At 57.7% G+C, this 44,525-nt stretch carries 34 protein-coding genes, 1 tRNA gene and 1 pseudogene (1 of these 36 running past the window's edge); 15 read left to right on the top strand and 21 right to left on the bottom strand.

Features of this window, described 5'->3' with window-relative positions; all coding sequences use genetic code 11:
- From P3T25_RS22970 to P3T25_RS23020, 11 genes are all read right to left on the bottom strand, one after another.
- A protein-coding gene (locus tag P3T25_RS22970) for a hypothetical protein (RefSeq protein WP_429359019.1) crosses the window boundary here: on the bottom strand, window positions 1-875 show its 5' portion. The gene continues 160 nt to the left of window position 1, outside the view; 875 of the gene's 1,035 nt are visible here — the first part of the coding sequence; it begins with the start codon at window positions 873-875; the stop codon falls past the left edge of the window.
- Between the two features lie 258 nt (window positions 876-1,133).
- Window positions 1,134-2,186 (bottom strand): PIN domain-containing protein, encoded by a 1,053-nt coding sequence (locus P3T25_RS22975; RefSeq protein ID WP_429359020.1) that lies wholly within the window; start codon window positions 2,184-2,186, stop codon window positions 1,134-1,136.
- A gap of 665 nt (window positions 2,187-2,851) precedes the next feature.
- Window positions 2,852-3,304: a hypothetical protein gene (locus P3T25_RS22980; RefSeq protein ID WP_429359021.1), complete on the bottom strand. Its 453-nt coding sequence runs from the start codon at window positions 3,302-3,304 to the stop codon at window positions 2,852-2,854.
- 139 nt (window positions 3,305-3,443) lie between these two features.
- A complete protein-coding gene (locus P3T25_RS22985; RefSeq protein ID WP_429359022.1) occupies window positions 3,444-4,427 on the bottom strand; it encodes an ADP-ribosylglycohydrolase family protein in 984 nt (327 codons plus the stop codon).
- A 151-nt stretch (window positions 4,428-4,578) separates the two neighbouring features.
- On the bottom strand, window positions 4,579-6,396 hold the full coding sequence (locus P3T25_RS22990; protein ID WP_429359023.1) for a hypothetical protein: 1,818 nt from the start codon (window positions 6,394-6,396) through the stop codon (window positions 4,579-4,581).
- A gap of 443 nt (window positions 6,397-6,839) precedes the next feature.
- A complete protein-coding gene (locus P3T25_RS22995) occupies window positions 6,840-7,481 on the bottom strand; it encodes a hypothetical protein (RefSeq protein WP_429359024.1) in 642 nt (213 codons plus the stop codon).
- Window positions 7,478-7,831 carry a hypothetical protein gene (locus P3T25_RS23000; RefSeq protein WP_429359025.1) on the bottom strand — a complete coding sequence of 118 codons (354 nt, stop codon included), beginning with the start codon at window positions 7,829-7,831 and terminating at the stop codon, window positions 7,478-7,480. Before P3T25_RS23000 ends, P3T25_RS22995 begins: the two co-directional genes overlap by 4 nt.
- Window positions 7,832-8,380: 549 nt before the next feature.
- The gene (locus P3T25_RS23005) at window positions 8,381-10,375 is read right to left on the bottom strand and encodes an AAA family ATPase (RefSeq protein WP_429359026.1); all 1,995 of its coding nucleotides are present in this window, start codon (window positions 10,373-10,375) and stop codon (window positions 8,381-8,383) included.
- Window positions 10,375-11,046: a hypothetical protein gene (locus P3T25_RS23010; protein WP_429359027.1), complete on the bottom strand. Its 672-nt coding sequence runs from the start codon at window positions 11,044-11,046 to the stop codon at window positions 10,375-10,377. The genes P3T25_RS23005 and P3T25_RS23010 overlap by 1 nt, the downstream gene beginning before the upstream one ends.
- A 91-nt stretch (window positions 11,047-11,137) precedes the next feature.
- Window positions 11,138-11,953, bottom strand: a complete 816-nt coding sequence (locus P3T25_RS23015; protein WP_429359028.1) for a hypothetical protein — start codon at window positions 11,951-11,953, stop codon at window positions 11,138-11,140.
- 25 nt (window positions 11,954-11,978) lie between these two features.
- Complete coding sequence (locus tag P3T25_RS23020; RefSeq protein ID WP_429359029.1) at window positions 11,979-12,545, bottom strand: recombinase family protein; 567 nt, start codon at window positions 12,543-12,545, stop codon at window positions 11,979-11,981.
- A 223-nt stretch (window positions 12,546-12,768) separates the two neighbouring features.
- Here P3T25_RS23020 and P3T25_RS23025 point away from each other — a divergent pair, with 223 nt between their 5' ends.
- The 5 genes and pseudogenes from P3T25_RS23025 to moaC all read left to right on the top strand — a co-directional run.
- Entirely contained in the window at window positions 12,769-13,704 is a 936-nt protein-coding gene (locus P3T25_RS23025; protein ID WP_429359030.1) for a restriction endonuclease, read from the top strand.
- A 72-nt stretch (window positions 13,705-13,776) separates the two neighbouring features.
- Window positions 13,777-14,688 (top strand): HNH endonuclease, encoded by a 912-nt coding sequence (locus P3T25_RS23030; RefSeq protein ID WP_429359031.1) that lies wholly within the window; start codon window positions 13,777-13,779, stop codon window positions 14,686-14,688.
- 1,522 nt (window positions 14,689-16,210) lie between these two features.
- A complete protein-coding gene (locus tag P3T25_RS23035; protein WP_429359032.1) occupies window positions 16,211-18,352 on the top strand; it encodes a DEAD/DEAH box helicase in 2,142 nt (713 codons plus the stop codon).
- Window positions 18,349-19,017 (top strand): DUF2290 domain-containing protein, encoded by a 669-nt coding sequence (locus P3T25_RS23040; RefSeq protein ID WP_429359033.1) that lies wholly within the window; start codon window positions 18,349-18,351, stop codon window positions 19,015-19,017. Before P3T25_RS23035 ends, P3T25_RS23040 begins: the two co-directional genes overlap by 4 nt.
- Window positions 19,018-19,390: 373 nt before the next feature.
- A pseudogene (gene moaC / locus P3T25_RS23045) lies at window positions 19,391-19,486 on the top strand (cyclic pyranopterin monophosphate synthase MoaC); the annotation flags it as partial.
- Window positions 19,487-19,546: 60 nt separating this feature from the next.
- On the opposite strand, the gene P3T25_RS23050 reads toward moaC, so the two are convergent.
- The 9 genes from P3T25_RS23050 to recA form a co-directional block, all read right to left on the bottom strand.
- Window positions 19,547-21,331 (bottom strand): PglL family O-oligosaccharyltransferase, encoded by a 1,785-nt coding sequence (locus P3T25_RS23050; protein ID WP_408517152.1) that lies wholly within the window; start codon window positions 21,329-21,331, stop codon window positions 19,547-19,549.
- Between the two features lie 125 nt (window positions 21,332-21,456).
- A complete protein-coding gene (gene ltrA, locus P3T25_RS23055; protein ID WP_429359034.1) occupies window positions 21,457-23,163 on the bottom strand; it encodes a group II intron reverse transcriptase/maturase in 1,707 nt (568 codons plus the stop codon).
- Between the two features lie 1,138 nt (window positions 23,164-24,301).
- Window positions 24,302-24,931 carry a pilin gene (locus tag P3T25_RS23060; RefSeq protein ID WP_429359035.1) on the bottom strand — a complete coding sequence of 210 codons (630 nt, stop codon included), beginning with the start codon at window positions 24,929-24,931 and terminating at the stop codon, window positions 24,302-24,304.
- A gap of 249 nt (window positions 24,932-25,180) precedes the next feature.
- Window positions 25,181-25,885, bottom strand: coding sequence for a TerC family protein (locus P3T25_RS23065; RefSeq protein ID WP_154558700.1), 705 nt, complete (start codon window positions 25,883-25,885; stop codon window positions 25,181-25,183).
- A 145-nt stretch (window positions 25,886-26,030) separates the two neighbouring features.
- Complete coding sequence (gene sucD, locus P3T25_RS23070) at window positions 26,031-26,912, bottom strand: succinate--CoA ligase subunit alpha (protein WP_030101039.1); 882 nt, start codon at window positions 26,910-26,912, stop codon at window positions 26,031-26,033.
- A gap of 128 nt (window positions 26,913-27,040) precedes the next feature.
- Window positions 27,041-28,210 carry an ADP-forming succinate--CoA ligase subunit beta gene (gene sucC, locus P3T25_RS23075; RefSeq protein ID WP_120303042.1) on the bottom strand — a complete coding sequence of 390 codons (1,170 nt, stop codon included), beginning with the start codon at window positions 28,208-28,210 and terminating at the stop codon, window positions 27,041-27,043.
- On the bottom strand, window positions 28,207-28,956 hold the full coding sequence (locus P3T25_RS23080) for a DUF2889 domain-containing protein (protein ID WP_154558701.1): 750 nt from the start codon (window positions 28,954-28,956) through the stop codon (window positions 28,207-28,209). The genes sucC and P3T25_RS23080 overlap by 4 nt, the downstream gene beginning before the upstream one ends.
- 185 nt (window positions 28,957-29,141) lie before the next feature.
- A complete protein-coding gene (gene recX, locus P3T25_RS23085; RefSeq protein ID WP_429359046.1) occupies window positions 29,142-30,089 on the bottom strand; it encodes a recombination regulator RecX in 948 nt (315 codons plus the stop codon).
- 10 nt (window positions 30,090-30,099) lie between these two features.
- Window positions 30,100-31,176, bottom strand: a complete 1,077-nt coding sequence (gene recA, locus P3T25_RS23090; RefSeq protein ID WP_054034441.1) for a recombinase RecA — start codon at window positions 31,174-31,176, stop codon at window positions 30,100-30,102.
- A gap of 233 nt (window positions 31,177-31,409) precedes the next feature.
- Between recA and P3T25_RS23095 the strand changes: the two genes are divergently transcribed.
- The 6 genes from P3T25_RS23095 to P3T25_RS23120 all read left to right on the top strand — a co-directional run bounded on the left by P3T25_RS23095 (window position 31,410) and on the right by P3T25_RS23120 (window position 39,166).
- On the top strand, window positions 31,410-32,198 hold the full coding sequence (locus tag P3T25_RS23095; protein WP_429359036.1) for a response regulator: 789 nt from the start codon (window positions 31,410-31,412) through the stop codon (window positions 32,196-32,198).
- A 9-nt stretch (window positions 32,199-32,207) separates the two neighbouring features.
- Window positions 32,208-33,746: a sensor histidine kinase N-terminal domain-containing protein gene (locus P3T25_RS23100; RefSeq protein WP_429359037.1), complete on the top strand. Its 1,539-nt coding sequence runs from the start codon at window positions 32,208-32,210 to the stop codon at window positions 33,744-33,746.
- A gap of 230 nt (window positions 33,747-33,976) precedes the next feature.
- Window positions 33,977-35,635 carry an MFS transporter gene (locus P3T25_RS23105; RefSeq protein WP_266261161.1) on the top strand — a complete coding sequence of 553 codons (1,659 nt, stop codon included), beginning with the start codon at window positions 33,977-33,979 and terminating at the stop codon, window positions 35,633-35,635.
- A gap of 86 nt (window positions 35,636-35,721) precedes the next feature.
- A tRNA-Met gene (locus P3T25_RS23110) sits at window positions 35,722-35,798 on the top strand.
- A 162-nt stretch (window positions 35,799-35,960) separates the two neighbouring features.
- A complete protein-coding gene (locus P3T25_RS23115; RefSeq protein WP_429359038.1) occupies window positions 35,961-37,661 on the top strand; it encodes a DUF6538 domain-containing protein in 1,701 nt (566 codons plus the stop codon).
- 1,067 nt (window positions 37,662-38,728) lie between these two features.
- Window positions 38,729-39,166 carry a hypothetical protein gene (locus P3T25_RS23120; protein WP_429359039.1) on the top strand — a complete coding sequence of 146 codons (438 nt, stop codon included), beginning with the start codon at window positions 38,729-38,731 and terminating at the stop codon, window positions 39,164-39,166.
- Between the two features lie 475 nt (window positions 39,167-39,641).
- Here P3T25_RS23120 and P3T25_RS23125 read toward each other — a convergent pair whose 3' ends face one another.
- A complete protein-coding gene (locus P3T25_RS23125; RefSeq protein ID WP_429359040.1) occupies window positions 39,642-40,007 on the bottom strand; it encodes a hypothetical protein in 366 nt (121 codons plus the stop codon).
- 560 nt (window positions 40,008-40,567) lie between these two features.
- Between P3T25_RS23125 and P3T25_RS23130 the strand changes: the two genes are divergently transcribed.
- The 4 genes from P3T25_RS23130 (at window position 40,568) to P3T25_RS23145 (ending at window position 44,360) form a co-directional block, all read left to right on the top strand.
- Window positions 40,568-41,200, top strand: coding sequence for a hypothetical protein (locus tag P3T25_RS23130; RefSeq protein WP_429359041.1), 633 nt, complete (start codon window positions 40,568-40,570; stop codon window positions 41,198-41,200).
- 76 nt (window positions 41,201-41,276) lie between these two features.
- The gene (locus tag P3T25_RS23135; RefSeq protein ID WP_429359042.1) at window positions 41,277-41,546 is read left to right on the top strand and encodes a hypothetical protein; all 270 of its coding nucleotides are present in this window, start codon (window positions 41,277-41,279) and stop codon (window positions 41,544-41,546) included.
- 460 nt (window positions 41,547-42,006) lie between these two features.
- Window positions 42,007-43,170: a hypothetical protein gene (locus P3T25_RS23140; RefSeq protein WP_429359043.1), complete on the top strand. Its 1,164-nt coding sequence runs from the start codon at window positions 42,007-42,009 to the stop codon at window positions 43,168-43,170.
- 566 nt (window positions 43,171-43,736) lie between these two features.
- On the top strand, window positions 43,737-44,360 hold the full coding sequence (locus P3T25_RS23145) for a hypothetical protein (RefSeq protein ID WP_429359044.1): 624 nt from the start codon (window positions 43,737-43,739) through the stop codon (window positions 44,358-44,360).
- Window positions 44,361-44,525: the final 165 nt, after the last annotated feature.

Consider the following 44,525-nt stretch of genomic DNA (forward strand, 5'->3'; position numbering starts at 1 on the left):
GCGCCTTCTTTCACAAGCGGCTCCTCGTTTCCGCCATACGCTCGGGTGAGGTAATGTTCAACCGAACCCGCGACGATGTCGGGGGCACTTAACAGGTCCAAAAATTGAGGAGACTTTTCTTCAAATGGCACAGCCCCACCAACCAACGAAAACTCATGCTTACTATAATGCCGAAGGAGCCTATCGAAGAGCGAAAGAGCACTTTGGAACTTTTCACCGGTCGAAGCAATCGAGTCGTGATCCGTCATCCAAAAAATTTTCTGCCCCGGACCTGAAAGGAATGCTGCAAGGTAAGCAGAAAAATGCGTAATACGCATCATCTTTTCCGCCACATCATACTTCCAATCACCAAAACCATTCTCTGCAAGAGTTTTGGTGATGAACTTATGCGTAGCCTTTCGGTCAGTTCCGTATACTGACCCAACAGTCTTCTCGACGACTACTGTGAGGAGATACCCGTTCACTAGATTGCTTAAATTTGACAAATACTTATCCAGCGAACGCTTGATTGGACCGTAACGAAAGTCCTTAAAAGATATTTCCTTCAATGGATTACTAAGCCCTGCTTCCAGCCGGAGCTTGTCCATTTCACGGTGGAATAGAGCCAATTGATTCCATGCACAAATCAAAAAACTGTATGTGTTATATTTGCTATCACTGCTTTCCCCACCATAATCTGAGAAGATCGCAACAGATTCGTTGTTATCCCTCAAATTAGGAAGCAGCAACTCCTTCCTCGCTTCAAGGACTTGTAGCTGACGCTGGAATTCACGGATGAACCATGGGTAATCCTCACTCTGCGAAACAATTTGCAAATCCGGGTTGTGCAAGGTAACGCGATTCGCGTATTCGATGAGTTCCTTTGGTGGCTGCAAGGTTATTCCTTTTATTCGAGTTAAACGGCTAACGAATTCTGCGTGATCGTGCGCAGCATCGGATTGCCTGTATAAAGCGGATCGCCGCCGCACTCTGCGTGACGGTCGCCCGCTGATGCGCGAAGCCGGGTTATGAAGCAACCTCAGCAACCGCTTCTTGTTTGACCTGCCGCGACAGCCGAGACAGCGTGGACCGTGAACATTCGGTCGCCGCGATAATGGAATTCCAGCTATACACGACTGGCGAACGCCGTCCAGTTACGTGTATAACTCATCCCAATCCTCACCAAGCATCCATCGCAGCGCCGACAGCTTGCCGTTAATCATTCCCCATTCGAAGTCGGACCAAGGGCCAAAGTTGCCTTCACCGAGTTTCAGTTCTGCCTTCTTTGCAGACTTCAAGGCACCTTTCCAAATGTCGTCCACGATGTGAGTTTGAGCACTGCTCCTGCGTCTGCTCCATCTCTCTTGCCATTCTTCTCGACTGACGATCTTGACCTTGCCCTTTTCGATTTGCCATTCGGTGTACTTGTGCCGGTTGTACCAGACTTGCGTCGTCAGCCGGTCCATAGCATCTAACATCTCCGAAAGACCTCTCGGCTCTTGGTCCCATTCCTGCTCCCACATTGCATAGGTAACGCGCATCGGGTCGATACGTCGCAAGCACTCGGCCAAGTTGATGAAGTACATTGACTTGATCTTCGAGAACGAAGCAGCCAAGTCTGCGTGTGGCAGCTTCTGATTGCCGTTGACGATACTGAAGTCGTGCTTGTTGTGCGTGACAAATGCGAACCGCTGCCCTGCACCACCCATCGTCCGTACACACTCGAAGTACGTTTCGATCAGCACAGCGTCAGCCATCGAGTTCTTGTTTTCATGGTGGCAAGGAGCCTTTCGATGCAGTGCGCGGTCTGCTGCCCGAAGTTTGGCCGCATCACTTGCTTCGATGACGGTGGACGCAGACAGGATCGCAGCGATCCGCGCCAGTACGCTTTCGGCGGCACCACCCAAGATGGGGATGCGGTGGTCCAAGTCGGACAGGTAGTCCAGCACCCGGCCCTTTTGCCGCTTATCGCCGTCAGCCTTGCGAATGGCGCTCTTCACCTGATCGAAGTGACTCGAAAGGCTTTTCGCGCTTGATTTGGCGACCCGGTCGCGATTTTTATGGAATTCATCGACAACGATGCGTGGTACTAGCAGCATCACCCGTCCATCCGAAAGCAGACTCTCTAATAGGTCCAGCAATGGCGTCTGCTTTGCGTCTGCCGCAAGGTCCAGCCAAACGCTGGTGTCGATCAGTACGTTAAACATCGGCATAGATCGTTGTTTTCAACGGCGTACAGTTGGACCGACACCGCGAATTGCGGGCGGCATGCTTTATGTCGAGTTCAATCGCGGTTTCAGCCCGAAACCAGCATATGGAAGCATGATTCGCGTGACCGATATGGTCAGGGAACTGTTGCAAAAAAGCGTCATCCTTCCGCCGCAAAGAGCCTATAAAACGCCGCTTTTCATCGCACACCGCCTCGGTAGCCTTGCAGGACGGGCGCATCGAAAAAATTACCGATTTCGCCTAAGTTAAGTAGCGTTTTCCCGATTTAACAAGTCGGTACAATAGGAAGACAGTATCAGCATAGCAAACGCAATAGTATGAACAAATGAGCAAGGTGACGCGACCGGGAGAAGTAATTGGCTGAGCTTTTTAGTGTTTTGGTTCGGCTCACCGTCGCGTTTGGGTTCGCGGTGGCCCTGATAACTTCATTCGTGCTGGGCGCTGAGGCGGTGCTGTGCATGCTGGGCCGTCGAAATTCGCGCCGCCGCAACCTGCGTCGCTATCGGCGCACCTGACCTTCCTTCACGTGCGGCCCCTGCGCACCATCCGCCAATCTGAGCGGCCTTCAATAATACCGTGCGGAGAATCGTCCACGGCCACTTGCGCAGGTCCTTCAGCATCCTTCTTGGCAGCGTTCCATGCGCTAATCGTCAATCGGCATTCCGGCCATCAGCGCTATACCGTTCGCGGCCTGTTCGCCGACCGCGTCGGCGACGTCCGTAATTGTGCGAAAGCCCGTAAAGAGCCAATACAGCCAGGTATCTTCCTCAACCTTGAAACTCGTATCGCCCACCTGAACGACGGCACTGAGATAGTCCGCCCCGTCCATAAAATTGAAAAGAATTCGAGCAGTGTCGGATCGACTTCTTACACCTGTAATGCGAATGGTTACTGGCACTCCGTCTCCGTTTTTACTAACTTTCAGTCCGAGGTGCGCTGCTCTCTCGTAGAACGCATGCATCATCGTGACGCGTATCCATGGCGTCACCAGATACCCGTTTGCGTCAATCCTCGGTGGCTGAATGCTGTTGGCAATCGCATGTTCTGTCTCGACGCTATCAGCGTGTTGCGCGTCAACGTGAGGAACGGTCGTCATGCAGCCAGCCAGGAGCGTGCATGCGAGTCCTAAAGTACAGGCCAGAAGTTTGCTTCTCATGCCTCAGCCTTTGTGGAGAGCGGTCGGTGTCAATCTGTTTACGACCGATGGCCTGTTTTCTTTAGGCGAGGGGTGACCATCAATTGTGCGGTGACCTTGCAAGGAGCGGTTCAATCAACGGTTGGACTATTTCAAATCCCCGAAGCTGTCTCAACCACCGCTCAGGGATTCCATCGACGCCGTACTTGATTCCGGCCAGACCACACGCCACCGCCGCCGTCGTATCGGTATCGTTGCCAAAGCTGATGGCAGTCTTCGCAACATCCTCGAACGAATCCTCTTGCATTGCCGCATGCGCGGACCAGATGGTGTCGAGACAATAGCCAGTGCCTAGCGGCAGATCGGTCTTCGGAAACCGTCTCAGCACGTCCAGTTCTACCAGAAACGCCTTGCGCTCCTGTTGGTTCGACCAGTCGTTGTAGATGGCGTCAAGGCGGTGGTCGGCAAAATTCCAAGGGTCTGCCAGCTTCTGCAAATACCCCCGCACAACGAGACAGTAAAACGCACACGCGACCAGTGACCGGGCATGGCCGTGCGTAGGCAGGGATTGTAGGTGTGCATCCCGGACCAGCGCATCATCGGTTCCTTTGTGCCACAAGGCCAAAGGCAACGTTCTCATAAGACTGCCGTTACCGTTATCCATCACTGACGCGCCGCCAGCTTCACGCGGCGACACTCCGTCGCGCAACCTGTCCAACGCTTCGGCGGTTTGAATGCCAATGTCGAAGACTTCACCATCGACCGCAAGGTACCCGTCGTCGTACCATCGCAGCAGCCTGCTCGCGAAGTCGGTCAGCGAAAATTTCCCACATTCGAGAAGCGTGGCTAGTAGGCAAAGTCCCTGTGCGCCATCGTCGGAATATGTACCGACCTGAACCCCGGCATGTGAGCGCCGGAAAGTGTACGAAGTTTGCATCTCAATCTGATCGCGTGACGGAATCTGCTCAGGCTTCTTGAATTCAAAACCGACGCCAAGTGCATCGCCGACAAGCAGACCGACCAGCCCTGCAATTCGGGCATCAGTGCATCCGCGCAGCCCGATGAACCCCGTTTCATTCGCCATCGATTCTCTCCTTTAACAAACGTAGCTACGGCACCGGCTGGTGCGATGGTACGGGCAACGCGCCAATAAAATGAAAAACGGACGACCCGGCATCACCAGCCAAGCGACAGCCGGTCATGCGCGAATCGTCCGTCCATCACGCGACGGTCATTCAGTCAATGTACCGCCAGTTGTTGTCATACTCCGTTTGACCGACACTCCACCGCAACTGCACAAGGCGAGACGCACCGGTTTGTAGCGCAGGGAACGTACACGCTGTGCTGCATTCCTGCACGCCATATTGATCGATCCCGGCTGTCACTGATGATGTGTACTGCCCTGAAGAAGCAAACGAAGCGGGACCATTCCAAAATCCATTGACTTCGGTTTGCGGTGTAACGCCGGTGCCCGGATTGTCTTGAATCTGGGTAGCCAAGACTAGTGGCGCGATGTTCTGACCGTTAACGATGTTTGACCACGAAAGGCCAACTGACGATTGTCCACTCGCAAGTGCGCCGCTCGGAGTCAAAAAGTCATTTTGCACACTGGTCGCAAGGGTCTGCCATGCAACGCCAGCACCCGCCGCCGCGCTTATCGGCGGCGTGCTATTCACAACACTCGTCGGCTGGCCGATCTGCGTCCCGGTCGAGTCATAGAACGTGACCGTGTACTTGGCGAACTGCGGCACCGTGGTCAAGTCAACCGGCGACTGCGCATAGAACCCGCGTCTACCGGTCGGCGGGCTGTAAGTGCCAGTCGCACCGGGCAATGCCTGCCATGACCATCGATAGGTGTTCGCATTCGAACTCGACGTGACACCGCCAGTGGGGACACCCGTCTGCACGTTTGTTGTCAGTGCGAGATTGCCGTTCCCCGAACCAGTACGCGGCACAAGATACAAAGTACCGTTGATGCCCGGACCCGTTACCGAAGCGGAAGCAAGGTTCGCAGGATTCGGCCCACCGACCGGAATGCTGATATTCAGGCCAGATTCGTACCGGCTGTACTGCGCGTCATTCGGATCAAGGAACTGCCAGCGGCTCAGATACGATGAGATGGTGACGTTGTACTGCTGCTGGTTTCCGATGATGTCCCAAGCCCCACCGGATGTTTGCTGGACGACGGTCAATTCCGTACCGGCGACGCCACCGGTTGTCGTGTACGGGATCGAAACCAGTGCTTCCTGAACACCACCAGTGCCGGTTAAGAATTCAAGGGTCTGCGGCGTCCCAATCGTCACGCCTGTCGCAGCAATCTTCGGGTGCGCGGTCGCGAAGGTGGTAAAGCCGTTTTCCTTGTAGTTGGCATCAACGGCTTGCGTGCAGGCCGAAGACGTTCCTGCAAGGCACTGCGTGAGCGCCGTCATGACTTGCGACAGATACGCCGCCGATGCCGGTGGCGCGGCCAGCGGTGTCGATACCGATGTCGATTGGTTCAACGCGATACCGCTCGACGGTGCCGCCGACGAGATGATTTGTGTGCCGCCATTCGGCGCAGGAACCACCTGTACGGCATCGATCACTGCGTCGGCACCGGTCTGGTTAGCCGTGAACATCGTGCCGACTGGATCGAACGAACCCGCCTTGATGCCATTCGCGGGCAGGATGTTGGACAGGGCGGTATTCAACTTGGCGACGGCAGCCGTGACCGAACCGGTCTGCGCGAGCGACGACAGACTTCCGCTGCCTGCCAATTCCAAGGTGTTGCCACTGGTCGTCAGCAGCGCAGCGACCGCCGTCGTCAGCGTCGTGACGTTTCCGATGACGGGCGCAGTCGTGCCGGAAGGAATGCTGGCAACAACCGACGCCAGCGCCGGATGCACACCGGTCGGATCGGATGCGACGATCAACAACGGCGCGGTTAGTCCGGTCAGCGAAATCGAGTAGTTGCCCGATGCGTCACTGGTCGTCGTGACGCTCTTGCCATTGGCGTCGATTACCGTGATGTTTGCACCAGAGATCGCGCCACCGACCGCAACAGTCCCGGCCAACGAACTTGGCGTCGCATTACTCGTAGTAGATGCGGTCGTGCTGCTTGATCCGCCGCCGCCGCATGCAGCCAAGACCGATACTGCAATAGCTGCGACCGCTGTGAGACGAAGCCCCGATTTCACCTGTCCTGCTTTTTTTTGTTTCATGTAGACCTTTGCACTCAAGTTGTCTTTATTGGAATCGATTTATTTGCGGAATGCCGACACAATTCGTGTCGTTACGCACGCTAACGGCAGCCAGCGGGATTTCTATACCCGGTCGTAGCAATTGACGTGAGTTCAGGAAGTAAATGCTGTGGTTCGACCATCGTCACCCACAGCATTCACGGTAATCAGCGGAGCGTGAAAGACACCCGCGCAGCCGGTCCAAGGCATCCGCAATCTGACTTTCACACAGTCGGAACACATTGCCATCGAAGGCCAGACGGTAGTCTCGCCTCCGATCAATGCCACCGAAGATATGCGACACAGCGTGATGCCGAAATCGGCTCACCTTGCGTATCAATTTCGCCGGTCACGGTTAACCAGATTGGGTCGCCATCGAATGTTGGGCGGTACAGATAGCCCTCGATGGACCCCGTAAAGAAAGTCCGGCCTTGGTTTTTTGCAAAGTTCTCCGGTACTACCTGTTTCAGATAGGCAAGTTGATCTTCCCAAGGCCATGCCGATATATCGTCAGGCAGTCCGATGTTGAATCGCCGATTCCCGCCAGTGAGGCAAAACATCGTTATCTGGGTCGGGCGTGACAATTCCGCGATGACCTCTATGTGAGGGCGGAAGGAATTTCTTGCTTCATCCTCCTCGCGTTTGGCGATAGCCTCACGCTCTCGCTGCAACAAGACCTCATTTTCGGCCATCACCGCCGTCAACCGATTCTCGTCGATGGCGAACCGGCTGGATTGAAGTCTTTCCAGCAGCAAAGGGTTTCCGTCGCCATGTATAAGCCAGCAATCCAGCCGCTCAACTGACTTGGAGAAGTTCTTGAAACCAAGTTCAGCAAAGAAATCCTTTGGGACCAAACCGGACCTGTCGATCACATCCGGAAGCAGTTTGCCGATGGGGTAGCGTGAGCATCGCGATTTCATTGCGCACCCCTCCCCTTCGATTCGAATCGCTCATGTTCGGCATACGGAAGAAGGGCGGCAAAGAAGCTGACAATGTGCGGTACATCGTAGGCATACACCGGAAGCAAGGCTTGCTTCATCCAGTGCGCTGAACGAATGATGCGAAATCCGCCAATGACACCGTTGGTGCAACGTGCGGAAATGGCTTCGCGCACTTCTGCACGCGGTTTTGCAAAGACAAACGAACCGGGACGGACCGTACCGGGAAGCCCGGTCAGCAGTACGTGACTCTCAGGTGCATTCAGTTGAAAAAGGAAGCCATGAAAAAGGCTGTCCAGAGAGGGCAGAACGCCCAGTAGTGGCTGTGCCATTTAGATCTCCTGCCCCGATGGTTCCGTCGATCACCGGCCTTCGGGGTAGAGAGGCATGGCGACGCTTTAGCAGAATTTGTGAGTCGCGCTGCAAGTTGTGCTTTAAATCCGCGACGTGAAACAAAAAAACCCGTTCAGCTTGCGCTAAAACGGGTTCTTGTCCACGCTTTAGCTGTATTTGTAACGCCCCCGCAAGCTGATCTGTCAAATCGGGGCAACGACACGCTACCAATGCGGCGGGCGAATGTCAACTGCCTATGCTGCAAACCGGCGACGGGTACCCGTCCGGCACCAGCGGCACATGGTCTAGCGCTTCCCTCGGTCGCGCCGCTTCGCGGTGAATCGGCCATGACCAACAGAACTTGAAAGACGGACAGGACGGGCGCAACCATTTCTGTTAGGCCACAGAAGAAGAAAGATTATTTTCTATCCGCACCTATGGACGACCGGCACCCCTTTATAGGGGTGTGTCCTTGTCCGTCCTGATTAGGTCAAAGACCAAATCGATGGACAACTGGTTATTTTTGCCTGTCCGGTTGTCCGCCGAAGTCACTTCGCCCAAACGTAGTCGCCGTGGCTTCCGACAAGGTTGGCCTCGTTCACCAACTGGTCAAAGGCACGATCAAACGCCCTGCGGTTGGCATCGTCGGTCGTACCTGCGCTGATGCCAGCACTGATTGATTCGTCTTTCCACTTCTCTTTCGGAACCACCAGTCCCGGAGCGCCAATGTCAACGGCCTTCTTCAATTCATCGCTTGGAACCAAACCACAGGCATCCGTCATTCTTTTCAGTACAGATAGGCACGTAATTGACGGTGCACGCAGTTTCACACCGGCAGCGTTCTTCGATGGCGTATCGAGCATCACAAGGGCAGCAGACGAAATATTCCCGTCAAGCGGTATGCGCTCGATCCGAAACTGACGATCTTCGCCTTCTTCACCTTCTTTGTTCTTTTTGCAGACCAACGCACGGACATCGCCCTTCCGGTCCACGCGATATTCATAGTCCACTGCGCCAGTGAGGCCGGATGCACCACGCAACCGATCTCTGTCACCGTTCCCTGAGTGATGGACGATGACGACCGATGCATTGAAAGGAAGGCGCAGGTGAGTATCAAGCAGATTCATGAGAAGCCCCATGTCCCGATTGCTGTTCTCGTCCGCGTTGCCGATGTTCCGCGCCAGTGTGTCAATGATGACCATTCGCGGCGGATTATTCGGGGATGCGACCTTCGCAATCTCAGCAGCAAGCCACTTCACACTTTCGGCACTAGACAGCGGGATCGGAGACTGCCATAGGTACAGCGGTGCTGTCTGCAACGACACGTTGTTCTTCGTCTGCCATGCCGTCAGCCGTCGTCCAAAGCCCTTCTGACCTTCACCGACGATGTAGAAAACGGCACCCGGCTCGACATCTTGACCATGCCAGTCAGTGCCGGTCGCAATGCAGCACGACCAATCAATTGCGACGAAACTCTTGCCGCTGCCCGATGCACCGAACAGCATGCAGGATGTGCCTTGTTCCATGATACCGTCGATCAGCCATTCAACGGTGTGCGTTTCGGCCATCGCATCGGCAGCGCGAACGAACTGGCCAGTGCGGGGTGCAGCAGCTTCAACTGACTTCGCCGCATTCTTGCCCGTCAGTGCCTTGGCGATGGTCATCTGGCCATAGGTCAGGCCGTCAGCCGTATGTGATTTGTCCCACTTCTCAGGCCGGAATAGCTCCGACACCCTAAACAGACGGTCCAGAGTCTCGCAGTCCTGCGTCGCACCGGCCAGCATGTTTACCAGTGCGAGGTCTGCTTCGGACTGACTTGGGTAGTCGGAGAAATCACCGTAGTCATACAGTTTCCGGAAGCGTTCTCCGTCACCGGCTTGCACCACTTTTGCCAGAATGACCGCGTCATCCAATATCTTGGCGACGCCACCATCGGTAACGGTGGGCAGCTTCGCATCCGCCGCCGTGGATTTGCGGAAATGCGCTTCGTACAGCCAGTCAAGGGCTTCCGGCTGGTCGGTGATCTCAGCCCCGTTGCTCAGTTCATGACCTGTGACCGTGAAGTAACGGCTGCTGCCTTGACCGTAGCATTCAATATTCTTGTGCTCAGTGCCTTTGCCGAATCGCGCAAAGGTTCCGAGGCTGAGAATGTGCAGACCGTCGCCGCTTGGCGACTTTTCCATGTATGCGCCACGAAAACGTTCGACGATCTCGGTAGCCAGCGGTGTAAGTTCGCCGATTTCGTCCAGAACATGGTCAAGGTCAATACCTACGAGATCATCGCGAAGCACAATGCCGATGCCGTCGAAGTCGCCGTCGAGATATGCACGATGAGCCGCGTCGAACGTAGCCCACGTACCGGGATCGTTTGTGCGTGCAAATTGGCCATCGCATTGCCGTGGTGGCTTCGTCCAACGTTCACTTTCACTATCATAATGCCATTGCCACAGAACCCACTGCGGGCACTCTTTCAGAAATGCCGGGATGCCATCGAAGTTGACTGGAAGAGCTTCTGGCTTTTGTTGAAGAGAAAGCGCCGACATCACTGCATACCACCAATTGCGGATGACTTCGGGGCTTGATGTTCGAGAAAGTCCGGCAGCCAGTCGTATGCTCGCCCGCCTTGGGCTTTTACTACGAAATCATGTACCCGCGAACCGGGACAAGACGGAAACTGAATTCGCTGATTCCATGAAGCGTAGGCCGGGTGGATGATTCCACTCAACCGGCAGAACCGCGTCGCAAAATTCATCGCGAACACCTTGAAATGCTCTTTTGGGACCGGCGTGCGAAGCGCGACGATCAACTGATAGTTTCCGGTCGGCTGCTCCGACACGCTGTGGTTGGGGGTGCTATACAAGAAGGATGCAAGACCACCAACGCAGGCGAGAATGTCTTCGGCTTGCGTGCAACCTCGGACCTTCTCGAACTTGAATGCGAGAAAGCTGCATTCTCGCGCGTGGTATTCGTGAAAATGACGATGCCCGAACGTGAACGGCGAAAATGTCGGGCCATCGTTCTTCGCTCTGATCTCTGGAGCGCGGCATCGCATCGCCAATTCTTGGAACGATTCAGTCACGCGTTCCGGGACGGTGGTGGTTCTGTTCTTGAACCATGAATACGTCACTGCTGGACCGAACTGGTCGTCGGGCCGATGGAACACATAGGAGCCTTTCGGGGAAGGGGCAATTACTGTATTTTGCGCGATTTGCATGTGAATTCCTTGTTTGTTGAGGGAGTTCACATTCTGCCCGCCATGACGATTTTCCCCGATAGATGCGCGTACTGCCGCGCCTTAACACGTCTTAGCGTGCGTTAGCACGCCGCAGTCGTTCCCCTAGAGTTCGTTTTTTGAAGAACCTGACCGTACCGTTCGCGTCGTACTTCACCTCTCCATCATCGACGCCAAGCAGACAGCCTACCTGCGAGTCCGCAAGTTTGAGAATTTCCACCCAAACAGCATTCGTATCGTCGGGATCAAGCGCATTCCTCCTAGCCCGCTCGATTTCTGCATCGAGCGGGTGAATGCGATTCTTTGTCGTATGTCGCACCGCTCTATGCTCAGGCGCTAGTTCTTGCGCATTGATCCTAGAATCTTCCGACATCCCCATCGCCGAAGACGTGTCTTTAGCCTGCCCGTCGTCCCCTGTATGTTCGGCCTCAAACCGTTCGACTTCGGACCATATGAAGCGGAAGCGTCGTTCTCCGTCAACGCTGCCAATTCGTGCCGCATGGTCCAGATAGAACCATTTCGCCGCCTGACCGGGATCGGCATTTTCGCTGACAAACTGAAAGGAGTAGCCGCCAGCCGGATCGTCAACAGGGCAATGGCAAAAGACCACCCTGTCGCACTGAGGTCGATTCTCGTAGTGGTCGTCGTTACCGAAAACGGTGCCAACGTAGTATTCGGCGTAGCTTTGATGCCGTGCGTTGTCAACGTCTCCAACGAAATACCCGCCGCTGAACCGCCCACCCACATAACGCTCTTGATCTGTCAGCGCGACTGACGGAACGATCTGGCCCGTTCGAATCAGGTCATGCAAGTATGCGGCGGAATAGCCCCATCTGTCGGCCAGTTCGGAAAATGTAAGAAAGTCGGATCTTGCTACGTTCACTTGCATGTCTGCGTAGTCCTGTTGCTGCGATCTACGGATTCACCACCGCTAGCACACTGGCCCGCGAGATGCCATAGGTCCGCGCCAGCGCACTAATCGTTTCACCCGCCACGTACTTCGCCTTCATCTCTTCGCGCTGCGCTGGCGTCGTCTTGGTCGGCCTACCGAGCGACTTTCCTTCAGCCTTGGCCCGCGCCAGACCAGCTTGCGTGCGCTCGATCAGCAGATCACGCTCCATCGTTGCCACTGCCGCCAACATGGTCAGCATCAGCTTTCCGGCAGATGACCCGAGATCAAGTTTGCCAAGTTGAAGCACGATGACTTCGATCTTCCGTTCCGCCAGTGTCCGCACGGTCCGCAACACGTCTTCGGCATCGCGGCCCAACCGATCAAGTTTCGTCACAACGAGCGACTCACCATCCCTGACCTTGTCTAGCATCGCCATGAACTGCGGACGCTGAGTCGCATGCGTCTTCCCACTGATTCCATCGTCCGTGAACCAGTAATCGACCGTGTACCCTGCGGCTTCGATTTCAAGCCGTTGATTTTCTGTCGTCTGCTCTCTTGTGCTGACCCTGCCATACCCGAAGATCGCCATTCATCGCCCCGGACCGTTGGAAAAGGGTGCCAGGATACCAAGCGGCGTTACAAATCGTCAACCCTATTTTTCCAACGGTCGTATGATATGCGTCCAGCGACTGTTAGCAAACGGTCGATTTCCGATGGAACGGCGACGAAGACGCGCCACTGACTGTAAGGATGAAATTTGTGTCGTGGTCCGGTAGCATGCAACGCGAACTACAGAACGATTAACTACAGCCATGCCGATACCCGACTACCAAACCCTGATGCTGCCCGTCCTGCGTGCAGTCGCCGATGGTCAAGAACATCGGTTCCGCAACGTAGTCGAGACCCTCGCCGACGAATATCAGCTTACTGACGAGGAACGTAACACGCTCCTTCCCAGCGGGACGGCCCCAGTGTTCGACAATCGCGTAGGCTGGGCGCGAACATACTTGAAGCAAGCGGGTGTAGTCGAATCCAGAAAGCGCGGCTACTTCAATATCACTGAACGCGGTAGAGCGCTGCTTGCGAAAAATCCCGGACGAATAGATAACAGCACCCTCGACGAATACCCAGAATTCGTTGCGTTCCGGCAAAAGAAGAGCAGTGAAGTGCAGGCCACGGACGTGCCGGTGTCGCAGCCCGGCGTAACCATGCCTAAAATTGACGAATCAACGCCCGAAGAATCGTTTGCACAGGCATATCAGCGACTGCGGATCAGCCTCGAAACCGAGTTGCTGGACCAAGTCAAATCTTCGACCCCAAGTTTTTTTGAAAGGTTAGTGATCGATCTTCTGGTGGCGATGGGATACGGCGGTTCCCGCCAAGACGCGGGGAGCGTCATCGGGCGCAGCGGTGACGGCGGCATTGACGGCACCATCAAGGAAGACAAACTCGGTTTGGACGTGATCTACGTTCAAGCGAAGCGATGGGAAGACACCGTGGGACGCCCAGAAATACAGAAGTTCGCGGGTGCCTTGCAGGGACAACGAGCGAACAAGGGCGTCTTCATCACCACATCCACGTTCAGCCGCGAAGCGAAGGAATACGCGGGCGTCATCGCGTCAAAAATTATCCTTGTGGACGGCGAACAACTGGTTAAGTTGATGGTGGATCACAACGTCGGTGTTTCGACCGTCAGCACCTTCGACATAAAGAAGATCGATTCTGACTATTTTGAAGGCGATAGTTGAACGCCCACGTAGCGCCCGAGAGTTCCGTCGATGGCGCTAACGGTTTTAAATCCAACTCGCACGGGGAAAGTCATGTACGTTTATTCACCGAGAAAAAACAGACTTCAGGTATTGAATAAACTTGATGGTGTGCCACTAGAGGAACTAAAGAAAATCAAGAAGGGCCACAACGCCTATTTAGAAAAAACAAACGCATACGCCGTCAAGTTAAAGCAGGTCTACGCAGAAAATGAAAAGGTATCTGCCTCAAATTCGGCCGCGAGCCTGAGAATGGAACGGTGGGAGCGTCAAAATATCGCACCATTGACAACTGAACTCCAGAGATTAATGAAACTTTTGGATAGTCACAGCGTTGGCTTTATCAAAAGGCAATTGATGGCATCCATTCAATTCGAGGGAGGACACTACGACCCACAACCCGCACGAGGCATAATTCAACAAATAGAAAATGTAAGACGGCGCTTGGGCGAGGTGTACGACCGGCAGCCGCCGTCTGAACACCAACGATTGGATTCCCTTCCGCGTGAACCTAGGCCAAGTACTACACTCATCATTGGCGGACAAAAAATCACAGTGGACTTTCTGCGCCTGAACGTTTCCGAACTAGATGCGTTGATCGAAAAACATCAGAATAAAATTAATGAAAATAAGACTCGCACAAGTGAGTTGAAAGCACGGGCAGCGCTGAACGAGAGCGAAAAAAGGAGACAAGCTCAGGGGCTAAGGCGAAGCCTATCGAAGCAGCTTTCCCTGATTGATGTCTGCCCCTATTGCGACGGAAAGTTAGGCGATGCCAACGCACACCTCGATCACATTTACCCCGTTTCCAAAGGAGGGAATTCCTCTGAGAGAAATCTTGTATTTGTGTGCGCAGGCTGCAATCTCATGAAGCGTAACATGACGCTCAGAAATTTTCTAAAATCTAGCGGATATAATGAGGAACGTGTTTACGGCCGACTTGAGACTCTAAAAAAGGACTTCTAGGTGCGATTTATCGCGATCACTTTTGCTGTCCGATCCATTGCAAATGGTCAATGGCCCTCACGGTCATATTACTTATTGACAGCGCCATCGCGCATCAGCCGGCAACAGTCGCGGGCGCAACAGTCGGCGGGACCATTGAAGCGCCGCCACGATTGGCAGCAACAGTGCTTCAATCGCAATGGAGACCGCACCAATGCAACCGACTACTGAACGACAGTCGGCGTTGGCAATGATGGCCGCCGACCATTGCGGGCCAATCACGCCGTCAGTGCATCCGGCGTATCCTTCGGTGCCATCAACTGCCCGACAGTCGGCCATCCGCCAATCCCGCCGTTGGCCGACCATTGAGCGGACCGTCTCCACTGTCGGCCCGGTACGATCCATTGCTTCAGTCGCGGCATAACAGTCAGTGCCACCATTGAAACACCGTCCGATGAATGCGACCGTGCATTGCAATGACCGTGGATGCGCCAACGGTCGCTCCATTGCACCGGACCATTGGTGCGGCTGTACCGACTGTCGTGATCCTGTGAAATTCATTGCCTACAGTCGCGGCGGCTACAGCCAGCACTATTCGCGGTGCCGCCTTCAATGCAATCAACATCCGACAACGGTGCCTGACAGTTCACGTCAATGCGACTGACATTCCGCTGCCCTATGTAATCGACTGTGGCTGCCATCTGCACAGTCGAATGCACCATCCAAGGTGCGGGTCCCAACAGTCGCGCTGCCATCCACAGTGCGCCGTCAGTCCGAAGTCGCCAGCCTGCAATGGTCGGGACAGTGCAAATCGGTCTCGCTGCAATCGTTGCTACAGTTGACGAACAGTCGTCCTAGCACTGGCACAGTGCAGACAATGGCCCACAGTCTAGTGGGCCAACAGTCAGCGCCAATTGCATGCATTCGGCCAATTGAACTCGATGGTCAACGGCACCATTCAGCCCGTCGCCAACAGTCGCACCTGACTGTGCAACAATGAACGCACAGTGCGAACCGACCACCGCCGATCCAAACAGTCGCCTACAGTACTGATCGCGACGGTCATTGACATTGGCTGCATGGGCTGCATTAGTGACAGACGCTGACATAGCCACAGACGCTGGCATTCGCCACAGACGCCGACAGTCGCTCAAAGCCGTGACATTCGCTGACAGTCGAATGCATTACGTCATCCGCTGCCTGCAACAGTCACTATCGATGGTCCCGACAGTCCTACAGTGCAATGGTCGCAGCTATGCGCTAGGCCGAACCATCGCCAACCAGTACGCGTCGCCAACAGTCGCCACGGTGTCGGATTGCAGACTGACAACGTCCAATACCGTTGCGATGGCAGTCGGTTACTGCGGAGAACCATACCACCCACTCCAAACTCCGTCAGTCGGGCAATGGTGAAACCCTGACTCGCAAACTTCCCCCGATACAGTCCAGCGTGTTGTCGGGACATTCGGCCATGCGGCTAGGTAGGAATGTACTGGCCGACCCCGTAGAATGCTGACAACACGAATTTTCTCGCAGGCGTTAGATGATCACGACAATTTGGGGTACCACTCGCAAACCGGCTGCCGCGCAGCGACTGTCCGAACTGTTAGAGGGCGATCTAACGCTCGATGGTACCCTTTACATCGGGTACCCGATTATCGGCACGCCCGAAGGCGCTTTTCCACTGGACGCGGTGTTACTGAGTCCGACGAGAGGTTTGGTCGCATTCAATCTCGTCGAAGGGAAGAATCTCGATTCTTTCACTTCTATGCAGGACGAGACTTTCAACAAACTGACGGCCAAATTGTTTCAATACCCAAGCTTGACCAAAGGCAGGAGATTGGGTGTTGAGCTTTCGGTGATCACATACGCGCCAGCGATTACCAACATCGCGCAATATCGAACACCGGACTATCCGCTTGTTAACGATGATGGTCTTTTGGCCGAAGTGGCCGCAATTCATTGGAAAGAACCGGAACTGTATGATGCCCTCGCCTCGGTAATTCAGGCCATCTCGACAATTCGCAAGGGTCGTCGCAGACCCCCTGCCCTGAACTCCGAGTCTCGCGGCGCAAAAGTACGACGCCTCGAAGATTCGATTGCGAATCTAGATAGCCGTCAAAGCGAAGCCGTGATTGAGACGGTTGATGGCGTGCAAAGGCTACGCGGCCTCGCTGGCTCCGGTAAAACCATTGTTCTTGCGTTGAAGGTAGCGTACCTTCACGCCCAGCATCCAGATTGGAAGATCGCGGTCACGTTCAACACACGATCTTTGAAGGATCAATTTCGCAAGTTAATCAACAACTTTGCGATTGAGCAAACAAACGAAGAACCAGACTGGTCAAACATCGACATAATCCACGCGTGGGGATCGCCAGCCGGTACGAGCGACGATGGTATCTACTACCGCTTCTGCTTGGAAAACGGTGCAACCTATTTCGATTTCGGGAGCGCAAAGGACACCTTTGGCGGCAAAGACCCTTTTGGCGACGCTTGCAAGAGCGCTCTAAGTCAAACCACCAAACGCGCTGAGATTTATGATGTGATCCTCGTTGACGAGGCACAGGATTTTTCGTCTGAATTTTTGCGCATCTGTCATTCCTTGCTGCGCAAACCCAAACGGATAGTATATGCCTACGACGAATTGCAAAGCCTTACTGAAACGTCGCTCCCGTCGCCAGAGAAAATCTTTGGAAACGACACAAGCGGTCAACCACTTGTCGTTTTCGGCCCCCATAGACCGGGGCAACCACGCCAAGACATCACGCTAGATGTTTGCTACCGTAATTCGCGCCCGGTTCTAGCGACTGCACACGCCCTGGGCTTTGGTGTGTACCGTGAGAGTGCGGGTTTGGTTCAGATATTCGATGATTCGTCGTTGTGGCTTGAAGTTGGCTACCGGGTTGCAGAGGGTGAACTTGAGGACGGGGCGCATGTTGTCCTTGAGCGCACGGAGCGAACCAGCCCGCAGTTCTTGGAAGCGCATTCCCCTATTGACGACCTAATTCAGTTTTCCTCATTCGAGTCAGACGAGGCTCAAACGGAATGGCTTGTGAATTCGATTGAGAAGAACATTCGAGAAGAAGAATTACAGCCGGAAGACATTATCGTCATAAACCCGGACCCGATAAAAACCAAAAGGGTTGTCGGTGCCGCCCGCGCCAAACTTTTCGAACGCGGCATTAACTCAAGCATTGCGGGAGTGACCAATTCCCGTGACGTGTTTTTTCAACCCAACGTCGTTACCTTCACAGGCATCTTTCGTGCCAAAGGGAATGAAGCGGCGATGGTCTACGTAATTAATGCGCAAGACTGCTTTACCTCTTATTTCCCATCTGAATTGGCGACGGCGCGCAGCCGATTATTCACCGCAATTACACGCAGCAAGGCGTGGGTACGCGTCTCCGGTTACGGGTCGAGGATGGTTGCGCTTAAGGACGAATTTGCGCAAGTTGCCGAACATAATTTTAAACTCGATTTTACGTACCCGACCTCAGCACAACGTAATAATCTCAAAATCATCAATCGGGACCGGTCTGAACAGGAACTTAACGCTCTTAAGCAGCGCGTTCGGAATCTCTCTGATTTAATTGGATCAATCGAAACGGGCGATACCAATCCTGAGGACCTGCCAGAAGAGCTTCGCGAAAAACTGGAACGACTGCTCCGGGGGAAACCGAATTGAACCCTCAAGAGGTATTCAGACAGATCAGCAACATTACCGGAAAATTAATCAGTCTGAGCTTTGTTGATGAACAAAATTATCCTTCAATTCGAGATTACCCTGAAGGAGTTACTCAGATAGGGCTTAAGGCCGAACTTGATCTCAGCATTTCATTGAAGAATATTTCATATAAGGAAATATACACCGCACTTGATCAAGCGGGCGCATTTAATGTACGCATGATGGACGGCGCACTTATTCAGATGTTTTATAGCTTCAAAAATGAAATAATCTCGTCCCATCGACTCGCTTATTTTCCATCTCCGTCTTTAGAAGCGTATCAGAATGACCCTGAGATTTATGAGGATGACGAGATTTACGCAGATATTTTGTCCAAAAACGTGGTGGCCTTTCCCATCCGCTTTGATTTCGACAGTAATGATGAAATTTTCAAAGCTATCTCACATCCCAAATCTCATTTAACTTTGGGACAATACAAGAATTGCCGCATTCCAGTCAGCGCTCCGTTATCTCCGATTGTCTTTGTGAAATTCATTCTAAGAAGCTTATATGCTACGGCGTCAAACGCAGCGGGTGAGCTTGGAATTGCGGAGACCAGCTTCCCGAACAATATTCACAGGTCTGAAGAGGCCATACCGCACCTTCGGCTAACTGGTGGCGCTTAGAATGTTGTTCCGTTGACCAACCAAACCGGTCTAACCTGCAAGTAAAAAAAGCGCGGTCAGTGCGGTTTGAATAGTTTCTAGCGATTCAGTAACATCCCCGGCGCTCAGACTGACGTAGTGCCTGTGCAGTACGTCGCCGCGCTTCGGTTCGTGTGCCGGAATCCATCGCAAGATGGCGTCTTCCGCGCACCACTTCATCTACCGTGAACCAAGACGGTCAGGTAAAGTTGCGACAGGCGTAGTCAGGATTGTTGTCCAAGTCCTGTCCACACGCTGTCCAAATTCATTAACCATTTTGGTCAAGATCGAACAAATCGTAGGCTACAAGTCATTGATTTATAAGACCGTCACGCAAGGCTATGAACGGCATCCAGACATGTGCAAGGCGGTGGATCGCGGAATGACGATCACCGATGTGAAAGTGCTGGAGAAGCACGGCGGGAAGTCGGGGGATTGGGTCGCGGGTTGATGACTGCGAACGTCATCGCCCCGCTCTACTGCTACTAAGGCCACAGAACGACAGCGCGGCTCAATCATCCTCGCTGTCGTCGTCCTGATTGACGTCGCCTGGCGGCATGCCATAGCGCTTGACCAGTTCCGCCTTGAAGCCGGTCAGCGTCTTCTGCTCGTCGCACAGCTCATACACGTAGGCCAACTGCGACGGCCAGTCATTCAACTCCTGAGCAAAGATCTTGAGACGCTCGACGGTGTCGAACGCTCCCGCTGGATCACCGCTCAGTGCCTGCAGCACCGCATACCGGCGCAGCACGGTTTCGCCTGGCAGCAGCGCAATCGCCTGCTTGTGCATGGCGAGCTTGTGTTGCAAGTTCATCGAATTCATCGGCTCCAACGTCGCAAGGCCGTACTCGCCCCAGGCCTGGAACAGGAACGACGGATCCGCACGATACTGCTCTGCCGGACGCGAGCCGTAATACAGCACCTCGGCACGCGCGTAGTCCTTGTACACCGGATACAGCGCAGCCAGCCCGCCGAACACGATCACCACGAACGCGCCGAACGACAGGCGGCCAGGCACGAGCCGCAGCGGCCGTGTCTCGAGCAAGCCGAACACGAACATCGCCGGCAGCAGGAAGAACATGTACTGCTGCGGATACTCGACCAGCGCATGCATGACCAGCACGCCGATCAGCGCAATGCCGAACACGCGCGCAGCGCTCTGCGGCGCGCGGACCACGCGCACCAGCCACGTGATCAGGCCGAACAGCACGATCGCGAGGCCGATCAAGCCGGTTTTCGCGAGCAGGTCGATGAAGATGTCGTGCGAATTATTGGCGATCTCGACACCACCCAGCGACCTCACATACTCGAACTGGTAGCTCGGAAACTCGCCCCAGCCGACACCCAGCAGCGGATGCGCCTTGAACATCGTCCAGCCGTACTTCCAGAGCGCCAAGCGCGGCGCGATCTGGCCGGCGTCCTTGAAGCGCTCGGCCGCTGACTGCCCAAGCTCCAGGTGATAGCGCACATTGGCCCAGCGGATCAATGCATTGATGACGAAGAACAGCACCGCCAACGCGATCGGAATCAGCCATTCGCGATTGCTGCGGCGAAGATGCGGCTGACTGCGCGTCTGCGCGAAGGCCATCCAGAAACCCGCCACCACGATCACGCCCATCTGCAGCCAGGGGCCACGCGACACGGTCAGCGCAAGCCCAATGGCGAAGATCGTCGATACGAGCAGCCAGATGCTGACGGCAATGCGGCGCGTTTGCACGAGGAACAGCGCACTCGCCGTCGCGAATGCGATATAGGTGGCAAGGTGGTTCGCCTGCGCCATATTGCCGAACGGCCGGCGCTCGACGGTCACGTTGTAGGCGACGACCAGCGGCGACACGCGCACCTCGAGGTGAAACAATTGGATCACCTGGCAAAACACCGCAAACAGACCACCGACGATCAATGCCCCCGCTGCCCAGCGCAGTGCTGTCTCATTCAGCTTGGCGCGTGTGAAACCGTAGCCGGCGTGCGTCGCCATGAATGCGGCGAGCAGGTAACCGCCGCCGAGCCAGTTCATCGACGGCTGCGAAACCGGCAGTAGCACCGACTGCGCCACCAGCACGAGCCCGAACAGCAACGGCACCAGCGCGACAACGGGCGACGCAAACGTCACGCGCGGCCTCGCCGTCCACACCAGCAGCACGACGCCCGCGCCCGTCAGCAGATACAGCGCGAGCGCCGTGAATTCAGCGTAGAAGGTCGGAATCGGATACGTGTGGTTGGCGACTGCGTAAGGCAGCACCAACGCGAGAGCCAACAGAATGAGAGACAGGTAGCGCGCAAATGGGGTGGGCATCGAGTAACCGGAGGCGTCAGGTAGGGTAGCCCCCCTTCCTTGCGGAAGAGGGGCCCCCTAAGAACCGTACGTGCGAGTTTCCCCGCATACGGCTCAAGCCTACATATTTCGTTTACAAAGCCCCGTCAGTGCAACGACGGAGCCGGCTTAGTTACCGCAAGTTTACCAACGTGTACCTGCCGGTGGCAGTCGGGGTGCAGCAAAACCCTGTTGGACAGAGCGTCGGTTCCGCCATGCATCCGATATTCCAGATGATGATCGTGCCAACTGGTCTCGTTCGTCAGAGCCCAACCACAGTGCGCGCACAACCCGCCCTGTGATTTGTACAGCGCCACCCATTGCTTGCGATAGCGCATTGAATACTCCATGCGATCCTGCCGCAATTGCTCGCTGTACTGCTCCCACAATGGATCAAAAGGATTGAATTCCCCTTTGACCTTCCTGTGGCGCCTGATGTCCGTACCGCTGATCTGGTACAGCTCAAGCAGACCCTTGCTGCCGTCCTCTTGAACTACGGGAGCGGCGAACACCCAATGCCGATTGCCGAGCGAATGAAAGTACTTCCGTTTCACCCACTCCGCGTTCTTGTTTGGATGCCTCCGCTTCGACCACCGCCAGAGCCTGTAAAACACCAACGACTCCATGCGGCTATACGCCTGCTTGGCTACCACGGGGCTGTGATATTGCGCCCAGCCTCGTAGCATCGGATTCAGCAATCGGATCAACTCCTCCTGCTTTACCGCTTTGTGACCGCTGATCGTATCCGCCACCTTGCGATAGAACGTCTGCACGTTCTTCCTGCTTGGCTTGATGAGCAGCGTTCCCGAATACTTCCGGAAATTCCACCCAAGGAAATCAAAGCCTTCGTCAATGTGAACGATCCGGGTCTTCTCCTCCGATAGTTGCAATCCCCGTACTTCAAGGAAGGTTTCTATCCAAGGCCTGACTTCGCGTTCCAGCATCTCTTTCGAGTCGCCGGTGATGACGAAGTCGTCCGCGTATCGCACCACATTTACTTTCAGCTTCTTCGCTTTCCCGATCCCAAATTTCGCACCGAGGTGCGCAATCAGTTCACGTTCCAGCCCGTTCAGCGTCACGTTTGCCAGCGTCGGGGAAATGATGCCTCCCTGCGGCGTACCGGCCTCTGTCGCCTGTAGCTGCCCTTTGTAAATCAGGCCAGCCTTCAACCATTTGCGAAGGATCACCCCGTCCATCGGGACATTGTTTTCCAGCCACTTGTGGTTGATGTGGTCAAAGCATCCTTTAATGTCCGCTTCAAGTACCCATTGCGATGAACTGCGACGGGCCATGACAACGAAAATCTGGGACATGGCGTCAGCCGTCGAACGGTTGAGCCTGAACCCATACGAGTTCGGGTCACTCGTCGACTCTGCTACCGGCTCCAAGGCCAGCAGATACAAGGCTTGCATCGCCCTGTCCCGCATGGTCGGGATGCCCAGAGGGCGCTCCTTCCCATTGGCCTTGGGGATAAAGACTCTCCGTAAAGGCAGAGGCTTATATCCGTGCCGCTTCAACCTACCGACAGCAAGCCATCGGCTTTCAGGCGAATCCCATAGCTCGCGATCGACTCCAGCCGTTCGCGCACCCTGGTTCTGCGTAACACGTCGCACCGCATACAGCTTTGCGGACAACGTGCGGGTCAGCATCCGTTGCAGGGCTTTCACCCTGCGCCAGTCACTTTCCCGCGTCGCCTTCGCAATTCGAATCTGCATCCCTCGCACGTTCCGCTCAACTCGTCGCCAATCTACGGCGTGCCAGTTGTCCGGCGCGTGGGAAAGCGCAGATCCGGTCTTTCGACCAGATACTTTCATGCTGCTCTCCTACCTGGAAAAGTCCCCAGACAGAAGGCGCATCTCCCCCAGCGGGGTAGATACACCCCGCTGGGGGACAACAAAACTCAATGCAGGCGCATGCGCCTGCATCTGACCAAGTTACCGAGGGTAGTCAGCCGTCTTGCGACGGTAGACCAGACGGAAGTCTGCCCGCTTTCGCGTGGGGTGATGTTCCAACCCCTATCCGAACCATTACAGCCCGGCTTTCGCTTTTTCCGTCCTCCCATACCTGCACAATCAACAGCGTCCCTTGCGGTTCGCCTGCCAGCCTTACTGCGCCGGCAACCATACAGGCTTACCACGTTCCCGGCATGTCACACGACTGACGTAGGTTCTGCCTCTTCCCCGGTGGCTAAGTGACGACGTAACCCGACGGTTGAGCGGATTAACCAGCCACGTACCTTTTGGTTAGAGCCCAATGTTCAAGCAGCTTTGGCTCCTCAGTGCTTACGAGGTTTATCAGCAGTTCACTTACGTTAACCTTATCAGCCAGCCTAGCTCCTCAACCCCCTTGCTGCTGGGAGTCTCCAGACCGTTCCTCACGGAACCGATCTGCCCGAAACGTCCGGGGGCTACATTGTCAGAACAGCTTCACACCCCACCGTTACCAGTGACGCATGTCTTCCTAGGCTACTGCTGGTCGTACAGCAGGTTCACTTCCTCACCCGGACATCAGGCGAGGCAAAACAATGACACACCGAGCTTTCGCTCGTATCGGTTTGCGAATCCGTTGCTGTTGAAAGCACAGGAATTGCACACGACATCCCGCCTGGTCGGCGGAGATGAAGCCGCTGACTGGGCGGGGCCTGACGGTAATCAGGTCAATACAATGCGATCCTCCGGCTGGACAAGCCCGGGTCACGCTTCACAAAAAAGATGGGGCGTAGTCCCGAAGGACCACACACTCAGCTACTAGAAATCGCCCCCGAGGAGGCCTAAAGCACATCTACTGCAGTCGATGCTCGTAACGTGAGCGAACGGACACGAGCGTGCGTGTCGCACCAACCGGCGCACTATACAAAAAAATTCTCCTGCTGTGCGCCGGCTGGGCTGAAATATCCCGAAAATCAGCGTTTTACGTTCGGATAACAACTCACCCGATCTTCCACCCCATTGCTTACGCGCGGCACTCCGGCGGTGCAAGGTTCGACGGTAAGGAAGGCGTATCGGCTGGTGCGGGCCCGGCACCTGGCGCAGGCAACGAAGAGGCGGTTTTCCCGCCGGCGAAGCATTCCCAAGTGACCGCGCCCGCCTGTACCGCGCCCTTGCTCAAGGCGATTCGCGCAGTCGGTGCGTCGGCATTGTCCGGCACCGATGGCACCAGAGTCAGCGTGTTCGACCCGGCAGGCGCGACGCGCGTCGTGAAGGCGACGGTGATCTGCCCGGTATCGTCGTCGACGTGAACGGATTCGACATTGCGGGTGGCAGGCGGCGACGCATACCCGCCGCCGAACGCATTGCCGCTCGCGGAGTTTTCGGACACCGCAAGCCGCGCGGATGCAGCCAGCGAGAGGCCCTCACCGACGCGGCTGCGGGCCAGATAGTCCTGATACGCCGGAATCGCATAGGCGGCGATCACGCCGACAATTGCCAGCACGATCATCAGCTCGATCAGCGTAAAGCCGAAACCGGAACCGAAACGGCGGCAGGCACGTGCGAGCGGCACGCTCCAGCGCGCTCGTTCGAACGCGTTCCGTGGCGAAGGCGTGGACTGTGAAAAAGGGGAATACGGCAAAGTAACGGTCATCGGCAGGCTCCTGAAACGAAAAACGCCTGCCCCTCGAATCGGGGACAGGCGTTTCAATCGTAGCCAGCGGCGCGCGTTCGACACAGTCAGCCGAATGGCTAACGTTGCGCTGGCACGGTGGTGTTCAGGTCAGCTCGGGGCGGCGTGCGGTTCGCATTGCGCGAGTCCGCTCATGCCTCAGGTTCGGGTCCAGCCCGCCACGCGGCGTGTGCCGCGACGCTCGACTGAGACTCAGACTCAGGCTCGGAGTCAAGCCGCCGCACGATTCGCGTTGCGACGCTTGAGTAGATAACCGAGGATCACAACGAACAGCGCACCGGCGATGCTCATACCGTATTCGGCCACCGGCGAATCCAGAACCGGCCAGCGATCGCCGGCCGGGTCGTTGATGATCAGACCACCCGCGATCCAGCCCAGCAAAGCAGCGCCGAGCGTGATGACGATCGGAAAGCGGTCGAGCAGCTTCAGCACCAACTGACTGCCCCACACGATCAGCGGAATACTCACCACCAGCCCGAAAATCACCAGCGCAAGGCGATGCTCGGGGTCGGCCGCTTCGGCCGCGCCGGCAATCGCGATCACATTGTCGAGACTCATCACGGCATCCGCGATGATGATGGTCTTGATCGCCGACATCAGCTTGTCGGCCGGTTTGACGTTCTCGTGGACATCATGCGCGGGCGCCATCAGACGCACGCCGATCCACAGCAGCAACAGGCCGCCGGCGAATTTCAGCAACGGCACGTCGAGCAGTGCCACGGCGAACGCAATCAGCGCGACGCGCAGCACGATGGCGCCGGCCGTACCCCACAGCACGCCTTTCGTACGCTGCGCAGGCGGCAGGTTACGGCAGGCGAGCGCTATCACGACAGCATTGTCACCACCCAGCAGGATGTCGATGACGATGATCTGGATGACTGCGCCCCAATGGAGCGTGGCGAAGAACTCGAGCATGAGCAAAAGAATAAGAAGGAATCGGACGCGCGGGCAATAAAAAAGCGGAGGAGTCTAGACTCCCCCGCTTTTTAGGACTGCCTGCTCACGAAAGGGTTTCGTAAGCGTATCAAAAACGCGCCATGACTGCGCGCGAATTTTGTTTTTACAGCATCGCCTTCAGAAGACGCGCCATTTCCGACGGGTTCTTCGTAACCTTGATACCGCATGCGTCCATGATTTCCAGCTTGGCTTCGGCCGTGTCCGCACCGCCCGAGATCAGCGCGCCGGCGTGGCCCATGCGCTTGCCCGGAGGCGCCGTAACACCAGCGATAAAGCCAACCACCGGCTTCTTCATGTTGTCCTTGATCCACTCAGCAGCATTCGCCTCGTCCGGACCGCCGATTTCGCCGATCATGATGACGGCGTCCGTTTCCGGATCGTCGTTGAACATCTTCATCACGTCGATGTGCTTCAGACCGTTGATCGGGTCGCCGCCGATACCGACTGCCGACGATTGGCCGAGGCCGATTGCCGTCAATTGGCCGACTGCTTCGTACGTCAGCGTGCCCGAACGCGACACGACGCCGATGCGGCCCTTGCGGTGGATGTGACCCGGCATGATGCCGATCTTCAGTTCGTCCGGCGTGATCGTGCCCGGGCAGTTCGGTCCGAGCAGCAGCGTCTTGCTGTTCTTTGCGCGCATGCGTGCCTTGAGCTCGATCATGTCACGGACAGGAATGCCTTCCGTAATACAGATTGCGAGATCCAGGTCGGCTTCGACGGCTTCCCAGATGGCAGCAGCAGCGCCTGCCGGCGGAACGTAAATCACCGACACGGTCGCGCCCGTTTCAGCCTTGGCTTCAGCGACGCTAGCGTAGATAGGAATGCCTTCGAAATCTTCGCCGGCCTTCTTCGGGTTCACGCCTGCAACGTACGCTTCGCGGCCGTTTGCATATTCACGGCAAGCACGCGTATGGAACTGACCGGTCTTGCCGGTAATGCCCTGCGTGATGACCTTGGTGTCTTTGTTAATCAGAATCGACATGTATTGACCTCTGTTCGTTTGGCGTCACGCGGTGGCGCCGCGAAGCGGAATGTTCTCGCCCGCGTCGCTGTTGCGCCACTCACGCGCCGCCATTCGTAATCCTGGTAAACGCGCGCTCGGGGTTTGGCTTACGCCTTGCCCGCAGCGGCCGCGACGACCTTCTGAGCCGCTTCTTCCATGCTGTCAGCCGCGATGATCGGCAGACCGGATTCAGCGAGCATCTTCTTGCCGAGGTCTTCGTTCGTGCCCTTCATGCGGACGACGAGCGGCACCTTCAGCGACACGGCCTTCGACGCCGCGATCACGCCTTCCGCGATCACGTCGCAGCGCATGATGCCGCCGAAAATGTTGACCAGAATCGCGGTCAGGTTCGGGTTCTTCAGCATGATCTTGAACGCTTCCGTGACCTTCTCGGTCGTGGCGCCACCGCCCACGTCCAGGAAGTTCGCCGGTTCGCCGCCGAACAGCTTGATGGTGTCCATCGTTGCCATTGCGAGGCCAGCGCCGTTCACGAGGCAGCCGATGTTGCCGTCGAGCGAGATGTAGGCGAGGTCGAACTTCGACGCTTCGACTTCAGCCGGATCTTCTTCGTCCAGATCGCGATACGCGACGATTTCCGGATGACGGAACAGTGCGTTCGAATCGAAGTTGAATTTCGCGTCCAACGCGATGACCTTGCCGTCGCCGGTCAGGATCAGCGGGTTGATTTCGGCCAGCGATGCGTCGGTTTCCCAGAATGCCTTGTACAGGCCTTGCAGGATCGCGCGCGCTTGCGGCAGCGAAGCGGCGGGCACGCCGATCTTCGTTGCGAGCTCGTCGGCTTCAGCGTCTTTCAGACCGGTCGACGGGTCGACGGCGATCTTGTGGATCAGCTCAGGCGTCTTTTCCGCGACTTCTTCGACGTCCATGCCGCCTTCGCTCGATGCCATCACGACGATCTTCTGCGAAACGCGATCGATCACGAGGCCGACATACAGTTCCTTCTTGATGTCAGCGCCTTCTTCGATCAGCAGACGATTCACCTTCTGGCCTTCCGGACCGGTCTGGTGCGTGACGAGCTGCATGCCGAGGATCTGGTTCGAGAATTCACGAACCTGCTCCAGCGACTTGGCGACTTTCACGCCGCCGCCCTTGCCACGGCCACCCGCGTGGATCTGAGCCTTCACGACCCATACCGGGCCGCCGAGCTCTTCCGCGGCCTTGACCGCATCATCCACCGAGAAGACCGGCTTGCCGCGCGGTACCGCGACGCCGAATTTCCGCAGGATTTCCTTACCCTGGTACTCGTGAATCTTCATGCGTGATTCCCTTCAGTCTGAGAGTTGGATTGAACTTCGTTTCCGCTGCCGTCGTTCATGCCGGACGCGTTGCCGCCCTCACCTGTCTGGCGGGCTGCCCCGTCGCCTGACGATGCCGCGCGATCCGCTGTATACGGAGCGCGGCCATACCAGCGCGGATAAAACTGTTGCACCGCCTCGCCGTCGAAACGCAGCGCGTGGCAGCGTCCCAACTGGAATGGCGGTTTGTTGTTGGAATGCTCGTCTGTGCTGTCTTTGCTTCTGGACTGCTCGGTCCCGGAACTCGCCGCTGCGCCCGGCGTGTCTTCATTGGTGTTCCACACGTCGCCGGCGAACGCCTGGATTGCGGCGGTCGGCAAAAGCGCGCACAACTCGGTGAGATGCGTGCAGCCAGCCGTGCCGGCCAGCAAACGGGCAGCATCGCGACGGAAGTTGTGGAACAGATTGAGCCCGATGAGGGCACGGTAGGCGGGATTGCTGGCCTGGCACAAGCCTGGATAGGGCACCCAGTCGGACGACGCTTCGGCGTCGACGACGTTGAGCTTGCGATCGATGGTGATGCGAAGCCAGAGTTCATGGATCGGCTGACCATTGGGCCGGACGCCCGACGCAAGCACCACATCGCGCGGTTTTTCGTCGGTCAAGCACGCTTCCACATCCCACAGGCCATCGGCTCGCTCATAGGCTTCCGCTCTGATTGCGCGACGATGGCGCAACTGACGGGATACTGGCGGGGAGAGCGGCATGCGGGAAGGAAAGGCCGGATTGGAAAACCCACGAATTTTAGCATACTGGGTATTTGAGACAGGCCGGAATGCGCAGGGCCGCCCAGCAGGCCGGAGAGCGCGGCAGGCGCTATCTCAAAGTGGGAACCGCACAGGTATCCGGCACGCGCTGTGCGCCAAACGGGATAGCGCAGCTAGTCGCCGCTTCACTCCTCGTCGAACCCTTTGAGAATTTTGCCAATCGTAGCGCCCGAGAAACCGCGCGATGCCAGAAAGCGCGCCTGTTTGGCCCGCTCGGCGGCAGTTTCGGGAAGCCGGTCGAATTTCTTCCGCCAAACGGCTTGAGCGCGCGCCAGCTCGGTTTCGCGCAGTTGCGCACTGGCTTCTTCGACCAGCGTTTGGTCCACAGCATGCTGCTTCAATTCGCCGACGATCCGGCTCGCGCCCAAGCGCGACGAGCGCCGATGGATCAGGCTTTCAGCAAACCGCGAGTCGGACAGCCAGTTTTCGGCTTCCAGCGAATCGAGCAAGGTATCGAGCGAATCGGTTTCCTCGACGAACGACTTCAGCTTGCGCGCCAGTTCGGAGCGGCTATATTCACGCCGGGACAAATAGCCGAGCGCACGTCCTTTTAGCGAACGGGCCGGGCGTTGGGATTTTTTTGCATCGTCCTGTTCCGGCTTCGCCTCGCCAGGCGTGCGGCGCGAGCGGGTATAGGTGGTTTCGGACGGGTCCGCTTCAGCCTGCGCAGAGGGATCAGACTGCGGCTGGCGACCTGCGGCGCGATCGTGCGCGTCGAACGATTCGAAGGGATCGGCTTCGCCGGCTGCGGCAAAGGGATCGGGATCTGATGCGTATGAGCGCCTGGGGGCAGCGTTGCCGGCAGGATCGCGTGGCGAACGTGAAGTGGAACGCCCGAAAGAGCTTCCAGAAGATTTGCCGAACGATGATCCGGATGAACGACTGAACGAACTACCGGACGAACTGCTAGACGACTTTCCCGACGACCGCCCAAACGACCGGGTGGACCGGGAAGTCGAAGAGGAGGAAGGCGGCGATGAAGAGGATGACGACGATTCGAACGAATCGTCGCCACCGTCACGCGGGCCGTCCGCGTTGTGTCCAGCGTTGGACGGCGGCCGGCCCTTGCGTATCACGTGCTGGTTACTCTTCTTCGCCCGCGACTTCAGCGGCCGCACCGGTCGCCACTTCCGCCATGGCATTCACGCCCAGCGATTCGCGGATGCGGTTTTCGATCTCACGGGCGATGTCCGGATTTTCGCGCAGGAATTCGCGCGCGTTGTCCTTACCCTGACCAATACGTTCGCCGTTGTAGCTGTACCAGGCGCCGGCCTTGTCGACGATCTTGGCCTGCACGCCGAGGTCGATGACTTCGCCCTGACGGGAAATGCCTTCGCCATACAGAATGTCGAAAATCGCTTCACGGAACGGCGGCGCAACCTTGTTCTTCACCACCTTCACGCGCGTTTCGTTACCGATCACCTCGTCGTTCTTCTTGATCGAACCGATCCGGCGAATGTCCAGACGCACCGACGCGTAGAACTTCAGCGCGTTACCACCCGTGGTGGTTTCCGGGTTGCCGAACATCACACCGATCTTCATACGGATCTGGTTGATGAAGATCACGAGGCAGTTGGTACGCTTGATCGTGCCGGTGAGCTTGCGCAGCGCTTGCGACATCAGACGCGCTTGCAGACCCGGCAGCGAGTCGCCCATTTCGCCTTCGATTTCAGCCTTCGGCACGAGTGCCGCGACCGAGTCGATCACGATCATGTCGATCGAGCCTGAGCGCACGAGTGCGTCGGCGATTTCGAGCGCCTGTTCACCGGTGTCCGGTTGCGAAACCAGCAGGTCGTTGACGTTCACGCCGAGCTTGCCCGCGTACTGGATATCCAGCGCGTGCTCCGCGTCGATAAACGCTGCCGTGCCGCCGAGCTTTTGCATTTCAGCGACGACTTGCAGCGTCAGCGTGGTTTTACCGGACGACTCCGGACCGTAAATTTCGACCACCCGGCCACGCGGCAAACCGCCGACGCCCAGCGCGATATCGAGGCCGAGTGATCCCGTTGAGACCACCTGGATATCTTCGACCGCCTCACCTGCGCCGAGCCGCATGACCGACCCTTTGCCGAACTGCTTTTCGATCTGCGCAAGCGCGGCAGCGAGTGCCTTGCTCTTTTCAGCAGTCAGTCCAGCCGAGCCTTTCTTGCTTTCTTCCATGAATCGTCCTTTGCTATGATGAACGGCGTCTGAGGCAGATGTGCAGCCTAGTTTTGGAGGACAGCACACGAAACTCAGACACTGTATAAAAAAACAGTAGTTTTGGCAAGCGCGATTCTCATGCGAACGCGCATTTTTACTGTCGCGCTGCCCAACTACCCACAATAATTTTCGGAGACCGCTGTGCGCCGGGGGAACACCCCACGGTGCCGGCAAGGCCAGGCTTGCGCACCATGCGAATTCTGATTGCCGAAGACGACAGCATACTCGCGGACGGTCTGGTTCGATCACTCCGCCAATCGGCCTATGCCGTCGATCATGTGAAGAACGGCGTCGAGGCCGACACCGCCCTGTCGATGCAAACTTTCGATCTGCTGATCCTCGATCTGGGCCTGCCGCGCATGTCCGGGCTCGAGGTGCTGCGCCGCCTGCGCGCCCGCAACTCGACCGTGCCGGTGCTCATCCTCACGGCGGCGGACAGCGTGGACGAACGCGTCAAAGGCCTCGATCTCGGCGCCGACGACTACATGGCCAAACCTTTCGCGCTGAACGAACTCGAGGCGCGCGTGCGCGCCCTGACCCGGCGCGGCGCGGGCGGCGGCCCGACGGTGGTGCGGCACGGTTCGCTGTCGTTCGACCAGGTCGGCCGGATCGCCTATGTCAACGAGCAGGTGATCGACCTGTCGGCGCGCGAACTTGGTTTGCTCGAAGTGCTGCTGCAGCGGATCGGCCGGCTGGTGTCGAAGGAACAGCTCGTCGACCATCTGTGCGAATGGGGCGAAGAAGTCAGCAATAACGCGATCGAGGTCTACGTGCACCGGCTGCGCAAGAAGATCGAGCCGAGCGGCGTACGCATCATTACTGTGCGGGGCCTCGGGTACTGCCTCGAGAAAGCCGCCCTGCCGCCAAACGTGAACATGAACGCGAACCAGAGCGCCAACCCGCCCGCCGAATCCGAGCCGCCCTCCTCGTCCTCTTCGTCCCCCTCGGCCGCGATGCCCGCGAGCCATCACTTCAAATAGAGAGCCCCCATGTCCGCACGCGCAGATCGCGCCACGGCGCACGCGGCGGACCTCGACGAGGCGCGCGACGAGCGCTACGCCAATCCGTTCGCCCCGCCCGACGAGACCGAAGCCGCCGCCGAAGCACGCCCACGCTCGCTGTTCGGCGAGATTCTGGACTGGATGCTGGCGCCGCTCCTGCTGCTATGGCCGATGAGCCTCGCGGTCACCTACCTGGTCGCCAAGTCGATCGCCAACGGTCCGTTCGACCGCGCGCTCGAAACTGACGCCTACGTGCTCGCCCGCCAGATCCATCCGATCAACGGCGTGGCGGAGCTGTCGCTGCCCGACTCCACCCGCGACTTTCTGCGCGCCGACAATGTCGACAGCGTGTTCTATCAGGTGCTCGGCACGCGCGGCGAACTGGTGGGCGGCGAGCGCGACATGCCGTTGCCGCACGAGGAAGACCGGCCGCCGCCTGGCCTCGTGGAATTCCGCGACGACGTGCTGCGCGGCAACGATATCCGCGTCGCCTATACGACCGTCGAGTTTCCGCAAACGCCCGGTGCTCAGCCGGTGCTGGTGCAGGTCGCCGAGACGCTCGACAAACGCAGCCAGCTTGCCAACGACATCATCAAAGGCGTGATCCTGCCGCAGTTCGTGATCCTGCCGCTGGCGATCCTGCTGGTGTGGTTCGGCCTGTCGCGTGGACTCGCGCCGCTGCATGCCCTGCAGGCGCATATTCGCGCGCGCCGCCCGGACGATCTGTCGCCGCTCGAAGCCCGCCGCGCGCCGCCGGAAATCGAGCCGCTGGTGACGTCGTTCAACGATCTGCTGACGCGCCTCGAACAGAACATGGAGTTGCAGAAGCGCTTTATCGCCGACGCCGCGCATCAGATGAAAACGCCGCTTGCCGGTCTGCGCACCCAGGCCGAGCTTGCGCTGCGCCAGGACGCCTCCGAGGAAGTCCACCGCTCGCTCGAACAGATCGCCACCAGTTCGGAGCATGCGGCGCGTCTCGTCACCCAGTTGCTGGCGCTGGCGCGCGCGGAAAATCGCATGTCGGGCCAGATTTTCACGCCGGTTGAGGTGACCGAGGTGGCGCGCAGCGCGGTGCGCGACTGGGTTCAGGCTGCGCTCGCCAAGCAGATGGACCTCGGCTACGAAGCCCCCGAAGAGCCGGTCGAAGTCGACGGCAATCCGGTCATGCTGCGGGAAATGCTGTCGAATCTGATCGACAACGCGATCCGCTACACGCCGGCTGGCGGACGGATCACCGTGCGGGTGCGGCACGACGTGACGGCGCGACTCGTGCATCTGGAAGTAGAAGACACCGGGCTCGGCATTCCGGTGGCCGAGCGCTCGCGGGTGGTCGAGCGTTTTTATCGGATTCTCGGCCGCGAAGGCGACGGCAGCGGCCTTGGGCTTGCGATCGTCCGCGAGATCACGACGATGCACGGCGGGGAGATGACCATCGACGATAACGTCTACCAAACCTCCCCACGGCTTGCCGGAACCCTCGTGCGTGTCAGCTTGCACGTACTCGAACAGGGACGGGACTTACCCTAAGAGCGCAAAAATCGACGCTTGGGCCGGCGCCATATTGAGATACGTTTGTCAAAAATTACAAGAACTTAGGCGTCAATTGCCGCGTTTTGATGGAATTTCCCTCTCTGCGCCTGAAACTGCCATTTCACCCCTCCACGTCAGTACGCCGTAAGTTTCCACTCCAATAATCGGTTCTACGGGAACGCCTTTGCCGGCGGACCGCGTGCACATATCAATATTGGAGACGACATATGGCTACCGTTGGCGGGCAAATCTCGCACGTGCCGATGACGCGCGATGAGAAGCGGGTGATCTTCGCATCGTCGCTGGGTACGGTTTTCGAGTGGTACGACTTCTATCTGGCCGGCTCACTCGCCATCTTCATCAGCAAGAGCTTCTTCTCCGGCGTCAATCCGACTGCCGCTTTCATCTTTACGCTTCTGAGCTTCGCCGCGGGCTTCGCGGTACGGCCGTTCGGCGCGATCGTATTCGGCCGCCTCGGCGATATGGTCGGGCGCAAATACACGTTCCTCATCACAATCGTGATCATGGGCCTGTCGACCTTCCTGGTCGGCTTCCTGCCCGGTTATGCGTCGATCGGCATTGCGTCGCCGGTGATCTTCATCGCGATGCGCTTGCTGCAAGGTCTTGCACTCGGCGGCGAATACGGCGGTGCGGCCACGTACGTCGCGGAACATGCGCCGGCGGGACGCCGCGGTTTCTACACCGCGTGGATCCAGACCACCGCCACGCTCGGCCTGTTCCTCTCGCTACTGGTGATTCTCGGCGCACGCACGGCCATGGGCGAAGACGCGTTCGGCGCCTGGGGCTGGCGCATTCCGTTCCTCGCGTCGATCTTCCTGCTCGGCGTGTCGGTATGGATTCGCCTGCAACTGAATGAATCGCCGGTGTTCGCGCGCATCAAGGCTGAAGGCAAAACCTCGAAGGCGCCGCTGACTGAAGCATTTGGCCAGTGGAAGAACCTGAAGATCGTGATCCTCGCGCTGATCGGCCTGACCGCCGGCCAGGCCGTGGTCTGGTACACAGGTCAGTTCTACACGCTGTTCTTCCTGACGCAGACGCTGAAAGTCGACGGCGCGACGTCCAACATCCTGATCGCGATCGCGCTCCTGATCGGCACGCCGTTCTTCCTGTTCTTCGGCTCGCTGTCGGACCGCATCGGCCGCAAGCCGATCATCATGGCCGGCCTGCTGATTGCTGCCTGCACGTACTTCCCGCTGTTCAAGGCGCTGACTCACTACACGAACCCGGCGCTGGAAACCGCAACGGCAAAAGCACCGATCGTCGTGATTGCGAACCCGGACGAGTGTTCGTTCCAGTTCAATCCGGTCGGCACGGCGAAGTTCACGAGTTCCTGCGACATCGCCAAGAGCGCGCTCTCGAAGGCCGGCTTGAACTACGAGAACGTCGCGGCGCCGGCGGGCTCGCTGGCGGAGATCAAGGTGGGCGATACGGTGATCAACACGTATGACGGCAAGGCCGCCGACGCCAAGGACCAGGGCAAGGTGTTCGACAAGACCCTGGCGACCACACTGAAGACCGCCGGCTATCCGCCGAAGGCCGATCCGTCGCAGATCAACTGGCCAATGAGCGTGGTGATCCTGACGATCATGATGATCTACGTGACGATGGTCTACGGGCCGATTGCGGCGATGCTGGTGGAGATGTTCCCGACACGCATCCGCTATACCTCGATGTCGCTGCCGTACCACATCGGCAATGGCTGGTTCGGCGGCTTCCTGCCGGCGACCGCCTTCGCGATCGTGGCGGCCAAGGGCAACATCTATTCGGGGCTGTGGTACCCGATTGTGGTCGCGCTCGTCACGCTCGTGATCGGCATGCTGTTCGTCAAGGAAACCAAGGACTCGGATATTTACGCGAGGGACTGAAACGCCGGATAGCCCGGGCAATTTAAAAAAGTTGCGCGCCGGGGGTTGACAGCCCCCGACCCTATCCTCATAATCTCGCTTCTTTCGGCGAATTAGCTCAGTTGGTTAGAGCGACGGAATCATAATCCGCAGGTCCGGGGTTCGAGTCCCTGATTCGCCACCAGTTGTAGAAAAAGCCGCTGCTTCTCACGAAGCAGCGGCTTTTTTGTTCTGGAACGCCGGTAATGCGCCCGAAAAGGCGCAGTACGCATCTAAATTTTAGATGACGCCGGTTTGCGAAGTCCGGGTGCTACACGCCACTGTTACCTTTCTGTGGAGAGCATCCGTGAAACACCCCTACCTGACCACCCGCGCCGATTCGACCAGTTATTACTTTCGCCGCAAGGTGCCGCTCAAGCTGCGCGCCATGCTCGACAAGACCGAAATCTGGTTGAGCCTGGAAACGCCGTGTCGCAACGAGGCCATCGCCCGCCTGCCGATGGCTGCCCTCGAATTCGAACGCCTCGTCGCCCCGATACGGGCCGCGGCCGACGCCGCCGCAGCAGCCGGCGAGCCGTGGTTACCGCACGGCCTGCGCCCCGTCGACGATGAGCCCCATCCCTATCACCCCACCGTGCAGCCGCCCGGTACCACGCGCCTTTCCGCCGTGCAGATTCCCCGACTGGTGGAGCGCTACAAGGTGCATGCCCTCACCTGCGACGACGAGATGCGACCGACCTACTTTGCGGCGCCCCACCCGGACGCCCGTTACGACGACGGCCATGACGATGAGGCACACCGAAGCCTGCTGCTGGAGGCGCGCCGCCAGTTGCGCCGGGCCCGGGCGGCCGACGACTTATCGGAAGTCCGCGAGTCCGTCGAGGAGCATCTGACGTGGGAACGCGCCTGGCTGCCCGCCGCGTCGACGGAGTTCGTCACGCTGCTGAAGGCCATCGCCGAAGCACAACTGGCTGTCGTTGAGGAAGAACTGCGGCGCATCGAGGGCGAAGTCAGCGAGACGCCCGAGCTGATTCCGCTGGTCGACGAAAACGATACATGGGAGGCCGCCCTGAAATGCTGGAAGGAGGAGCGAATGCCCGCGCGGAAAACCGTCGACGACGTGGCGAGGCAGATACAACGCTTCAAGTTACATGTGGGCGACCTGCCCCTGTCGGCCTTGACCCCCGACCACATTGAAAGTTTCAAGGCGCGCTGCCTCGAGAAGGACGACGTCGAGCACGGCCGCGTGAACACGATTCTGTCGCTGCTGTCGCCGCTCATCAGACTTGCCATGCGCAAGAAGCTGACGAAGCTGGCAACGAACCCCTTCAGCGGCATGAAATTTGACGCGAAGGTGGTAGAGGCCAACCGGAAGACCGTACGCACCGCTTTCGCGATTGACCAGTTGAACCAGGTCTTCGCCTCTCCCGTTTGCACGCGTGGGCACCGCCCGGACAAGGGCGGCAGCGATGCGGCCTACTGGGCGCCGCTCGTCGGGCTGCATACGGGCGCACGCGTCGAGGACGTGTGCCGGCTCACGGTCGCCGATGTGGTCCAGCGTGATGGCGTATGGTGCTTCGACCTGCACGACACGAAACGTGAAAGCCGTACCAGACGCCGCAGCGTTATGCGCCATGTCCCGGTCCACCGTAACCTGCTGCGACTGGGCTGGCTCGACTATGTCGAATCCCGCCGACCGGCCGGCGGTTCGGCATGGCTCTTTCCTGACCTCTCGACCGACCAGTACGACAAACGCGGCGCAGTGTTCAGCAACTGGTTCAACGCCTACCTGCGCTCGCCCATCGGCATCCACGACCCCGCGGTCGTGTTCCACAGTTTCCGCCACACCTTCCAGACATTTGGCGAACTGGCCGGCATCAGTGGGCTGGTCATCGACGAGCTGATTGGGCATGCACCGGACAGCCGCTACGGGTGGAAGGAGCGTGGCGAGAAGCGCCTGCCCTTTGAATTGCTCGTGCAGGCGATGGAAAAGCTCGATTTTCCGGGACTTGAGCTCGGCCACCTGCCCCGCTGGCCGGCGTCGTAGCCGAAGCGTCACCCGGGCGCTTCATCGCCCCCTGCAACAGGACGCCAGATTCCTGCGGGGCTAGGAATCTGGCAATGGACAATCCCGTTGCCAGCCGGCGTCTTTCACGAATGACCTCCCGGGAGCAGGAGGCCCATCTGGAAGCGGCAAACAGGGCATCCTGACCGGAGGCCAGGCCTCAGGCCAGCACCCAGTCCGGACATCGGCCAGACCGCCCGCAACAACTTCAGGACTCGGGCGTGTGCGCCGCCACGCACACGCTTCTACCCTGCCCCGGGTATTCGGTCGGCAATGCCTACCCACCACGCTGCTCCTTCCAGGCCATGAGACCACTGGTCCACGTCGCGTGCGCCACCCGCAGCTTGTCCAGTTCGGAGTCTTCGGCTGGGCCCCGCAGTTTTGCCGCCTTCAACGAAGAGGTCTCCTATCCGGGCGTGCCGAAGAAGAAGGGAACGTCCACACGAAGTGGCAGCTATGGCCCAGCAGGCACACGACGCCCTTTACTTCACCGTACCGGACGTAGCCCCCGGCATCGCCGTATAAACGCGGCTCGCTAGAGTTTTGAAAAGAGAGCTTCTTTACTACTAAAGAGGCTTCCTTTGCTAAAAGAAAAAGATAGAGCTTCTTGGGAGGGGACAACGCGGGCGTCTGCGACGCCCTGCCTGCTTCAAGGGTACCGGTCCAACCATAGCGGCGCGAGGGGGCCACAGGACGACAGCTTGCGGGAGTGTCCGCCGGAAGCCCGCGATGCCATTCAGGGGGAGACCCGCTCCGGGTCCCGACAGACCCAACGATGCCGGCGATACGCGTTTGCGAAGGTGGGTGGGGAGGCCGTCGCGGACGTCGACATCGAAGACTCGCGCCCAGCCCATGACTTCGGATGGTGAATCCCGTGCGGCTGCAATGACCGCATCTTCCATTACCAATCCGGCGGCGCTTTCCGCCTTCGGCGCGCATCTGAAATTTGAGCTGGAAGCGCTTGCGCGCTTTGGTGGCTTTACGTTGCATCCCCGTGGCCTTTTGCGGTTTCGGGGCGCATCCACCAACCCCACCCCACAGGAGTTTTCATGCGCAAACTGTCCCGCCGCCAATACTTCAAGGCAATCGACGACGTCATCTACCGGCACTGGCTCGATTTTTCCGACCAGCCAAACGGGGCACTGATGCGTGAGATTGCCGAGTCGGAGCGGCTGTTCCGCGAAGAGCGCTGGCCGCGCCCGCTCGACTTCATGCACCATCTGTATATCGATACGGTCGTCGAAGATATTGAAAAGGAAGCGCTCGCACAGTTCCCCGCTGACGCCTTTGCGGGTCCGTCGTTGCCCGCGCAGGTCAGCAGGCCCGTGACACGAAGCGATAATCAAACTGTTAGCTGGCAACCAGCAGTTCCCGTATGTTTCTGGGACCCACTGAACATTCTCCGCGACCACCGTGCGTTACACCGTGACCTGGACGCTCTTGAGCTCCGTTCTCTGGGGGTTGCAGAAGACAGCTGGATTGAGTGAGGTTTAACACGCAGTCACATCGGTCGTTCAGAGACCCGACGGCCACAGTCATGCGGTGGTACGTTGGCCTTCAGGCAGTCCCAACAGTTGAGTGACTCGCGCCGCTTTACCCGCCGTGATGCATGACAAGACCGACTGGAACCTGGCGAAGTCTGTGACGGTGGGTGCGTATCGCTGAACGCCAGCGCTCTTATGCGAAACAGAAATAGAAGCGTTTACAGATAAACGCTTCTATCTGTTCCCGCCAAGCTTTTTGTCGACAAGACCTTGTTTGTAAAGCGTAAACGCTTCTAATTGCGAGGCCGAAATTTGGCGGCTTTGGCGGCCAAATTTCGCAAAAAACCACTCGGAATGATGTGCAAGTGAGTCCGTGGTCGGTTTCGACTGCGGCTCTCCTCGGCCGTTGCGTCTTAATCAGCAATGGGCCAATCGGCTTTCGCCGCTACGTGACGTGGCTGCACTGCTTCAGCGCTCCCTAAAGCGGTGACAACTGCAACAAGAGCCACTCCACCGCCCCGGCCGGATAATCTTCCGGCCACGCCCTTGCCAGCAAATCCACCGCTTCCCGCATCCGCACCCGCAGCGCTGTTTCCTCGTCGCTCGCGCCCGCGCTTCTCACCCTCATTGTTTCCAAAACCGATTGCGCGCAAGCAACCCGGTCCATAGCCCGACGCAAGCGCATGAAACTGGCGTCAGATATCTCCGATTCCCGTGCCGCTACTTCCGCGTCGTTGGCGACGTCGTTCAACAGAATTGATAGCAGTTCAATCGCATGACGCCCAGTGTAAGTGGGCGCTAACTTGTTTTTTGACGCTTCCAGGCCGATGTTCGTGGAATCCATCGCCCGTAAAGCGACATCGTTTAAACGCCGACGCCGACGCCGACGCCGCGGCTGCGGCTGCGGCTGCGGCTGCGTAAGCAGTCGTCGTCCTACCTCGAACTGAGCAGTCCAAGGCGGCTGGGAAGATGCCTTCGGGCGGGTATTTTTTGACTGCGCGGCGCCGGTGACCTTAGATGTATCTCAGGCGGTTGCTGTTTCCGCCGACGATGAGGAACGCACTTCGAGGTGAGCTATGAGCAAAAGCAGTGGCAGCAAAGGTGGGCAGACGGGGGGCGGCCAGTCCGCAGGAAGTGGCTCGAAGGCGGGTAGCCCCGGCCGAGGCCGGGCAGGCAACGGGTTCGTCGGCGGTAATTGGCCGAGCACGACAGGCCAAAAGTCGGGCGGCAACCGAGGGAACGCGGTACCGTCTGGCCCCAGAAGGTGAGCAGCTATCGGGGCAAACGTCGCCCCGACAACTGACTCAATGCCGGACCGGGCAAGACAGCACGCGACGGGATAGGCCCTCGCAGCGCCGGCGTGTTCGGCTTTCGATATGCTTTTGAGCGATGCACGGAGCCCCGATGTCAAACGAGACTAGGTCATTCCCTTTTCTTGTCGTGCTGACAGGTCTCATTGGTGCCATTGCCGGCCTCGCTCCTCTCGTAAAAGAAATTAACTCGCTCGTTGCCGCTGGGCATCCAAGCCAGACTGCGATTACGGTCGTGGTTCAGAATGCGGGCGCTTCTTGGGTATGCGGTGCAAAACAGTTTGCAGGCATGCCGCCATGCGCGCCGACCTCCCTGCCGCCGCCTCAAGGGCAAACGCAAACATCTGCGTCATTGCCTGCCTCCCCATCATCAAAATTCCGGAACAACACGCTGGGCTATCTAGAACAGCAAATTCCGATTAGCCAAGCAGAGTGGACCCTGCAAGCAGCTGAGATTCCCAGAGTAATTCACTTTGACATGAGGGCTGAAGCACGAGCTGAAGAGGTAGAAACACGTGCCTATCTGATTACTCTGCGACGGGATGACGGGCCCGTTTGCTCCGTCCGGTTCAGCATCGGAGGTGCATCTTCGGGACCCGTGGCCATGGGAAAATCATGCGAAGACAACGTGCCGGAGAACCAGCAGCACGTTTACTCGGTCACTGTAGACCCGCCCTCCAAGGCGGTGGCTGTCACCATGAATGCACGGGCTCAACGCCCCAATTAGGCTGGGCGCCACCGACCCAGCGCGTCCCCCCTTTAGCGATTAATAACTCCACATTTGCCACCACTGACTGCCGAGCTTGGCCGGTCATTGGACGGGTAAGGCCGTCGCGCAGTGCACAGTTTCCATAGGCAGTTACGGCCGCGGCTCGAGCGAGATTCGGTATGCTGACTCGGTCAGCTCCCATGCCAACGGATTCAACGAAGCGCTGACGGTCAAAGAAGACACCCAAAAACTGTTTTTCAAACCAATGATGAGCATGATGGGCGGTTCTATCCAAGACCAACTATCCGAACAGGGGGCTGCAGAGTACTACTGGTCCCGGCTCATCGAACGGTTGCAATCGTGAAACTTGAGCGCTGACGCACTCCTTGGTACAGCCTGGACGACTTACAGTGGGGCAGCGCCCACGGGTTCGGTCAACACGCTGCCATAGCCCGGCTGTAACCGTGGATGCAATGATGTCAGGATTCAGTCTCCCCGACCATCAGTCACTCCACCGCCCCGGCCGGATAGTCCCCCGGCCACTCTCTTGCCAGCAACTCCACCTCCGCCCGCACGGCCGCGCCGAATACCCCCGCTGAATCTTCCGTTTGCGTTGCATCAGGGCGTGTCTCCCGGGCAGCGGCTGCTACCGCAGAGTTTTCGATTGAGAATTCCATTCGGAATGTAGTCGTCCCATTTATATGGGCTCGTCGTCGTCCGTCAAGGAACAGAACTGCTTCCGAAGTGTCGGCTGATGTAAGAGGTATGTCCCGTCTGCGCAGCATTTCATCGCTCGCGCAGACCATTGTTTTGTCTGCGGGGGTATGAAGATGGGTTGGGAATACACCGACTTTCAGCGAGAGGAGCTTTACGAGCAAGTGTGGACCGAGCCGGTTACCAAGGTGGCGAAACGCTATGCGATTTCCGACGTTGGACTTCGGAAAATATGCCTGGACCTTGAAGTGCCGCTCCCACCGGTCGGCTACTGGGCAAAACTGGCTGCAGGCCGGGCCGTGAAGAGACCTCCGCTTGGTACGACGAAGGGACCAACGACTTATCGCCGTTCTCGGTACGTTGCGCCGTTAGACGACGTGCTCGACGCCCGATATCGTGAAAGTCTTGAAGAGGACTTACCGCGGCGCCCTGCGATACCAAACTTGCCCCTGCGGACATCCCTGGAGGACTGTTTGCCGCTCGCGAAGCGAATCGCGAAGAAGCTTGATGGCAAGGGGCGCGATGCTCAGGGATGGCGCCAGTGTGACGGCGCGGGCCTGATGTGGGTCGACGCATCAAACGCCAACAGCCTGCGCGCGGTGCTGCTTCTCAATCTTGTGCTCGAATCGGTGATGGCCGCAGGCTACGCTATTTCTGCAGATGCTAAAGGCGCCACTCGAGCATTCGCTTCCGTGCTGGACCTCAAATTGTCGTTCAAAATTCGCGAAAGAAACCGGCGTGAACCTATCCCGCTGACGCGCGAACAGCGACAGAAGAAAGAACAGGTCGGATTCAACTTCTACACCCAGCAGTACGAATATCATCCAACGGGCGAGTTCGATATTGCGGTGACCGAGCCAAATAGCAGCTATGAGTTGGCGAAAACTGGCGACAGCCGGAGCGCGTCCGTTGAAACCAAAATCGTGGCGTTCATCGGCCGACTCCGTGAGCTCTCCATCCGTCGGCGCGTGAAAGCCGAAATTGACGCCAAGCGCCAAGTCATCGCTGAAGCCAAGGCCGCGGAGGAGCGGCGCCTGGCTGAAATACGGAGGGAGGCACTCGAACGTCTCAAGCAAGTTGAAGAGTTGGCGTCCAAGCTTGAGCGGGCAAATCGGTTGAGGAGCCTTGCCGACAAGTTTCAGACCGAAAAACTGTCTTCAAACGACGGGGTGATTGACGCCGGCTGGATTCGCCGCGCGGCAGATTGGTTGGACCCTACGGTAGTGCGACATTGGGATGAGGTGGGTAGGCCTCGCGACGAGACGGCCGAATAACGCTGCCACGTCGGCAAGGATGAAGTCGGGAAGGTTGGTGCGTAGTTCTGTGATGTGAGTGAGCGCAAACTTGCGGTTAAATCCGCTGTTGGCAACGGTTGGCGTTTCCGTTGCCACTATAGCGATGCCATCTGTGGGCAGGTACCAAGGAGCGAGTCGGCGTCCGGTTTCCCAATCCAACGAACTGCCTGCCGAACGCCCCTCGCTTCACCAAATCAGACGTCGTCCACTACGCGCAGACTTGTGTTCATGGGAGCAACTGCAGTTTGGGCGTTCGGAAGCGATTTTGGGTATCTGCGCGGCATCGGCTTAGTCACGGAAGAGCGAGGAAAGCGGTAATCTGAACCGGCTCCGTTCCGAGGTCACTTTCTTTCGGTCGTAATATACTTCCCGAAAATGACGGCGACGACCGAATGAGTCAATCCGCATAATTCAAAAGAAACGAGAGATTGAGACCATGGGCCGGAAGGCGAAAAAATCGGGCTCCGGCACGGGCATGCTGGTCCTTGGCATTGTTGACCTAGTCAACGCTAGAGCAGTTTGCACGCCTTCGTTCTGGAGGCACAGTGATTTCTGACGTGCGTATGGGGCGCATGACCCAAGGAACTGTATTCTGCGGCACGTGCGCAGAGGAGTATCCGGGACGCCCGGTCTGCGGCATCGTGATTACAGCGCGCTGCGACACGACGCATGAAAAAACGCCAATAGTCAACTACCTTCCCGTAGTCACCGTAGAGGGCTGGTTGCAATCTCATGGCGGGTTGATGAGCATAGGCCGCGAATATGCAGAAACGAGGAATAGGTTCAAGAACCTCCTAGTGAAGAAGCAATTGAGCGAGACACCGTTGGAAGTACACTCGCCTATTCAAATTGCTGCATTCAATTTCCCGTATCCAGAAGAGTCCGCGGGCCAGAAGGCAGCTAAGGAGCGAAAGGACGCGGACGAGGTGCGAGCCATTGCGTCCCGTATGAACGAGCTCACTGGCTGCCTAGATAGTCCGCCACCGCCAAAGGTCTCGGCAAACTCCGCAGACAGCGAGAATTCTGTCAGCTACGCAACTCATCAGCGCTTGTACGTTGCGATTACGCGCGCTCGATACCGTATCGCCTTGCTTGGAGTCAAAGCGCGCGGTATGTCCGAAGTTTTGGGCAGTGCTGAGACGCACGGGCTCATCCAACTCGAACAATGACGGTTGTCGCGTGTTAGGTAATCGTCTGGCATCGCTTCAGCCGACGTGGAAGAGACATCTGAAGACCATCTGGTTAACGTCAACTATCTTTTCCGGCCGCGCGACAACTATCTTGTCCGGTCGACGGGGGTAATTGTCGCGGGTCAGGTGCTCATAGCTGTCGCT

Source organism: Paraburkholderia sp. GAS32 (genome assembly GCF_050434225.1).
Taxonomy (GTDB): Bacteria; Pseudomonadota; Gammaproteobacteria; order Burkholderiales; family Burkholderiaceae; genus Paraburkholderia; species Paraburkholderia madseniana.

Excerpts from the sequence above, each read along its gene's own strand:
- P3T25_RS23095 (WP_429359036.1), top strand. The coding sequence starts at position 31,410 with ATGCGAATTCTGATTGCCGAAGACGACAGCATACTCGCGGACGGTCTG.
- P3T25_RS23005 (WP_429359026.1), bottom strand. The coding sequence starts at position 10,375 with ATGTCGGCGCTTTCTCTTCAACAAAAGCCAGAAGCTCTTCCAGTCAAC.
- recA (WP_054034441.1), bottom strand. The coding sequence starts at position 31,176 with ATGGAAGAAAGCAAGAAAGGCTCGGCTGGACTGACTGCTGAAAAGAGC.
- P3T25_RS23025 (WP_429359030.1), top strand. The coding sequence starts at position 12,769 with ATGCCGATACCCGACTACCAAACCCTGATGCTGCCCGTCCTGCGTGCA.
- P3T25_RS23080 (WP_154558701.1), bottom strand. The coding sequence starts at position 28,956 with ATGCCGCTCTCCCCGCCAGTATCCCGTCAGTTGCGCCATCGTCGCGCA.
- P3T25_RS23010 (WP_429359027.1), bottom strand. The coding sequence starts at position 11,046 with ATGCAAATCGCGCAAAATACAGTAATTGCCCCTTCCCCGAAAGGCTCC.
- P3T25_RS23140 (WP_429359043.1), top strand. The coding sequence starts at position 42,007 with ATGAAGATGGGTTGGGAATACACCGACTTTCAGCGAGAGGAGCTTTAC.
- P3T25_RS23125 (WP_429359040.1), bottom strand. The coding sequence starts at position 40,007 with ATGGATTCCACGAACATCGGCCTGGAAGCGTCAAAAAACAAGTTAGCG.
- P3T25_RS23105 (WP_266261161.1), top strand. The coding sequence starts at position 33,977 with ATGGCTACCGTTGGCGGGCAAATCTCGCACGTGCCGATGACGCGCGAT.
- sucD (WP_030101039.1), bottom strand. The coding sequence starts at position 26,912 with ATGTCGATTCTGATTAACAAAGACACCAAGGTCATCACGCAGGGCATT.
- P3T25_RS23120 (WP_429359039.1), top strand. The coding sequence starts at position 38,729 with ATGCGCAAACTGTCCCGCCGCCAATACTTCAAGGCAATCGACGACGTC.
- P3T25_RS23065 (WP_154558700.1), bottom strand. The coding sequence starts at position 25,885 with ATGCTCGAGTTCTTCGCCACGCTCCATTGGGGCGCAGTCATCCAGATC.
- P3T25_RS22980 (WP_429359021.1), bottom strand. The coding sequence starts at position 3,304 with ATGACGACCGTTCCTCACGTTGACGCGCAACACGCTGATAGCGTCGAG.
- P3T25_RS23030 (WP_429359031.1), top strand. The coding sequence starts at position 13,777 with ATGTACGTTTATTCACCGAGAAAAAACAGACTTCAGGTATTGAATAAA.
- P3T25_RS23050 (WP_408517152.1), bottom strand. The coding sequence starts at position 21,331 with ATGCCCACCCCATTTGCGCGCTACCTGTCTCTCATTCTGTTGGCTCTC.
- P3T25_RS22985 (WP_429359022.1), bottom strand. The coding sequence starts at position 4,427 with ATGGCGAATGAAACGGGGTTCATCGGGCTGCGCGGATGCACTGATGCC.
- P3T25_RS23035 (WP_429359032.1), top strand. The coding sequence starts at position 16,211 with ATGATCACGACAATTTGGGGTACCACTCGCAAACCGGCTGCCGCGCAG.
- P3T25_RS23100 (WP_429359037.1), top strand. The coding sequence starts at position 32,208 with ATGTCCGCACGCGCAGATCGCGCCACGGCGCACGCGGCGGACCTCGAC.
- P3T25_RS23015 (WP_429359028.1), bottom strand. The coding sequence starts at position 11,953 with ATGCAAGTGAACGTAGCAAGATCCGACTTTCTTACATTTTCCGAACTG.
- P3T25_RS23000 (WP_429359025.1), bottom strand. The coding sequence starts at position 7,831 with ATGGCACAGCCACTACTGGGCGTTCTGCCCTCTCTGGACAGCCTTTTT.
- P3T25_RS23020 (WP_429359029.1), bottom strand. The coding sequence starts at position 12,545 with ATGGCGATCTTCGGGTATGGCAGGGTCAGCACAAGAGAGCAGACGACA.
- sucC (WP_120303042.1), bottom strand. The coding sequence starts at position 28,210 with ATGAAGATTCACGAGTACCAGGGTAAGGAAATCCTGCGGAAATTCGGC.
- P3T25_RS22975 (WP_429359020.1), bottom strand. The coding sequence starts at position 2,186 with ATGTTTAACGTACTGATCGACACCAGCGTTTGGCTGGACCTTGCGGCA.
- P3T25_RS23130 (WP_429359041.1), top strand. The coding sequence starts at position 40,568 with ATGTCAAACGAGACTAGGTCATTCCCTTTTCTTGTCGTGCTGACAGGT.
- P3T25_RS22995 (WP_429359024.1), bottom strand. The coding sequence starts at position 7,481 with ATGAAATCGCGATGCTCACGCTACCCCATCGGCAAACTGCTTCCGGAT.
- ltrA (WP_429359034.1), bottom strand. The coding sequence starts at position 23,163 with ATGAAAGTATCTGGTCGAAAGACCGGATCTGCGCTTTCCCACGCGCCG.
- P3T25_RS23060 (WP_429359035.1), bottom strand. The coding sequence starts at position 24,931 with ATGACCGTTACTTTGCCGTATTCCCCTTTTTCACAGTCCACGCCTTCG.